57 protein-coding genes and 1 riboswitch (2 of these 58 running past the window's edge) are annotated in these 55,947 nt (G+C 70.1%); of the genes, 39 read left to right on the top strand and 18 right to left on the bottom strand.

What is annotated here, in order from left to right; genetic code table 11:
- The 18 genes from proS to ACIBJB_RS29650 all read left to right on the top strand — a co-directional run.
- A protein-coding gene (gene proS, locus ACIBJB_RS29735) for a proline--tRNA ligase (protein WP_398934925.1) crosses the window boundary here: on the top strand, positions 1 to 1,306 show its 3' portion. Its footprint begins 110 nt before the window's first position; only the last 1,306 of its 1,416 coding nucleotides appear in the window; its start codon lies beyond the left edge, outside the window; its stop codon occupies positions 1,304 to 1,306.
- A 261-nt stretch (positions 1,307 to 1,567) separates the two neighbouring features.
- Positions 1,568 to 2,170, top strand: coding sequence for a hypothetical protein (locus ACIBJB_RS29730; protein ID WP_057616534.1), 603 nt, complete (start codon positions 1,568 to 1,570; stop codon positions 2,168 to 2,170).
- 252 nt (positions 2,171 to 2,422) lie between these two features.
- Complete coding sequence (gene rpsP / locus ACIBJB_RS29725; protein ID WP_311714389.1) at positions 2,423 to 2,842, top strand: 30S ribosomal protein S16; 420 nt, start codon at positions 2,423 to 2,425, stop codon at positions 2,840 to 2,842.
- Between the two features lie 2 nt (positions 2,843 to 2,844).
- Positions 2,845 to 3,084 (top strand): RNA-binding protein, encoded by a 240-nt coding sequence (locus ACIBJB_RS29720; protein WP_003973401.1) that lies wholly within the window; start codon positions 2,845 to 2,847, stop codon positions 3,082 to 3,084.
- A gap of 83 nt (positions 3,085 to 3,167) precedes the next feature.
- Complete coding sequence (gene rimM / locus ACIBJB_RS29715) at positions 3,168 to 3,710, top strand: ribosome maturation factor RimM (RefSeq protein ID WP_398934922.1); 543 nt, start codon at positions 3,168 to 3,170, stop codon at positions 3,708 to 3,710.
- 3 nt (positions 3,711 to 3,713) lie between these two features.
- Positions 3,714 to 4,547 carry a tRNA (guanosine(37)-N1)-methyltransferase TrmD gene (trmD, locus tag ACIBJB_RS29710; RefSeq protein ID WP_398934920.1) on the top strand — a complete coding sequence of 278 codons (834 nt, stop codon included), beginning with the start codon at positions 3,714 to 3,716 and terminating at the stop codon, positions 4,545 to 4,547.
- Between the two features lie 133 nt (positions 4,548 to 4,680).
- On the top strand, positions 4,681 to 5,031 hold the full coding sequence (rplS, locus tag ACIBJB_RS29705) for a 50S ribosomal protein L19 (RefSeq protein WP_046258836.1): 351 nt from the start codon (positions 4,681 to 4,683) through the stop codon (positions 5,029 to 5,031).
- Between the two features lie 45 nt (positions 5,032 to 5,076).
- Entirely contained in the window at positions 5,077 to 5,772 is a 696-nt protein-coding gene (lepB, locus tag ACIBJB_RS29700; protein ID WP_398934918.1) for a signal peptidase I, read from the top strand.
- Positions 5,765 to 6,859, top strand: coding sequence for a signal peptidase I (gene lepB, locus ACIBJB_RS29695; RefSeq protein WP_398934916.1), 1,095 nt, complete (start codon positions 5,765 to 5,767; stop codon positions 6,857 to 6,859). Before lepB (ACIBJB_RS29700) ends, lepB (ACIBJB_RS29695) begins: the two co-directional genes overlap by 8 nt.
- Positions 6,747 to 7,718, top strand: a complete 972-nt coding sequence (gene lepB / locus ACIBJB_RS29690) for a signal peptidase I (RefSeq protein ID WP_398934914.1) — start codon at positions 6,747 to 6,749, stop codon at positions 7,716 to 7,718. The genes lepB (ACIBJB_RS29695) and lepB (ACIBJB_RS29690) overlap by 113 nt, the downstream gene beginning before the upstream one ends.
- Before the next feature lie 117 nt (positions 7,719 to 7,835).
- Positions 7,836 to 8,609, top strand: coding sequence for a signal peptidase I (gene lepB, locus ACIBJB_RS29685; RefSeq protein WP_398934912.1), 774 nt, complete (start codon positions 7,836 to 7,838; stop codon positions 8,607 to 8,609).
- Positions 8,599 to 9,123, top strand: a complete 525-nt coding sequence (locus ACIBJB_RS29680) for an NUDIX hydrolase (RefSeq protein ID WP_398934910.1) — start codon at positions 8,599 to 8,601, stop codon at positions 9,121 to 9,123. Before lepB (ACIBJB_RS29685) ends, ACIBJB_RS29680 begins: the two co-directional genes overlap by 11 nt.
- Before the next feature lie 56 nt (positions 9,124 to 9,179).
- A complete protein-coding gene (locus ACIBJB_RS29675) occupies positions 9,180 to 9,488 on the top strand; it encodes a DUF2469 domain-containing protein (RefSeq protein WP_003965949.1) in 309 nt (102 codons plus the stop codon).
- A 101-nt stretch (positions 9,489 to 9,589) separates the two neighbouring features.
- On the top strand, positions 9,590 to 9,952 hold the full coding sequence (locus ACIBJB_RS29670) for a YraN family protein (RefSeq protein ID WP_057616551.1): 363 nt from the start codon (positions 9,590 to 9,592) through the stop codon (positions 9,950 to 9,952).
- 1 nt (position 9,953) lies between these two features.
- Positions 9,954 to 11,579, top strand: a complete 1,626-nt coding sequence (locus tag ACIBJB_RS29665; RefSeq protein WP_398934908.1) for a YifB family Mg chelatase-like AAA ATPase — start codon at positions 9,954 to 9,956, stop codon at positions 11,577 to 11,579.
- Positions 11,576 to 12,733 (top strand): DNA-processing protein DprA, encoded by a 1,158-nt coding sequence (dprA, locus tag ACIBJB_RS29660; RefSeq protein ID WP_398934906.1) that lies wholly within the window; start codon positions 11,576 to 11,578, stop codon positions 12,731 to 12,733. The genes ACIBJB_RS29665 and dprA overlap by 4 nt, the downstream gene beginning before the upstream one ends.
- A gap of 243 nt (positions 12,734 to 12,976) precedes the next feature.
- Positions 12,977 to 13,819: an RNA polymerase sigma factor WhiG gene (gene whiG, locus ACIBJB_RS29655; protein ID WP_398934904.1), complete on the top strand. Its 843-nt coding sequence runs from the start codon at positions 12,977 to 12,979 to the stop codon at positions 13,817 to 13,819.
- A gap of 105 nt (positions 13,820 to 13,924) precedes the next feature.
- Complete coding sequence (locus ACIBJB_RS29650; RefSeq protein ID WP_266527823.1) at positions 13,925 to 14,482, top strand: TetR/AcrR family transcriptional regulator; 558 nt, start codon at positions 13,925 to 13,927, stop codon at positions 14,480 to 14,482.
- A 92-nt stretch (positions 14,483 to 14,574) separates the two neighbouring features.
- Here the strand turns inward: ACIBJB_RS29650 and ACIBJB_RS29645 are convergent, their stop codons facing one another.
- A complete protein-coding gene (locus tag ACIBJB_RS29645) occupies positions 14,575 to 15,108 on the bottom strand; it encodes a murein hydrolase activator EnvC family protein (protein WP_398934902.1) in 534 nt (177 codons plus the stop codon).
- Positions 15,109 to 15,464: 356 nt separating this feature from the next.
- Between ACIBJB_RS29645 and rpsB the strand changes: the two genes are divergently transcribed.
- The 10 genes from rpsB (at position 15,465) to ACIBJB_RS29595 (ending at position 26,164) form a co-directional block, all read left to right on the top strand.
- Positions 15,465 to 16,406, top strand: a complete 942-nt coding sequence (gene rpsB, locus ACIBJB_RS29640) for a 30S ribosomal protein S2 (protein ID WP_398934900.1) — start codon at positions 15,465 to 15,467, stop codon at positions 16,404 to 16,406.
- A gap of 181 nt (positions 16,407 to 16,587) precedes the next feature.
- Positions 16,588 to 17,424 carry a translation elongation factor Ts gene (gene tsf / locus ACIBJB_RS29635; protein ID WP_398934898.1) on the top strand — a complete coding sequence of 279 codons (837 nt, stop codon included), beginning with the start codon at positions 16,588 to 16,590 and terminating at the stop codon, positions 17,422 to 17,424.
- Positions 17,425 to 17,612: 188 nt separating this feature from the next.
- Positions 17,613 to 18,371 (top strand): UMP kinase, encoded by a 759-nt coding sequence (gene pyrH / locus ACIBJB_RS29630; RefSeq protein WP_069765432.1) that lies wholly within the window; start codon positions 17,613 to 17,615, stop codon positions 18,369 to 18,371.
- 147 nt (positions 18,372 to 18,518) lie between these two features.
- Positions 18,519 to 19,076: a ribosome recycling factor gene (frr, locus tag ACIBJB_RS29625; protein WP_057616820.1), complete on the top strand. Its 558-nt coding sequence runs from the start codon at positions 18,519 to 18,521 to the stop codon at positions 19,074 to 19,076.
- Entirely contained in the window at positions 19,076 to 20,245 is a 1,170-nt protein-coding gene (locus tag ACIBJB_RS29620; protein ID WP_398934896.1) for a phosphatidate cytidylyltransferase, read from the top strand. Before frr ends, ACIBJB_RS29620 begins: the two co-directional genes overlap by 1 nt.
- Positions 20,246 to 20,378: 133 nt before the next feature.
- Complete coding sequence (gene rlmN / locus ACIBJB_RS29615) at positions 20,379 to 21,485, top strand: 23S rRNA (adenine(2503)-C(2))-methyltransferase RlmN (protein ID WP_398934894.1); 1,107 nt, start codon at positions 20,379 to 20,381, stop codon at positions 21,483 to 21,485.
- A 23-nt stretch (positions 21,486 to 21,508) separates the two neighbouring features.
- A riboswitch (TPP riboswitch) is annotated at positions 21,509 to 21,616 on the top strand.
- Positions 21,613 to 22,683, top strand: coding sequence for a thiamine ABC transporter substrate binding subunit (locus ACIBJB_RS29610; RefSeq protein ID WP_398934892.1), 1,071 nt, complete (start codon positions 21,613 to 21,615; stop codon positions 22,681 to 22,683). It overlaps the preceding riboswitch by 4 nt.
- A complete protein-coding gene (locus ACIBJB_RS29605; RefSeq protein ID WP_398934890.1) occupies positions 22,659 to 24,329 on the top strand; it encodes an ABC transporter permease in 1,671 nt (556 codons plus the stop codon). Before ACIBJB_RS29610 ends, ACIBJB_RS29605 begins: the two co-directional genes overlap by 25 nt.
- Complete coding sequence (locus ACIBJB_RS29600; protein ID WP_398934888.1) at positions 24,329 to 25,354, top strand: ABC transporter ATP-binding protein; 1,026 nt, start codon at positions 24,329 to 24,331, stop codon at positions 25,352 to 25,354. The genes ACIBJB_RS29605 and ACIBJB_RS29600 overlap by 1 nt, the downstream gene beginning before the upstream one ends.
- 24 nt (positions 25,355 to 25,378) lie before the next feature.
- A complete protein-coding gene (locus tag ACIBJB_RS29595) occupies positions 25,379 to 26,164 on the top strand; it encodes a maleylpyruvate isomerase family mycothiol-dependent enzyme (RefSeq protein WP_398934887.1) in 786 nt (261 codons plus the stop codon).
- Between the two features lie 49 nt (positions 26,165 to 26,213).
- On the opposite strand, the gene ACIBJB_RS29590 is transcribed toward ACIBJB_RS29595, so the two are convergent.
- From ACIBJB_RS29590 to ACIBJB_RS29560, 7 genes are all read right to left on the bottom strand, one after another.
- Positions 26,214 to 26,912, bottom strand: coding sequence for an LAETG motif-containing sortase-dependent surface protein (locus ACIBJB_RS29590; protein ID WP_398934885.1), 699 nt, complete (start codon positions 26,910 to 26,912; stop codon positions 26,214 to 26,216).
- A 147-nt stretch (positions 26,913 to 27,059) separates the two neighbouring features.
- A complete protein-coding gene (locus tag ACIBJB_RS29585) occupies positions 27,060 to 28,181 on the bottom strand; it encodes an LOG family protein (protein ID WP_398934883.1) in 1,122 nt (373 codons plus the stop codon).
- Positions 28,182 to 28,216: 35 nt separating this feature from the next.
- Complete coding sequence (locus ACIBJB_RS29580) at positions 28,217 to 28,636, bottom strand: VOC family protein (RefSeq protein ID WP_398934881.1); 420 nt, start codon at positions 28,634 to 28,636, stop codon at positions 28,217 to 28,219.
- 119 nt (positions 28,637 to 28,755) lie between these two features.
- Positions 28,756 to 30,120, bottom strand: a complete 1,365-nt coding sequence (locus tag ACIBJB_RS29575) for a hypothetical protein (RefSeq protein ID WP_398934879.1) — start codon at positions 30,118 to 30,120, stop codon at positions 28,756 to 28,758.
- Positions 30,102 to 30,842, bottom strand: coding sequence for an ABC transporter ATP-binding protein (locus ACIBJB_RS29570; protein ID WP_398934877.1), 741 nt, complete (start codon positions 30,840 to 30,842; stop codon positions 30,102 to 30,104). The genes ACIBJB_RS29575 and ACIBJB_RS29570 overlap by 19 nt, the downstream gene beginning before the upstream one ends.
- 189 nt (positions 30,843 to 31,031) lie before the next feature.
- Positions 31,032 to 32,396 (bottom strand): aspartate aminotransferase family protein, encoded by a 1,365-nt coding sequence (locus tag ACIBJB_RS29565; RefSeq protein ID WP_398934875.1) that lies wholly within the window; start codon positions 32,394 to 32,396, stop codon positions 31,032 to 31,034.
- A 19-nt stretch (positions 32,397 to 32,415) separates the two neighbouring features.
- Positions 32,416 to 32,946: an Lrp/AsnC family transcriptional regulator gene (locus ACIBJB_RS29560; protein WP_398934873.1), complete on the bottom strand. Its 531-nt coding sequence runs from the start codon at positions 32,944 to 32,946 to the stop codon at positions 32,416 to 32,418.
- A 170-nt stretch (positions 32,947 to 33,116) separates the two neighbouring features.
- On the opposite strand from ACIBJB_RS29560, the gene ACIBJB_RS29555 reads away from it, so the two are divergent.
- Entirely contained in the window at positions 33,117 to 34,556 is a 1,440-nt protein-coding gene (locus ACIBJB_RS29555) for a gamma-aminobutyraldehyde dehydrogenase (protein WP_398934871.1), read from the top strand.
- Between the two features lie 79 nt (positions 34,557 to 34,635).
- Here the strand turns inward: ACIBJB_RS29555 and ACIBJB_RS29550 are convergent, their stop codons facing one another.
- The 4 genes from ACIBJB_RS29550 to ACIBJB_RS29535 are packed head-to-tail and all read right to left on the bottom strand — an operon-like array spanning position 34,636 to position 38,441.
- The gene (locus tag ACIBJB_RS29550; protein WP_398934869.1) at positions 34,636 to 35,304 is read right to left on the bottom strand and encodes a response regulator; all 669 of its coding nucleotides are present in this window, start codon (positions 35,302 to 35,304) and stop codon (positions 34,636 to 34,638) included.
- Positions 35,301 to 36,650 (bottom strand): sensor histidine kinase, encoded by a 1,350-nt coding sequence (locus ACIBJB_RS29545; protein ID WP_398934867.1) that lies wholly within the window; start codon positions 36,648 to 36,650, stop codon positions 35,301 to 35,303. Before ACIBJB_RS29545 ends, ACIBJB_RS29550 begins: the two co-directional genes overlap by 4 nt.
- A gap of 25 nt (positions 36,651 to 36,675) precedes the next feature.
- Positions 36,676 to 37,512 carry an ABC transporter permease gene (locus ACIBJB_RS29540; protein ID WP_398934865.1) on the bottom strand — a complete coding sequence of 279 codons (837 nt, stop codon included), beginning with the start codon at positions 37,510 to 37,512 and terminating at the stop codon, positions 36,676 to 36,678.
- Entirely contained in the window at positions 37,512 to 38,441 is a 930-nt protein-coding gene (locus ACIBJB_RS29535; RefSeq protein ID WP_398934862.1) for an ATP-binding cassette domain-containing protein, read from the bottom strand. Before ACIBJB_RS29535 ends, ACIBJB_RS29540 begins: the two co-directional genes overlap by 1 nt.
- 242 nt (positions 38,442 to 38,683) lie before the next feature.
- Here ACIBJB_RS29535 and ACIBJB_RS29530 point away from each other — a divergent pair, with 242 nt between their 5' ends.
- On the top strand, positions 38,684 to 39,199 hold the full coding sequence (locus ACIBJB_RS29530) for a hypothetical protein (RefSeq protein WP_398934860.1): 516 nt from the start codon (positions 38,684 to 38,686) through the stop codon (positions 39,197 to 39,199).
- Here the strand turns inward: ACIBJB_RS29530 and ACIBJB_RS29525 are convergent.
- Entirely contained in the window at positions 39,192 to 40,325 is a 1,134-nt protein-coding gene (locus tag ACIBJB_RS29525) for a serine hydrolase domain-containing protein (protein ID WP_398934859.1), read from the bottom strand. The genes ACIBJB_RS29530 and ACIBJB_RS29525 overlap by 8 nt on opposite strands.
- A gap of 222 nt (positions 40,326 to 40,547) precedes the next feature.
- On the opposite strand from ACIBJB_RS29525, the gene ACIBJB_RS29520 reads away from it, so the two are divergent.
- Complete coding sequence (locus ACIBJB_RS29520) at positions 40,548 to 42,224, top strand: RNA polymerase sigma factor (RefSeq protein WP_398934857.1); 1,677 nt, start codon at positions 40,548 to 40,550, stop codon at positions 42,222 to 42,224.
- Here the strand turns inward: ACIBJB_RS29520 and ACIBJB_RS29515 are convergent.
- The gene (locus ACIBJB_RS29515; protein WP_398934855.1) at positions 42,197 to 42,928 is read right to left on the bottom strand and encodes a glycerophosphodiester phosphodiesterase; all 732 of its coding nucleotides are present in this window, start codon (positions 42,926 to 42,928) and stop codon (positions 42,197 to 42,199) included. The genes ACIBJB_RS29520 and ACIBJB_RS29515 overlap by 28 nt on opposite strands.
- A 26-nt stretch (positions 42,929 to 42,954) precedes the next feature.
- A complete protein-coding gene (locus ACIBJB_RS29510) occupies positions 42,955 to 43,995 on the bottom strand; it encodes an adenosine deaminase (protein WP_398934853.1) in 1,041 nt (346 codons plus the stop codon).
- A gap of 843 nt (positions 43,996 to 44,838) precedes the next feature.
- Here ACIBJB_RS29510 and ACIBJB_RS29505 point away from each other — a divergent pair.
- Positions 44,839 to 45,519 (top strand): DUF4190 domain-containing protein, encoded by a 681-nt coding sequence (locus tag ACIBJB_RS29505; RefSeq protein ID WP_398934851.1) that lies wholly within the window; start codon positions 44,839 to 44,841, stop codon positions 45,517 to 45,519.
- A gap of 41 nt (positions 45,520 to 45,560) precedes the next feature.
- Here ACIBJB_RS29505 and ACIBJB_RS29500 read toward each other — a convergent pair whose 3' ends face one another.
- Positions 45,561 to 46,118, bottom strand: a complete 558-nt coding sequence (locus ACIBJB_RS29500; RefSeq protein WP_398934849.1) for an NADAR family protein — start codon at positions 46,116 to 46,118, stop codon at positions 45,561 to 45,563.
- 211 nt (positions 46,119 to 46,329) lie between these two features.
- Between ACIBJB_RS29500 and ACIBJB_RS29495 the strand changes: the two genes are divergently transcribed.
- The 7 genes from ACIBJB_RS29495 (at position 46,330) to ACIBJB_RS29465 (ending at position 54,020) form a co-directional block, all read left to right on the top strand.
- Entirely contained in the window at positions 46,330 to 47,841 is a 1,512-nt protein-coding gene (locus ACIBJB_RS29495; protein WP_398934847.1) for a gamma-aminobutyraldehyde dehydrogenase, read from the top strand.
- 56 nt (positions 47,842 to 47,897) lie between these two features.
- A complete protein-coding gene (locus tag ACIBJB_RS29490) occupies positions 47,898 to 49,145 on the top strand; it encodes a PotD/PotF family extracellular solute-binding protein (RefSeq protein ID WP_398934845.1) in 1,248 nt (415 codons plus the stop codon).
- Positions 49,146 to 49,150: 5 nt separating this feature from the next.
- Entirely contained in the window at positions 49,151 to 50,308 is a 1,158-nt protein-coding gene (locus ACIBJB_RS29485; RefSeq protein ID WP_398935170.1) for an ABC transporter ATP-binding protein, read from the top strand.
- Complete coding sequence (locus ACIBJB_RS29480) at positions 50,308 to 51,237, top strand: ABC transporter permease (RefSeq protein ID WP_398934843.1); 930 nt, start codon at positions 50,308 to 50,310, stop codon at positions 51,235 to 51,237. Before ACIBJB_RS29485 ends, ACIBJB_RS29480 begins: the two co-directional genes overlap by 1 nt.
- Positions 51,238 to 52,038 carry an ABC transporter permease gene (locus ACIBJB_RS29475; RefSeq protein WP_398934841.1) on the top strand — a complete coding sequence of 267 codons (801 nt, stop codon included), beginning with the start codon at positions 51,238 to 51,240 and terminating at the stop codon, positions 52,036 to 52,038.
- A gap of 2 nt (positions 52,039 to 52,040) precedes the next feature.
- Positions 52,041 to 53,444: an NAD(P)/FAD-dependent oxidoreductase gene (locus ACIBJB_RS29470; RefSeq protein ID WP_398934839.1), complete on the top strand. Its 1,404-nt coding sequence runs from the start codon at positions 52,041 to 52,043 to the stop codon at positions 53,442 to 53,444.
- 120 nt (positions 53,445 to 53,564) lie between these two features.
- Complete coding sequence (locus tag ACIBJB_RS29465) at positions 53,565 to 54,020, top strand: hypothetical protein (RefSeq protein WP_398934837.1); 456 nt, start codon at positions 53,565 to 53,567, stop codon at positions 54,018 to 54,020.
- A gap of 131 nt (positions 54,021 to 54,151) precedes the next feature.
- Here the strand turns inward: ACIBJB_RS29465 and ACIBJB_RS29460 are convergent, their stop codons facing one another.
- Positions 54,152 to 54,946: a phosphatase PAP2 family protein gene (locus ACIBJB_RS29460; RefSeq protein ID WP_398935168.1), complete on the bottom strand. Its 795-nt coding sequence runs from the start codon at positions 54,944 to 54,946 to the stop codon at positions 54,152 to 54,154.
- Between the two features lie 154 nt (positions 54,947 to 55,100).
- A protein-coding gene (gene gabT, locus ACIBJB_RS29455; protein ID WP_398934835.1) for a 4-aminobutyrate--2-oxoglutarate transaminase crosses the window boundary here: on the bottom strand, positions 55,101 to 55,947 show its 3' portion. It continues 488 nt past the right edge of the window; only the last 847 of its 1,335 coding nucleotides appear in the window; its start codon lies off the right edge, out of view; it ends in the stop codon at positions 55,101 to 55,103.

The following is a 55,947-nucleotide window of genomic DNA, read 5'->3' as shown; positions in this document are numbered from 1 at the left end:
GGTCATCCGACCGTACGGGTACGGGCTGTGGGAGCGGATGCAGGCCGAGATGGACGTCCGGATCAAGGCGACGGGGACGCAGAACGCGTACTTCCCGCTGCTGATCCCGCAGTCGTACCTGACCCGCGAGGCCGACCATGTCGAGGGGTTCGCGCCCGAGCTCGCGGTGGTCACCCACGGCGGCGGCAAGGAACTCGAGGAGCCCGCGGTCGTCCGCCCCACCTCCGAGATGATCATCAACGACTACTCCTCGAAGTGGGTGCAGAGCTACCGCGACCTGCCCCTGCTGATCAACCAGTGGGCGAACGTGGTGCGTTGGGAACTCCGGCCCCGGCTCTTCCTGCGGACGACGGAGTTCCTGTGGCAGGAGGGCCACACCGCGCACGCGACCGAGGAGGACGCGCGTGCGTTCGCCTCGCACATCCACCGGCAGGTCTACGAGGACTTCATGACCGACGTCCTCGCCATGGACGTCGTCCCCGGCCGCAAGACCGTCAAGGAGCGTTTCGCCGGCGCCGTCAACACCCTCACGCTCGAAGGCATGATGGGCGACGGCAAGGCCCTCCAGATGGCCACCAGCCACGAGTTGGGCCAGAACTTCGCCAAGGCCTTCAACACCTCGTACCTGTCCAAGGACGGCACCCAGGAACTCGTCTGGCAGACCTCCTGGGGCTCGACCACCCGCATGATCGGCGCCCTGGTGATGATGCACGGCGACGACAACGGCCTCCGCGTCCCGCCGCGGCTCGCGCAGACCCAGGTCGTCGTCCTCGCGATCAAGGGCGACGAACCGGTTCTGGCCAAGGTCCGCGAGATCGGCGACCGGTTGAAGGCGGCGGGCATCCGCGTCCACGTCGACGACCGCACCGACACCCCCTTCGGCCGCCGCGCGGTCGACTGGGAGCTCAAGGGCGTACCGGTCCGCGTCGAGGTCGGGCCCCGTGACCTGGAGAGCGGCACCGCGATGGTGGCGCGGCGCATTCCGGGAGGCAAGGAAGCGGTCGCCGTCGAAGATCTCGTACGACTGCTCCCGGCCGTCCTCGAGGAGGACCAGGCGCTGCTGCTGGCGCAGTCCCGCGAGCGCCGCGAGTCCCGTACGACCGAGGTGTCGACGTTCGGCGAAGCCGTCGAGGCCGCTGTCGCCGGCGGCTGGGCGCGGATCCCGTGGGCCACCCTCGGCGAAGAAGGCGAGGCCAGGCTGGCCGAGCACGGGGTGACCGTACGGTGTCTGGTCGCGGAGGACGGGTCGGTGCCGAGTGCCGACGACGCGCCCGGTAACGTCGCGGTCGTCGCGCGCGCTTACTGAGGCAGCACCCTTCCGGTGCGAGAGCGGCCGAAACGCCTCTTGCGCACCTGCGGATCACAACCGCACCGGCGCGTGGACGCGATCTACGCGCCGGGGCGTACCTCACACTACGCACCAGCTTGGTATGAGCTGTGAGGCTTCTCCGCAGATCAGCGCACCCGCCCTCGTCTCCACGCATCAGCGGCAACTGACGGGTACGTGCAAATTATTTGGGATGCCCCGGAATAGGAACACTGGGGCACCCCGGCTCGTTGTCATTACGTGAGCACGACACAGACACCACCAGTTCTCGCCGCAGAGCTGGCAGAGGCGTGGGCCGACATTCAGCGGTACCACCCCGAGCTGCCGGACCTTGCCGCGCCAGAGTCCCTGATCGGGGAGTCGTCGTCCGCGTGCGGTCACGAACTCTCCTTCGAGCGACTGCTTCACGAGGCAGTCCACGGCATCGCCGCCGCGCGAGGCATCCGCGACACCTCCCGCGCCGGCCGCTACCACAACCGCAGATTCCTCGCGATCGCCGAGGAGATGGGCCTGGACCACCCCGAGGAGCCGCATCCGAGCAGCGGCTTCTCACTGGTCACGCTCACCCCCGAGGCAAAGCGCCGGTATCGCCCGACCATCGATCAGCTCCAGCGCGCCCTCAAGGCCCACACGGCGGCGACCTCCGCCGACACCGCCCGCTCCTTCCGGGGACCGGCGGCCCGTCACGGCTCCTCCGGAGGTGGGGTCCGGGTCAAGGCGGTCTGCGACTGCGGCCGTAATGTGAGGGTCGTCCCCTCCGTTCTGGCCCAGGCGCCGATCGTCTGCGGGGGCTGCGGCAAGCCGTTCCGCATCCCCGAGATCGTGGGCGCGGCGGCAGGCTGAGATCGCGGCTGCTCGTGGCAGTCGCGGTCGGCCCGAGGGCACCTGGAACGCCGGGTGCCCCTCGGGCATGCACGTGCGCGGCCTCGGTCCGACGTGAGCCGCGGGGTGTGGCACAATGGCTAGCTGTACTCGACAGCCGCACAGGAACCCTCTCGCCTCCGGCTGACGCGTCCATCGGGCACTCGGGTACCGCAACCCCACGCGGCAATCTCGCCGTGCCCAACCACGTCAAATTCAGGAGAACCCACTCCCGTGGCAGTCAAGATCAAGCTGAAGCGCCTGGGCAAGATCCGCGCGCCTCACTACCGCATCGTCGTCGCCGATTCCCGCACCCGCCGTGACGGCCGTGCGATCGAGGAGATCGGCCTGTACCACCCGGTGCAGAACCCCTCGCGCATCGAGGTCGACGCCGACCGTGTGGCGTACTGGCTCGGTGTCGGCGCGCAGCCGACCGAGCCCGTGCTCGCCATCCTGAAGAAGACCGGCGACTGGCAGAAGTTCAAGGGCGAGCCCGCCCCGGCTCCGCTGCTCCAGCCGGCCGAGAAGGCCGCGCGTCCCTCGTTCGAGGCCCTTGGTGGCGACGACGAGGGCAAGGGTGAGGCCATCACCCAGAAGAAGAAGACTGAGAAGAAGGACGAGGCCGCGGCCGAGTCCGGGTCGACCGAGGCCTGAGCATGCTCGAGGAGGCTCTCGAGCACCTCGTGAAGGGCATCGTCGACAACCCTGACGATGTGCAGGTCGCCTCGCGCAACCTGCGCCGCGGGCGCGTTCTCGAGGTGCGGGTCCACCCCGACGACCTCGGTAAGGTGATCGGCCGCAACGGCCGCACCGCGCGTGCCCTGCGCACCGTCGTGGGCGCCATCGGCGGCCGCGGTGTCCGCGTCGACCTCGTCGACGTCGACCACGTCCGCTGACGTCAAACGCAGCACCGGCTCGGGCCGGGGAGGGCCATCGGGCCGTCCCCGGCCCGTAGTCGTATGACAGGAGAGCAAGCACAGTGCAGCTGGTAGTCGCACGGATCGGCCGCGCCCACGGCATCAAGGGCGACGTCACCGTCGAGGTACGAACCGACGAGCCCGAACTCAGGCTCGCCCCCGGCGCCGTCCTGGCCACCGACCCGCCCTCCACGGGGCCGCTCACCATCGAGGCCGGCCGCGTCCACAGCGGCCGTCTGCTCCTGCGCTTCGAGGGCGTGAAGGACCGCAACGCCGCCGAGGCCCTCCGCAACACCCTCCTGATCGCCGAGATCGATCCGGAGGAGCTGCCGGAGGAGGAGGACGAGTACTACGACCACCAGCTGATGGACCTGGACGTGGTCACCGCGGACGGCGTCGAGGTCGGCCGGATCACGGAGATCTCGCACCTGCCCTCCCAGGACCTCTTCATCGTCGAGCGGCCCGACGGCAGCGAGGTGATGATCCCGTTCGTCGAGGAGATCGTCGCCGAGATCGACCTGGCGGAGCAGAAGGTGGTCATCACACCACCGCCCGGGCTGATCGACGACCAGGCAGAGATCGCGTCCTCCCGGGAAGAGTCGTAGAAGATGCGTCTCGACGTCGTCACGATCTTTCCCGAGTACCTCGAACCCCTCAACGTCTCCCTGGTCGGCAAGGCACGCGCGCGTGGGCAGCTGGACGTGCACGTCCATGATCTGCGCGCGTGGACGTACGACCGGCACAACACCGTCGACGACACCCCGTACGGCGGCGGCCCGGGCATGGTCATGAAGACCGACCCCTGGGGGGACGCGCTGGACTCCGTGCTGGCGGACGGCTACGAGACGGGCTCCCACACGCCCGCGCTCATCGTCCCCACCCCGAGCGGCCGCCCCTTCACCCAGGAACTCGCCGTGGAGCTCTCCGAGCGCCCCTGGCTGATCTTCACTCCGGCGCGCTACGAGGGCATCGACCGCCGGGTGATCGACGAGTACGCCACGCGGATGCCCGTCCACGAGGTGTCCATCGGCGACTACGTCCTCGCCGGCGGCGAAGCGGCCGTACTGGTGATCACCGAGGCGGTGGCCCGGCTGCTGCCCGGTGTGCTGGGCAACGCCGAGTCGCACCGGGACGACTCCTTCGCGCCCGGAGCCATGGCGAACCTGCTCGAGGGCCCCGTCTACACCAAGCCGCCCGAGTGGCGCGGCCGCGGCATCCCGGACGTGCTGCTCAGCGGACACCACGGCAAGATCGCCCGCTGGCGCCGCGACGAGGCACTGAGGCGTACGGCGGCCAACCGGCCCGACCTCATCGAGCGCTGTGACCCGGGGGCCTTCGACAAGAAGGACCGCGAGATGCTCTCCATCCTGGGCTGGATGCCGGACCCGGCGGGGGAGCCGTACGGCCGATTTTGGCGCAGGCCACAAGCCGTGGAAGAATAAGCCGCTGCTGTGCGTCGTCCGGCGTGCGCCCCTGCCACAGGGGGACACGACGCCCGCCCCGGCACGGACAGCCTCCTCACGAAACACTAGCTACCGCCGATGACCTGTGGCATGGGCGAAGAAAGCAGACGAAATGTCCCACCTGCTCGACTCCGTCGACTCCGCGTCGCTGCGCACCGACATCCCGGCCTTCCGCCCGGGTGACACCGTCAACGTGCACGTCCGCGTCATCGAGGGCAACCGCTCCCGTGTGCAGCAGTTCAAGGGCGTGGTGATCCGTCGCCAGGGCGCCGGTGTCCGCGAGACCTTCACGGTCCGCAAGGTCTCGTTCTCCGTCGGCGTCGAGCGCACCTTCCCGGTGCACACCCCGATCGTCGAGAAGATCGAGCTCGTCACCCGCGGTGACGTGCGTCGCGCGAAGCTGTACTACCTGCGCGAGCTCCGCGGCAAGGCCGCGAAGATCAAGGAGAAGCGCGACAACTGAGCGCTTTTCGGAGGTCACAGCGGGGCCGGATAGCATCTGGCTCCGATGGACACCGAAGCACAGCCGACGGAGCGCGACCGCTCCTCCCGCCCCGCACCAGGGGCCGCGGAGGGACGGTCGCGTTTCGCGTTGGTGTCGAGGATCACCGCGGGGCTGCCGGGGGGCCGGATCTCCCTGGCCCTGCTGCTCTGCCTGGTCTTTCTTCTGCTGATCAGTACGTTCGTGGTCAGACCATTCCAGATTCCCAGCGGATCCATGGAAAACGGATTGAGGATCGGGGACCGCGTTCTCGTAAATAGGTTGGCGTACCGTTTCGGTGCCGAGCCGCGGCGGGGAGATGTGGTCGTGTTCGACGGAACCGGGTATTTCGGGGACGGGGACTACATCAAACGCGTTGTGGGTGTGGGGGGAGACCACGTGGTCTGCTGCGACAAGGTGGGGAGGATCGAGGTGAACGGCCGGTCGGTCGACGAGTCGGGCTTCCTGTACGCGGGCGACAGTCCGTCCTCGGTGTCCTTCGACGTCGAGGTTCCCGACGGCGCGCTGTTCGTCCTCGGTGACCATCGCAGCGTCTCCAGCGACTCCCGGGACCATCTGGGCTCACCGGGCGGCGGCATGATCCCCGTCGACGATGTTCTCGGACGGGCCGACTGGATCATCTGGCCCGCAGGCCACGCCACCCGCCTGCACCGTTCCGCCGCCTACGCGCGCGTGCCCGCAGCGGAGGGCGCGCATGGGTAACCGCGGCAAACCGCGCGGTGTGTCGAGTTCCGCCGCCGACAATCTGCTGCCCACCGGCGTCCGGCGTTCCGCCGGCTCCACGGGCGGCCGTTCGCGCGCGGAGCGGCGCAAGCTCCAGCGCAAGGTCAAACGGCGCAGGAGGCGCGGCGCGGTCAAGGAGATACCCCTCCTCGTCGGCGTGGCCGTCCTCATAGCCCTGGTCCTGAAGACCTTCCTCGTCCAGGCGTTCGTGATCCCGTCCGGCTCGATGGAACAGACGATCCGGATCGGCGACCGCGTCCTGGTCGACAAGTTCACCCCGTGGTTCGGCTCCGAGCCGCAGCGCGGGGACGTCGTCGTCTTCAAGGACCCCGGCGGCTGGCTCCAGGACGAGCAGACCACGACGAAGAAGGACGACCCCATCGTCGTCAAGCAGGTCAAGGAGGGCCTGACCTTCATCGGCCTGCTGCCGTCCGACAACGAGAAGGACCTCATCAAGCGGGTCGTGGGGGTCGGTGGCGACCGCGTCAAGTGCTGTGACGCCCAGGGGCGGGTCACCGTCAACGGCGTCCCCCTGAGCGAGACCGACTACCTCTATCCCGGAAACGCCCCCTCCACCCAGCAGTTCGACATCACCGTCCCGCAGGGGCGGCTGTGGGTGATGGGGGACCACCGCGCCAACTCCGCGGACTCCCGCTCGCACCAGGACACCGACTACGGCGGCACCGTCTCCCTGGACTCGGTGGTCGGACGGGCCATGGTCATCGCCTGGCCCTTCGGGCACATGACGACACTGAAAGAACCGAAAACTTACTCTTCCGTGGCCGACTCGGCACCAGGGACGACCTCAGGCTCCCAGGCGTCGCTTAGGGTTGCTCCCGAGGATCCGAACGAAGCGATCCAACTCCCGAGCCCTGCGGAACTCCCGCTCGTTATGGGAGTGGTGGGCCTGCGCCGAATCTGGGGCAGGCGGCGGCACAGAGTAAGGAGTTGGCGTGGGGGATGTGGCGGTTGGCGCACGATCCGGGCACGACGGCGAGGAGCACCGCGGACGCCCCGTGGAAGCAGCCGACCCGGCCGCGGACAGCGCCGTGACCTCCGGGAGTGACTCCGGGGCGACCGAGGACGGCATGACGACGGAGGTCAAGGGAGGGGGGCCCGGCGACTCGGCCCCCAAGGCGAAGAAGCAGCGCTCCTTCTGGAAGGAGCTGCCCATCCTGGTCGGCATCGCGCTCGTGCTGGCGCTGCTGATCAAGACGTTCCTGGTGCAGGCCTTCTCGATCCCGTCCGACTCGATGCAGAACACCCTCCAGGAGGGCGACCGCGTCCTGGTCGACAAGCTCACCCCGTGGTTCGGCTCCGAGCCCGAGCGCGGCGAGGTCGTCGTCTTCCACGACCCCGACAACTGGCTGGCGGGCGAGCCGACGGCGAACCCGAACGCCGTACAGACGTTCCTGTCCTGGATCGGCCTGATGCCCTCCGCGACGGAGAAGGACCTCATCAAGCGCGTCGTCGGCGTGGGCGGTGACACGGTCTCCTGCGAGGGCACCGGCCCGCTGAAGGTCAACGGTCACGCGCTGAGCGAGTCGTCGTACGTCTACGCCGGCAACACCCCGTGCAGCCAGGACGACCAGGGCGGCCAGTTCACCGTGAAGGTCCCCAAGGGCTACATCTGGGTGATGGGCGACCACCGGCAGAACTCCCGTGACTCGCGTTACAACCAGTCGGACAAGCACCACGGCATGGTCCCGGTCGACGACGTCGTCGGGCGCGCCGTCGTGAAGGCCTGGCCGCTCAACCGCTGGGGCACGCTGCCCAAGCCCGACACCTTCGACCAGGCCGGCATCAACAACGGGTCGTCGGCCTCCGCCGCCCTGACGGTCGCGCCGCAGGGGATCGCCCTCGTCGGTGTGGTTCCGGTGGCACTGTGGCGGCGCAGGAAGATCACCGTGGAGCGGACCCGCTGATCAGACCCCGGTCACCGGGGGTACCGCGCGACCTGGCGAAAGCTTTGCGGAGCGGGTGACCCCGGCAGGGGAGGAGGGGCTGCCCCGCCCGGGTACCGCCGGGTAAGGTGCGGATCCATGGGTGGCGAGAGCACTACACGTACGGCCCCGCGGAGCGGCGGCACCAGCACGGGCCCGGTGGGCGGCCGGACCGGACAGCGATTGTCCGGACTGGCCGTCGCACTGGGCCTGGTGCTGTTTCTCGGGGGATTCGCCTGGGGAGCGGTGCTGTACCGGCCGTACACCGTGCCCACCGGCTCGATGACGCCCACGATCGACGCGGGCGACCGGGTGCTGGCGCAGCGCGTCGACGGCGACGAGATACGCCGGGGCGATGTCGTCGTCTTCACTGACACGAGCTGGGTGACCGGCGCCTCGGTGGTCAAGCGGGTGGTCGCGGTCGGCGGGGACACCGTCTCCTGCTGCACCGACGGGAAGCTGACCGTCAACGGTAAGAAGATCGACGAGACCTATCTCAAGGGCGGCGTGGTCGAGGACAAGTCCATCCCGACCGTGAAAGTGCCCGAAGGCCGCCTGTTCCTGCTCGGCGACGAACGCCAGGGCTCACTGGACTCCTCCGCCCACCTCACCGACGCCGCCCAGGGCACCGTGGCACGCTCTGCCGTGACCGCTCGGGTGGACGCCGTCGTCTGGCCCATGAAGGGCATGCTGGAGCGCCCCACCGGCTTCGAGCCGCTCGGCGCGCTCTCCTCGCCCGGACCGCTGCGCACGATCTTCATCCTGATCATCGCCGGCGGGGTGCTGGTGCTGGGCGGCGGGGCGTACGGGCCCGTCGCCAAGCTCTTCGGCGGGCGCTCCCGCGTCCGGACGGAGCCCGCCGGTGCCCGCTGAGGCGTCGGCCGGGCACGACGACTCGCCCGAAGGCGGACTGCGCAGGGTGGCCCGGGTGGTCCTGCTCGATCCCGAGGACCGCATCCTGCTGCTGCACGGGCACGAGCCGGACGATCCGGCCGACGACTGGTGGTTCACGCCCGGCGGCGGACTGGAGGGCGAGGAGACCCGTGAAGAGGCCGCGCTGAGGGAACTCGCCGAGGAGACCGGCATCACCGAGGTGGAACTCGGGCCGGTGCTCTGGCGGCGGACATGCTCGTTTCCGTTCGCGGGTCGGCGCTGGGACCAGGACGAGTGGTACTACCTGGCTCGTACGACGGTGACGGCCACCCGGGCCACGGCCCTGACCGAGCTCGAGCGGCGCAGTGTCGCCGGAGCGCGCTGGTGGACGTGTCAGGAACTGAGCCAGGCACATGAGACGGTGTATCCGACCAGACTCGCCGAGCTGCTGCGCAGGCTGCTCGACGAAGGTCCCCCGGCCGGGCCCGTGACCCTGGACACCGAAATCGTCTAGGGGCTGACGGGACTGGCGCACAATGGTGGGATCGCACGGCTGAAGGGGAACATGCCATGAGCGCCGAGGACCTCGAGAAGTACGAGACCGAGATGGAGCTCAAGCTCTACCGGGAGTACCGCGATGTCGTCGGTCTGTTCAAATACGTGATCGAGACCGAGCGGCGCTTCTACCTGACCAACGACTACGAGATGCAGGTGCACTCGGTCCAGGGCGAGGTGTTCTTCGAGGTGTCCATGGCGGATGCGTGGGTGTGGGACATGTATCGGCCGGCTCGCTTCGTGAAACAGGTCCGGGTGTTGACGTTCAAGGACGTGAACATCGAGGAGCTGAACAAGAGCGACCTGGAGTTGCCGGGTGGGTGACCCTTGTGGGTGACCCGGGTTTTCACAACCGGTGAGTAGTCCACCAAGATCAACTCGGTGGACGGGGTTGCGTGATCGTTGGCGCCGGAGGTGGTGCCGACATGAACGCACGCAGTGCACTCGGCAAGTACGGCGAGAGTCTGGCCGCGAGGCGGCTGACCGAGGCCGGGATGACGGTCCTGGAGCGCAACTGGCGCTGTGGCAGGACGGGCGAGATCGACATCGTGGCGCGGGACGGCGAGGTCCTGGTCGTCTGCGAGGTCAAGACACGGCGGGCGGGCGCCTTCGAGCACCCCATGGCCGCGGTGACCCCCGAGAAGGCGGAGCGCCTGCGGGGCCTCGCCGCCTGCTGGATCCACGCCCATGGAGGCGCGCCACCGGGAGGCGTCCGCATCGACCTGGTGGGTGTGGTCCTGCCGCAGCGCGGCGCGCCCGTGGTCGAGCATGCGCGGGGGGTGGCCTGAGATGGGTTTCGCTCGTACGTGCTCGGTGGCGCTGGTGGGCGTCGAGGGAGTCGTGGTCGAGGTCCAGGCCGACCTGGAGCCCGGGGTGGCGGCGTTCACCCTGGTGGGGTTGCCGGACAAGAGCTTGACGGAGAGCCGGGACCGGGTTCGGGCGGCCGTCGTGAACTCGGGCGGTGAATGGCCCCAGAAGAAGCTCACGGTGGGGCTCAGTCCGGCATCGGTGCCGAAGGCGGGCTCGGGATTCGATCTCGCTGTCGCGTGTGCGGTGCTGGGTGCCTCCGAGCGGATCGACCCGCGTGTGCTCGCCGACATCGTGATGATCGGAGAGCTGGGGCTGGACGGCCGGGTGCGGCCCGTTCGAGGCATCCTGCCTGCCGTACTGGCCGCCGCGGACGCCGGCTATGAGCAGGTCGTGGTGCCGGAGTGCGCCGCCGCCGAGGCTTCGCTGGTGCCCGGGGTCTCCGTTCTCGGCGTCCGCACCCTGCGGCAGCTGATCGCGGTCCTCGCGGACGAGCCGGTGCCCGACGAGGAACGCGACGAGCCGGGCCGCCCCGATCCGCTGCTGGCCGGCCTGCGCGTGCCGGGCACGGACGCCGCCACCGGCATGCACAGCTCCGGAGCCGCGGAGCAGGACCACGGTCACGACCTGGCCGACGTCGTCGGTCAGATCTCGGCGCGGACCGCGGTGGAGGTGGCGGCGGCCGGTGGCCATCACCTGTTCCTGGAGGGCCCGCCCGGCGCGGGCAAGACGATGCTCGCCGAGCGGCTGCCCGCGATCCTGCCCCGGCTGGCCCGGGAGGAGTCGCTCGAGGTGACGGCGGTGCACTCGGTGGCGGGTCTGCTGCCGCCGGGCAAGCCCCTGATCGATGTCGCCCCCTACTGCGCTCCGCACCACTCGGCCACGATGCAGGCCCTCGTCGGCGGCGGACCCGGTGTCGCCCGTCCCGGGGCGGTGTCGCTGTCTCATCGAGGGATTCTCTTTCTGGACGAGACACCCGAGTTCAGCACCCGGGCCCTCGACGCACTGCGGCAGCCTCTGGAGGCCGGGCACGTGGTGATCGCGCGCAGCGCGGGCGTGGTGCGGTTTCCGGCGAGGTTCCTGATGGTGCTCGCTGCGAATCCGTGCCCCTGCGGTCGCTTCTCGCAGACCGACGACTTCTGCGAGTGTCCGCCCTCGGCGATCCGGCGCTATCAGGCCCGGCTCTCCGGTCCGCTGCTCGACCGGGTCGACCTGCGGGTGCAGGTGGACCGTGTCACGCGTGACCAGCTTGCCGGACGCGGTGCCCGGGGCGAGTCGACCGCCGTGGTCGCCGACCGGGTGCGGGCCGCCAGGGAGCGGGCCGCGATGCGCTTCGCCGGCTCCCCGTGGCGGACCAACAGCGAGGTGCCCGGGCGGGAGCTGCGAAGCCGCTGGCACGCCGTGTCCGGGGCGATGGACGAGGCCGAGCGCAATCTGGAGCGGGGCGTCCTGACCGCCCGGGGGCTCGACCGCGTCCTGCGCGTCGCCTGGACGGTCGCGGACCTCGCCGGACACGACCGTCCGGACGCGACGGACGTGGCCCTGGCGCTGCAACTGCGCACCGGAGTGCCCCGGGGAGTGCCCATGGCCATCGGGGCGCTGACATGACCGGTGACGAGCCCGAGGGTGAGCTGCTCGACCGGGTCTTTCTCGCTCGGGTGGTCGAGCCCGGGGACGAGGTCGGCGGGCGGTGGATCCGGGAGTGGGGTGTGAGGGAGGTGGCCTCGCGGTTGCGGGGTTCCGGGGAGCCGTTGCCCGGGGTGAGTGAGAAACGGTGGACCGGGTTGCGGGCCCGGGCCCGGGTGGCCGAGCCCCGCCGTGATCTGGCCGTCGCGTACGAGGCCGGTGCGCGCTTCGTCGTTCCCGCGAGCGCCGAGTGGCCGGGGCAGCTCGACGATCTCGGGGACGCGCGGCCGATCGGACTGTGGGTGCGGGGGCTGCCCAGCCTGCGGATGTGGGCCTTGAGGTCCGTCGCCCTCGTGGGGGCCCGTGCCTGTACCGAGTACGGGGCTCACATGGCGGCCACCCTCGGCACCGGGCTCGCCGAGCGGGGCTGGGTCGTCGTGTCCGGCGGGGCGTACGGGGTCGACGGCGCCGCCCACCGCGGTGCTCTCGGCGCAGGCGGCGCCACCGTGGCCGTCCTGGCCTGCGGGGTCGACCGGCCCTATCCGCGCGGACACGCCCAGTTGATCACCAGGATCGCGGAACAGGGTCTGGTGATCGGGGAGTTGCCGCCCGGCGATCATCCGACGCCCAGCAGGTTCGTGCTGCGCAACAGGGTGATCGCCGCCCTCACCCGGGGCACCGTGGTCGTCGAGGCGGCCCACCGCAGCGGCTCGCTGGTCACCGCCCGCGCGGCACAGCGGTTGGGCCGTCACACGATAGGAGTGCCCGGGCCGGCAACCAGCAGCCTGTCGGCCGGAGTGCACGAGCTGCTGCGCGGGGAGGCCACGCTGGTCACGGACGCGGCGGAAGTCGTGGAGCTGGTCGGCGACATGGGGGAGCTGGCCCCGGACCGGCGCGGGCCCGTGCTGCCGCGCGATCTGCTGGCCCCGGCGGCACGCAGGGTGCTGTCCGCGCTGCCCGGTCGACGGGAGGCCGGTGTGGAGGAGATCGCGCGCGGTGCGCAGACGACGCGGGACGACGCCATCGCGAGACTGTACGAACTCCGTTCGCTCGGTTACGTCGAACGACACGGCGACAGCTGGAAGTTGACACGCCAGGCGATGATCTCCGTCCGGGGTGGTCGTGGCCCGTGTTGACCCAGCGTGTTCGGCCGTCCGGGCGAAGCCCGAAGCCCTTGCAGTTTCCCGCAGTTGGAGTGTTCCGGTGATCACACAGGGTGATAGGTGTGCCCCGGGGGAGCGGTCAGCGGAACGCATCTGCGCATGCGCTCGGCCACGTTGTTTGCACACTGCGACGCTTCAGTCACGCTACGCTCACGGGGTTTCCGACGCACTTGACGTACATCGCGTACTTCACGGCAGAACGGCACAAGGCGACGAATGCCCCAGCACACTTCCGGGTCCGACCGGGCGGCGATCCCCCCAGCCGCCCGTGACGGTGGCAGCGTGCGGCCGCCCGCTCCCTCGACGCTCGACGAGCTGTGGCGGTCGTACAAGGCGACGGGAGACGAGCGGCTGCGCGAGCAGCTGATCCTGCACTACTCGCCGCTCGTGAAGTACGTGGCCGGGCGGGTGAGCGTCGGGCTTCCGCCCAATGTCGAGCAGGCGGACTTCGTGTCCTCGGGGGTATTCGGGCTCATCGACGCGATCGAGAAGTTCGACATCGACCGCGAGATCAAGTTCGAGACGTACGCGATCACCCGGATCCGGGGCGCGATGATCGACGAACTGCGGGCGCTGGACTGGATCCCGCGGTCGGTGCGGCAGAAGGCGCGCAACGTCGAGCGGGCGTACGCGACGCTGGAGGCGCGGCTCAGGCGGACGCCCACGGAGGGGGAGGTCGCCGGCGAGCTGGGGATCGGGGTGGACGATCTCCACGCGGTCTTCAGCCAGTTGTCGCTGGCCAACGTGGTGGCGCTGGAGGAGCTGCTGCACGTCGGGGGCGAGGGCGGCGACCGGCTCAGCCTCATGGACACCCTGGAGGACACCGCCGCGGACAACCCCGTGGAGGTCGCCGAGGACCGGGAGCTCCGACGGTTCCTTGCGCGGGCCATCAACACGCTGCCCGAGCGCGAGAAGACCGTCGTCACCCTGTACTACTACGAGGGGCTCACTCTCGCGGAGATCGGGAACGTGCTGGGAGTGACCGAGAGCCGGGTCAGTCAGATCCACACCAAGTCCGTGCTGCAGCTGCGGGCGAAGCTGGCGAGTTTCGGTCGCTGACCTGGCCGGACGGTCTCTCGGTCACGGCTGGTCGGGTGGAGTGACTCCCGTCCGCAGTGGTGCGTCCGTACAGTGGTTGACGTGCCAAGGATTCGAGCGGCCTCCGTGGCCGAGCACCGGTCGATGCAGCGAGCCGCCCTGCTGGACGCGGCTCGCTCTCTGTTGTCCGAGGGCGGGACGGAGGCGCTGACCTTCCCGGCTCTCGCCGAGCGGACGGGGCTCGCGCGCTCGTCCGTGTACGAGTACTTCCGGTCGCGGGCCGCCGTGGTCGAGGAACTGTGCGCGGTCGACTTCCCCGTCTGGGCCGCGGAGGTCTCGGCGGCGATGGCCGCGGCGGAGGACCCCGAGGCCAGGGTCGAGGCGTATGTGCGGCAGCAGCTGGCACTGGTGGGGGACCGGCGGCACCGGGCTGTCGTGGCCATCTCAGCGAGTGAGCTGGACGCGGGGGCCCGGGAGAAGATCCGGGCGGCGCACGGGGGGCTGGTCGCCATGATCGTCGAGGCGCTCGGCGAGATGGGGCACGAACAGCCTCGACTGGCGGCGATGTTGGTGCAAGGGGTTGTGGACGCGGCTGTGCGGAGGATCGAGCTGGGGGCCGCCGAGGAGCCATCCGTGATCACCGAGGCCGCGGTTTCCATGGCACTGCGGGGTGTGCGGGGCTGAGGCCGGGTGGGCGTTGCCCGCGCTTGCCTGCGCTTGCGGAGTGCCGCCCGCTGTAGTCGGGAGCCGTCCCGGGCGGCCGCTGCCCGTGGTCATCAAGGCAGAGGGACGTCCAGTACCGGGAGCAGTCTCGAAGGACCCCTGTGCAGCAGCCAGGGCGGGAGCAGGGACAGCGGATCCAGGTAGGACTCGCCCCTCCGTAAGCCCCAGTGCACGCATGCGGTCGTGCAGTGGGAGCCCGTCGGTTCGACCGTGCCCACCACCTCGCCCGCCGCCACCTCGGTGCCCTTCTCCACCGATGCCGTCACCGGTTCGTAGGTCGTTCGAAGGTCTGTTCCCGTCAGTTCCACCGAGACCACACCCTTCCCCGCCACCCGCCCCGCGAAGGACACTCGGCCCGGCGCCACCGCTCGTACCGGGCTTCCGGGAGGGGCCGCCAGGTCCACGCCCCGGTGGCCGCGGCCGTACACCGTCGCCGGGGGCTCCCAGCCGCGCAGAACCGTCGGACGGGCGCCCACGGGCCAGGCGCGGCCGATCGCCGGGACCGAGGTGTCCGTGGCCGTCGGGGTGAGAAGGGGCGGCCGGGGTGGGGGTGTCGGCGCCGTCAATAGCAGGAGAAACCCCAGCACCAGCCACGTACCGCATCGTCCGTATCCCCAGTATCCCCAGTATCGCCCGTATCGCCGGTATCGCCTGTATCGCTTGGCTCGCATACGGAAACCGTCCCGCACCCGCCCCGGTCATGGCCGGGACCTGTGGACTACTCCCGGGTTGTGGACAGCGGCGTCACCCGGTACCTCGCGGGTCCCGTACACTTCTTCTGGCGATCCGGGTCACCGGGTCGACTTCGCACGCCCCGACATCAGGCCCTCACACAGCCGGTGTCAGCGCCTCTCGGTCCCTAGTGGCAAGGCGCATCGCGGGCGTCAGGCGCGAGTGCCATCCGGCGCGCGCGGCACAACCGAGAACACCAAGGAGAACGGCCATGGCCGTCGTCACGATGCGGGAGCTGCTGGAAAGCGGCGTCCACTTCGGTCACCAGACCCGTCGTTGGAACCCGAAGATGAAGCGGTTCATCTTCACGGAGCGCAACGGCATCTACATCATCGACCTGCTCCAGTCGCTGTCGTACATCGACCGCGCCTACGAGTTCGTCAAGGAGACCGTCGCCCACGGCGGCACGGTCATGTTCGTCGGCACGAAGAAGCAGGCGCAGGAGGCCATCGCCGAGCAGGCCACCCGCGTCGGCATGCCCTACGTCAACCAGCGCTGGCTGGGCGGCATGCTCACCAACTTCTCGACCGTCTACAAGCGTCTGCAGCGCCTCAAGGAGCTCGAGCAGATCGACTTCGAGGACGTCGCCGCGTCGGGTCTGACCAAGAAGGAGCTTCTCGTGCTCTCGCGCGAGAAGGCCAAGCTGGAGAAGACCCTCGGCGGTATCCGCGAGATGCAGAAGGTGCCCAGCGCCGTCTGGATCGTGGACACCAAGAAGGAGCACATCGCGGTCGGCGAGGCCCGGAAGCTCAACATCCCGGTCGTCGCCATCCTCGACACCAACTGCGACCCCGACGAGGTCGACTACAAGATCCCGGGCAACGACGACGCGATCCGCTCCGTCACCCTGCTCACCCGTGTGATCGCGGACGCGGTCGCCGAGGGCCTCATCTCCCGCTCTCGCGTCGCCACCGGTGACAAGGGCGAGAAGGCCGCGGGCGAGCCGCTCGCCGAGTGGGAGCGCGACCTGCTCGAGGGTGGCGAGAAGAAGGCCGAGGAGGCCCCCGCCTCCGAGGCCGCTCCGGCCGCGGAGGCCACCGAGGCTCCTGCTGCCGAGGCCCCCGCCGCCGAGACCGAGGCCCCGGCTGAGGCGCCCGCTGCCGAGGCTCCCGCCGCCGAGGCCGCTCCGGCCGCGGACGCCGAGCAGGCCTGATCCGTCAGCGTCAGGGGTGACGGCGGGAGCGGTACTGCATTCATCAGCGCCTCCGGCGCGGTGAACTCCGCTCCCGCCGTTCACCCGTAGGTCAGCGGAGAGTCGGCGGCCCCGGCTACATAGGGGCCGTAGACCCCGTAGATCTTCGATCTTCCAGACTTCGAGAAAGATTCACAGACTCATGGCGAACTACACCGCCGCCGACGTCAAGAAGCTCCGTGAGCTCACGGGCGCCGGCATGATGGACTGCAAGAAGGCGCTGGACGAGGCCGCGGGCGACGTCGAGAAGGCCGTCGAGGCGCTCCGGATCAAGGGCCAGAAGGGCGTCGCCAAGCGCGAGGGCCGCTCCGCCGAGAACGGCGCCGTGGTCTCGATCATCGCCGACGACAACTCCTCCGGCGTCCTCGTCGAGCTCAAGTGTGAGACGGACTTCGTCGCCAAGGGCGAGAAGTTCCAGTCCGTCGCCAACACGATCGCCGAGCACGTCGCCAAGACCTCCCCGGCCGACCTGGAGGCCCTGCTCGCCTCCGAGATCGAGGCCGGCAAGACCGTCCAGGCGTTCGTGGACGAGGCCAACGCCAACCTGGGCGAGAAGATCGTCCTGGACCGCTTCGCGGTGTTCGCGGACGGCTTCGTGACGGCGTACATGCACCGCACGATGCCCGACCTGCCCCCGCAGATCGGTGTCCTCGTCGAGCTGGACAAGCCGAACGCCGAGGTCGCCCGCGGTGTCGCCCAGCACATCGCCGCCTTCGCGCCGAAGTACCTCTCCAAGGAGGACGTGCCGGCCGAGGTCGTCGAGTCCGAGCGTCGTATCGCCGAGGAGACCACCCGCGCCGAGGGCAAGCCCGAGGCCGCGATCGCCAAGATCGTCGAGGGTCGCCTGAACGGCTTCTTCAAGGACGCCACGCTGCTCGGTCAGCCGTACGCGCTCGACAACAAGAAGTCGGTCCAGAAGGTTCTGGACGAGGCCGGTGTCACCCTGAAGCGCTTCACGCGCATCAAGGTCGGCATCTGAGTCCGTACCGCGAGCGACGCGCGGGCCCTATAGGGTCGTCAGCAGTCGTCCGGTACGCCGCCACGCACGCGCGTGGCGGACGACAGCAGATCTGACGAGGAGGCCATTGCCGCGCATGGGATGCGAACCAGTTCCCACCGGCAATGGCCTTCTTCGTATGTGCAACAGGTGAAAGAGGCGGGATCCCCATGACCACCAAGGCCCAGAAGAGCGACGACGGCAAAGTGCGCGGCCGGTTTCTGCTGAAGCTGTCCGGAGAGGCGTTCGCCGGTGGCGGGGGCCTGGGTGTGGACCCCGACGTGGTGCACAAGATCGCTCGTGAGATCGCCGCCGTCGTCCGGGACGGTGCCGAGATCGCCGTCGTCATCGGTGGCGGCAACTTCTTCCGCGGTGCCGAACTCCAGCAGCGTGGCATGGACCGCGCCCGCTCGGACTACATGGGCATGCTCGGCACCGTGATGAACTGCCTCGCCCTCCAGGACTTCCTGGAGAAGGAGGGCATCCAGTCCCGGGTGCAGACCGCCATCACCATGGGGCAGGTCGCCGAGCCGTACATCCCGCTGCGTGCCGTGCGCCACCTGGAGAAGGGCCGCGTGGTCATCTTCGGCGCCGGTATGGGCATGCCGTACTTCTCCACCGACACCACCGCCGCGCAGCGCGCCCTGGAGATCGACGCCGAGGCGCTGCTCATGGGCAAGAACGGCGTGGACGGGGTCTACGACTCCGACCCGAAGACCAACCCCGACGCGGTCAAGTTCGACGCCCTTGGATACGGCGAGGTCATCACCCGTGACCTGAAGGTCGCCGACGCCACCGCCGTCACACTGTGCCGCGACAACAAGCTTCCGATCCTGGTGTTCGAGCTCCTGGCGGAGGGCAATATCGCGCGCGCCGTCAAGGGTGAGAAGATCGGCACGCTTGTGGGTGACCAGGACAGCCGGGACTGACCCGGGATACACCCGGTCCCTGACCGGGGGATGGACAATGTCCTGCCGGTCGGGAACCGTGCAGGAAGAAGACGCGACGCAGCCGGCCGCCGCCCCCACGCATATGGAACAGCAGCCGGGCCTACTCAAGACACGCAGGAGCAAGTGGTGATCGAAGAGACCCTCCTCGAGGCCGAGGAGAAGATGGAGAAGGCCGTCGTGGTCGCCAAGGAGGACTTCGCCGCGATCCGCACCGGGCGTGCGCACCCGGCGATGTTCAACAAGATCGTGGCCGACTACTACGGCGCGCCGACGCCGATCAACCAGCTGGCTTCGTTCTCCGTGCCGGAGCCGCGCATGGCCGTGGTGACCCCGTTCGACAAGACCGCCCTGCGCAACATCGAACAGGCGATCCGCGACTCCGACCTGGGCGTCAACCCGAGCAACGACGGCAACATCATCCGGGTGGTGTTCCCCGAGCTCACCGAGGAGCGCCGCCGCGACTACATCAAGGTCGCCAAGGCCAAGGCCGAGGACTCGCGCGTGTCCATCCGCTCGGTCCGCCGCAAGGCCAAGGACGCGATCGACAAGCTCGTCAAGGACGGCGAGGTCGGCGAGGACGAGGGCCGCCGTGCGGAGAAGGAGCTCGACGACGCGACGCACAAGTACGTCGCCCAGGTGGACGAGCTCCTCAAGCACAAGGAAGCAGAGCTTCTCGAGGTCTGATGAACGACTCTTCCTGGGCGACGCCGCCCCACGCCGGGTACTGGGGGCCGTCCGACCAGGGGCCTGCTCAGGGGGCTGACCCGGCGGGTCCCGCGTACGATGCGCATGACGCGCAGCACACTCGGCCCATGCCCATCGTGCCCGACGGACCCGCTGAACCTCGGTACGGCGGCGACCAGGATGACGACCGGGGGACCGCTCGGCTGAGCGGTCCCTTGTTCCGGGACGACCAGTTCCGGGACGAGGCGTTCCGCGACGAGACCACGTCGGCGCAGCCCTACGCGGCGGCGCCGCAGAAGCAGAATCCGGAGCCCATGCCCGACTCCTCGCAGCCGGCGCCCGCGCCGCAGAAGAAGAGCGCGGGGCGGGATCTGGGTGCCGCCATAGGGGTCGGGGTCGGACTCGGTGCGGTGATCATCGCGTCGCTGTTCTTCGTCAAGGCCGCCTTCGTCGGCGTGATAGCGGTCGCCGTCGTCGTGGGTCTGTGGGAGCTGACCAGCAGGCTTCAGGAGCGCAAGGGCATCAAGGCGCCGCTCGTGCCGCTGGCGCTCGGCGGGGCCGCGATGGTCGTCGCGGGGTACGTCAGGGGCGCCGAGGGGGCCTGGGTCGCCATGGCCCTCACGGCACTCGCCGTCCTCGTCTGGCGGATGACGGAACCGCCGGAGGGCTACCTCAAGGACGTCACGGCGGGCGTCTTCGCGGCGTTCTACGTCCCGTTCCTGGCCACGTTCGTCGCGATGATGCTGACGGCGGAGGACGGGGCGGCCCGGGTCCTGATGTTTCTGCTCCTGACCGTCGTCAGCGACACCGGGGCGTACGCCGTCGGCTGGCGCTTCGGCACCCACAAGCTCGCGCCGCGCATCAGCCCCGGCAAGACCCGCGAGGGCCTGGCCGGGGCGGTGCTGTTCGCGATGGTGGCGGGCGCGCTGTGCATGCAGTTCCTGATCGACGACGGCACCTGGTGGCAGGGCCTGCTCCTGGGCCTCGCGGTCGCGGCCAGCGCGACGCTGGGTGACCTCGGCGAGTCGATGATCAAGCGGGACCTCGGCATCAAGGACATGGGCTCCCTCCTGCCGGGCCACGGCGGCATCATGGACCGCCTGGACTCCCTCCTGCCGACGGCTCCGGTGGTGTGGCTGCTGCTGGTGCTGTTCGTGGGCTCCGGCTGACCTGCTTCGCGTGTACGGCTTTCCCGGCCCCCGTCCTGTTCAGGGCGGGGGCCGCGTCGTCAGGTTCTCCCGGCCTTCGGCGTGTGGATCTTCTGGACGCGGCCGCTGAATGATCTGCGACACTGGAACAGTTATGCCTGCACCCGGAGAACTCACTTTCGTCGCCCCCCGCGGAGCCAAGAAGCCGCCGCGGCACCTTGCCGATCTCACGCCCGCCGAGCGCAAGGAGGTCGTGGCGGGGATCGGGGAGAAGCCGTTTCGCGCCAAGCAGCTCTCGCAGCACTACTTCGCGCGGTACGCGCACGACCCGGCGGAGTGGACCGACATCCCGGCCGGCGCGCGCGGCAAGCTCCAGGAGGCGCTGCTTCCCGAGCTCATGACCGTCGTACGGCATCTGTCGACCGACCAGGGGACCACGCGCAAGACGTTGTGGCGGCTGTTCGACGGGACGCTCGTGGAGTCGGTGCTGATGCGGTATCCGGACAGGGTGACCATGTGCATCAGCTCGCAGGCGGGTTGTGGCATGAACTGCCCCTTCTGCGCCACCGGGCAGGCGGGACTGGACCGCAATCTGTCCACCGCCGAGATCGTGCACCAGATCGTGGACGGGATGCGGGCGCTCCGGGACGGAGAGGTGCCGGGCGGGCCCGCGCGGCTCTCCAACATCGTCTTCATGGGGATGGGCGAGCCGCTCGCCAACTACAAGCGGGTCGTCGGCTCCATTCGCGCGCTCACCGATCCCGCGCCCGACGGGCTCGGTCTCTCCCAGCGCGGCATCACGGTGTCGACCGTGGGGCTCGTGCCCGCCATTCACCGGTTCGCCGACGAAGGCTTCAAGTGCCGGCTCGCGATCTCCCTGCACGCCCCCGACGACGAGCTGCGCGACACCCTCGTCCCCGTGAACACGCGGTGGAAGGTGCGCGAGGTGCTCGACGCCGGGTTCGAGTACGTCGAGAAGTCGGGGCGGCGCCTCTCCATCGAGTACGCGCTGATCCGCGACATCAACGACCAGGCCTGGCGCGGTGACCGGCTCGGCCGCCTGCTCAAGGGCAAGCCGGTGCATGTCAACCTGATCCCGCTGAACCCGACGCCCGGGTCCAAGTGGACCGCCTCCCGGCCCGAGGACGAGAAGGCGTTCGTCGAGGCCATCGCCGCCCATGGTGTGCCGGTGACGGTCCGGGACACCCGTGGACAGGAGATCGACGGGGCCTGTGGTCAGCTCGCGGCCACCGAACGGTAGTCTGACGGACGTACGTACATCTTCATATCCGACAGGGGAGCGCCACAGCGCTGAGAGTGCGGCAATCGGGCCGCAGACCCTCTGAACCTCGCCCAGGTCATTCTGGGTAGGAAGTTCGGTCATCACCGTGAACAACAAGAAGTTCTGTGCTGCCGTCGTCGGCCTCGGCCTGGTCACGCTGTCCGCGTGCGGCTCGTCGTCCGACGACTCCGAGAGCTCCGGCTCCAAGAACGTCACCCTCGTCAGCCACGACTCGTGGGCCGTCTCCAAGAGCGTCCTCGCCGACTTCGAGAAGAAGTCCGGCTACCAGGTCAAGGTCCTGGAGGACGGCGACGCCGGGCAGGCCGTCAACAAGGCCATCCTCACCAAGGACAACCCGCAGGGCGACGTCTTCTTCGGCGTCGACAACACCCTGCTCTCCCGCGCGCTCGACAACGGGCTCTTCCAGTCGTACGAGGCCAAGGGCGCCGACCGGATCAAGGCCGGGTACCGGGTCGACGGGGACAAGGTCACGCCCATCGACACCGGCGACATCTGCGTCAACTACGACAAGGCCTACTTCACCGCGCACAAGCTCCAGCCGCCGTCGTCGTACGACGATCTGATCAAGCCCGCCTACAAGAACCTCCTCGTCACCGAGAACGCCTCCACCTCCTCGCCGGGGCTCGGCTTCCTCCTCGGGAGCGCCGCGAAGTACGGCGACGACGGGTGGGAGGGCTACTGGAAGAAGCTCAAGGCCAACGGTGTCAAGGTCGTCGACGGCTGGGAGCAGGCCTACAACGAGGAGTTCTCCGGTTCCGCCGGGGGCAAGAAGGCGAAGGCCGACCGGCCGCTCGTCGTGTCGTACGCCTCCTCGCCGCCCGCCGAGGTGATCTACGCCGACCCGAAGCCGAAGACCGCCCCCACCGGCGTCGCGCAGGGCACCTGCTTCCGGCAGATCGAGTACGCCGGACTGCTGAGCAACGCCGCGAACGCCAAGGGCGGCAAGGCGTTCCTGGACTTCCTGCTCACCAAGGAGTTCCAGCAGGACATGCCGCTCAACATGTTCGTCTATCCGGTCATCGACGGCGCCCAGGTGCCGGACGAGTTCACCGAGTACGGTCCGCAGGCCAAGGATCCCGAGACCATGGACCCGGCGAAGATCGCCGACAACAGGGACGACTGGGTCAAGTCATGGACCTCGCTCGTACTGAAGTAAGGCCCCGCAAGGGCGTCACGAACGCGGCGGCACGGCTCGGGCTGATGACCGTGCCCGTCGCGTTCTTCGCCGTCTTCTTCGCCTATCCCGTCGCCGCGATCGTCGCGCGCGGCCTCGAGACCGACGGGACCTGGCAGTTCGGCCGGATCACCGACGCCCTCACCCAACCGGACATCCGGCACGTCCTGTGGTTCACCACCTGGCAGGCGCTCGCCTCCACCGCGCTCACGCTCCTGGTCGCGCTCCCCGGCGCGTATGTCTTCGCGCGCTTCGACTTCCCCGGCAAGCAGATCCTGCGGGCCGTGGTCACCGTCCCCTTCGTGCTGCCGACCGTCGTCGTCGGTACGGCCTTTCTGGCGCTGGTGGGGCGTGGCGGGCTGCTGGACGACTTGTGGGGCGTACGGCTGGACACCACGGTGTGGGCGATCCTGCTCGCGCACGTCTTCTTCAACTACGCGGTCGTCGTCCGGACCGTCGGCGGACTGTGGGCCCAGCTGGATCCGCGTCAGGAGGAGGCCGCGCGGATGCTGGGCGCGTCCCGGCTCAGGGCCTGGCGGACGGTCACGCTCCCCGCGCTCGGGCCCGCCGTGGCCGCCGCCGCTCTCATGGTGTTCCTCTTCACCTTCACCTCCTTCGGCGTGGTGCAGATCCTCGGGGGGCCGACCTTCTCGACCCTCGAGGTGGAGATCTACCGGCAGACCTCCGAGATCTTCGACCTGTCCACGGCCGCTGTGCTGACGCTGATCCAGTTCGTCGCGGTGGGCGCTGTTCTCGCCCTGCACGCGTGGACCGTACGGCGCCGGGAGACCGCGCTACGGCTCGTGGACGAGTCCCTCACCGCCCGGCGGCCCCGAGGGGCGGGAGAGTGGGGGCTGCTGGCCGGGGTCGTGGGCAGTGTCGCCGTCCTCCTGGTGCTGCCGCTCGCGGTGCTGGTGCAGCGGTCCCTCGACGCTCCCGACTTCGGCTACTACCGGGCGCTGACCCACAGCGACGGCGGGGTCTTCCTCGTCGCGCCGATCGAGGCGGTCGGGAACTCCCTGGAGTACGCCCTCGCCGCCACCGCCATCGCGGTGGTGATCGGGGGCCTCGCGGCGGCCGCGCTGACACGGCGGGACGCGGGCCGGTTCGTGCGGGGCTTCGACGCGCTGCTGATGCTGCCGCTCGGGGTGTCCGCGGTGACCGTCGGCTTCGGGTTCCTGATCTCGCTCGACGAGCCGCCGCTGGACCTCAGGCAGTCCTGGATCCTGGTGCCGCTCGCGCAGGCGCTGGTCGGGGTGCCCTTCGTCGTGCGGACCATGCTGCCGGTGCTGCGGGCCGTGGACCACCGGTTGCGGGAGGCCGCGGCCGTGCTCGGGGCCTCGCCGTGGCGGGTGTGGCGGGAGGTCGATCTGCCCATGGTGCGGCGGGCGTTGCTGATCGCGGCGGGCTTCGCCTTCGCCGTGTCGCTGGGCGAGTTCGGGGCGACGGTGTTCATCGCACGGCCCGACAACCCGACGCTGCCGGTCGCCGTGGCACGGCTGCTCGGACGGGCCGGTGATCTCAACTACGGCCAGGCGATGGCCCTTTCGACGATCCTGATGGTGGTGTGCGCGGTGGCGCTGCTGGTGCTCGAACGGCTGCGGACCGACCGGACCGGGGAGTTCTGATGCTGCTGAGCCTTGAGGACGCGACGGTTCGGTTCGGCGGGCGGGCCGTCCTCGACGGGGTCGGTCTCGATGTCGCCGAGCACGAGATCGTGTGTGTGCTCGGCCCCAGCGGCAGCGGCAAGTCGACGCTGCTGCGGGTGGTGGCCGGCCTTCAACCGCTCGACGGGGGACGGGTCCTGCTCGACGGGCGTGACCAGGGCGGGGTGGCCGCGCACAAGCGCGGCGTCGGGCTGATGTTCCAGGACCACCAGCTCTTCCCGCAGCGGGACGTGGGCGCCAATGTGGCCTTCGGGCTGCGGATGCACGGGGCCGCGCGGGCACAACAGGATGAGCGGGTACGGGAGTTGCTCGACCTCGTCGGGCTTCCGGGTGCCGCCCGTCGGGCTGTCGGCGCGCTCTCCGGCGGTGAGCAGCAGCGGGTCGCGCTGGCCCGCGCGCTCGCGCCCCGGCCCCGGCTGCTGATGCTGGACGAGCCGCTCGGACAGCTGGACCGCTCGCTGCGGGAGCGGCTGGTCGTCGAACTGCGGGAGCTGTTCGGACGGTTGGGCACCACGGTGCTCGCGGTCACCCACGACCAGGGCGAGGCCTTCGCGTTGGCCGACCGGGTCGTGGTGATGCGGGACGGGCGGATCGCCCAGTCGGGTACGCCTCTCGAGGTGTGGCAGCGGCCGGCGGACGAGTTCGTGGCCCGCTTCCTCGGCTTCGAGAACGTCGTCGAGGGCACGGTGGCGGGTGAGGTCGCGGACACGGTGTGGGGAAAGGTTCCGGTGCCCTCGGGAGCTGCCCAGGGGGTCAGGAACGTGCTGGTGCGGCCGGCGGGAGTGCGGCTGAAGGCGGCCGACGAGGGCCTGAGCTGCACGGTGACCGCGCGGACCTTCAAGGGCACCCATGTGGCCGTACATCTGCATCCTCGGGAGGGTGACGGGCCGCAGTTGGAGGCCGCGTGCGCTCTCCGTGCGGCGCCGGAGGTCGGGGACACGGTCGGGGTGGAGTTCGACCCGGCCGAAATCGTCGTGCTGGACTGACCGGGCGGACATAGGGTGCGGGGCATGACCCTGCTCGCACATGACCGGTACTGCGACGAGATCGCTCACCAAGTGGGCCTGTTGAGGGACGTACTGACGTCCGGGGCCGACCTGTCCGTGACGGTGCCGACCTGCCCGGAGTGGTCGCTGGAGCAACTGGTGCGGCACACCGGGGGCGCCCTGCGCTGGGTGGAGCTGATGGTGCGGACCCGGGCCCAGCAGGAAGTGCCTGAGGACCAGGTGCCGTTGGGGGAGGGGCCCGAGGACGCCGGGGCGCTGGACGCCTGGCTCGCGGAGACGGGGAAGATGCTCGTCGCCACGCTTCGGGAGGCCGGGCCGGATGCCAAGGTCTGGTCCTGGGCCGGGATCCCCACCTCGGGCTTCTGGGCCCGCAGGATGGCACACGAACTCACGGTCCACCGTGCCGACGCCACGCTCGCCGCCGGACAGCCGTACGAGGTGGCCCCGGAGATCGCCGCCGACGCGATCGACGAGTGGTTGCAGATCGTGGAGTTCGCACAGCGGACCATGCCGGACGACGAGTCGAGGGAACTGCGCGGCTCCGGGCGCAGTATCCATCTGCATGCCACCGACGGAACATCCGAAGGGTGGGAGTGGATGATCGAGCTCACCGACGACGTCATCGCCTGGCGGCGCGGGCACGAGAAGGCGACCGTCGCCCTGCGCGGCCCGCTGACCGCCGTCATGCTCGCCTTCTACCGCCGACTGCCCCTGGACAGCCCGGAGTTGGAGGTCCTGGGGGAGCGGGAGCTGCTGGAGTTCTGGCTGCAGCGGGCGACCTTCGGATGACATGGGTGTGGCCCGCCCCGAACCCGGGACGGGCCACGCACGACTGTCGTCAGCGGGTGCTGGCCCCGCGACGGCGCAGGCCGAAGAACACGGCGCCGCCGCCGATGGCGACCAGGGCGATCGCGATCCCGGCGATCAGGCCGGTGTTGGAGTTCGCACCGGTCTCGGCGAGGTTGGAGTCGCCGGCCGCGGGCGACGGGGCGTTGCTCTCGACGGTGGCCGGAGCGGTGGTGCCCTCCGAGGCCGACGGGGTCGGGGTCGGGGACTCCTCGGCCGGAGTGCCGGCGGAGTCCGACGGGGTGGGCGTGGGCGTGGGCGTCGGGGTCGGCGTGTCCTCGGTCTTGCAGGCGGTCGCCGGGGTGGTCAGGTTCGGCGTGATGTCCGCGCCCTTGATGTAGGGCAGGGCCTCGACGTGGACCCGGTACACCGCGTTGGGCGCCCAGTCCTCCTCGAAGGTGATGGTGGTGCCCTTCTTCGAGCCCTTCACCGTCTGCTCGCCGACCTTCTTCGCGTCGGCGCCGTTGCTCTGCAGGTACACGGAGACCGTCGCCTCGACGCCGGTCTTGTCCACGTCGGTGACGGTGATGACGCCCTTGGTGCCGTCGCACTTGGCTTCGGCGGAGAACTCATTGATGTTGCAGGCAAGCGCGTTGCCGGAGGCACCGAGCACGATCGCGGTCGATGCGGCGGCGACGCCGAGGAAGCGCGAGACGCGGGCGGTGCGGCGGGATATGGGCGTAAATGCCACGTTCGTCCTTCACAGGATGCTCAAATGCGGGGGGCTGAGGGGATGGTGATGTGACATCACCGTCCCCAGGAGTCTCACAGGTCTATAAGCGCAGCATAAGAAGTGTCAACGTGCAGGCACCCTACAAGTGTTGACTTTGCCTGCTTATTAAGGTGTGAGACGTTTCAGCGCCTCTCCGGCGTCCTCGATCCGGTCAACAAGGGCGATTCGGGCCTCCATTGACCGCTCGCGCGCGAGGGCCTGGAGCAGCGGCCAGGTGGGCAGCTTCTCCGTCCAGTGGACGCGGTTCACGAGCACCATCGGCGTGGGTTCGCCGCGCGACTCGTAGTAGTTGGGCGTCGCGTTGTCGAAGATCTCCTGCACGGTGCCGGCGGCGCCCGGCAGGAAGACCACCCCCGCGGTGCAGCGGGCGAGCAGGCCGTCCTCGCGGGTGGCGTTGGCGAAGTACTTGGCGATGTGCGAGGCGAAGGCGTTCGGCGGCTCGTGCCCGTAGAACCAGGTCGGGATGCCGACGGAAGGACCGCCCCGGGGCCAGCGGGTGCGGACCTCGAAGGCGGCGCGCGCCCAGTCGGTGATCGAGGGCGTGAACGAGGGAGCACCGGCGAGGAGTTCGCACGCCTCGTCGAGCATGGCGTCCTCGAAGGGGGCCGCGTAGGCGCCGAGGTTGGCCGCCTCCATCGCGCCCGGGCCGCCACCGGTGGCCACGGTGAGCCCGGCGCGGGCCAGTTCACGGCCGAGGCGCGCGGCGCCGGCGTACTCGCGTGTGCCGCGGGCCATCGCGTGGCCGCCCATGACCCCCACGACCCTGGTGCCGCGCAGGAGTTCGTCGAGGGCGTCGGAGACGGCGTCGTCGTGGACGGAGCGCAGCATCGACGCGTATATGTCGCCGTCGGCCTTGGTGCGCTGGAACCAGGCGTAGGCGAGCGCGTCGGGGGTCTGCTCGTATCCCTTCTCCAGCCCGTCGAACAACTCGTCCGGGGAGTAGAGCAGTCCGCGGTACGGGTCGAAGGGCAGGTTCGGGACGGGCGGGAAGACCAGGGCGCCGTCCGCGCGGATCTTCTCCGCGGCGTTCTCCCGCATCGGGCAGCCGAGGAAGACGGCGCCCGCGGTGTCGGTGGCCAGCAACTCCCTTGTCCGGTCCGTCAGATCGACGGCCTGGACCCGGAAACCGGCGAGGGTGCCGCGGGCCGGTACGACCGCGTCGAACTCCTCAAGCGTCTCGATCTCACGGTCGTCGTGGTGTGCCGCATGGGCGGGGCTCGTCTGCACCCGCCCATGCTCGCACGCCGGTTGCGGCCCGTGGGTCAGCCCTGGATCGCCGCCGGGTCCATCCAGATGACCTCCCAGGTGTGGCCGTCGAGGTCGTCGAAGGAGCGGCCGTACATGAAACCGTGGTCCTGGGTCTCGCCGGACGGGGTGCCGCCCACCGCGATCGCCTTGTCGACCAGCTCGTCGACCTTCGCGCGGCTCTCCGCGCTCAGCGCGATCAGGACCTCGCTGGTCGTCGTCGCGTCCGCGATCTCCTTCTTGGTGAAGGTCGAGTAGAACGGCTTCGTCAGCAGCATCGCGACGATGGTGTCGCTGATCACGACGGACGCCGCGTTGTCGTCGCTGAACTGCGGGTTGATCGAGTAGCCGAGCTCGGTGAAGAACTTCTTCGAGGCGTCGAGGTCGTTCACGGCCAGGTTCACGAAGATCATCTGCTGGTAGGTCGGCGAGGTCATCGGAGTCTCTCCCATCGGGTGCGTGCTGTTCGGTGGGTAGACGGGTGGGTGCGGCGGAACTCATCGGGCGGCCGTGATTTTTTTCGTACGGGTTTTCCGTACGGGTTTCTCGGACGGGCTCAGGAGGTCAGGGGGAGGGCCGCCAGCTCGGCCACGACCAGGGTGAGTGGGCCGAAGAGGGCCAGCAGGGCGCCGGCGCGCAGGGCCGCCGCGCTGCGGAGCATGGTCGCGGGGGCGCCCAGGCGGAGCAACGCGGCTGTGGTGTCCGACCTCGCGTGCTTGGCCTCCACGGCGGCGGTGAGGAGCGTCGCGATCGTGCAGCTCGCCACCAGGAGCAGGCCGAGGGTGGTCAGGGGGCCCACTTCGGGGCCTGTCGGGTCGTACAGGGTGGCCATGGCGTAGATGCCGGACGTCACCGCGCACACGATGCCCAGCGGGCGGCCGATGCGGGCGGCCTCCGACATGAGGACCCTCCCGGCGAGGAGGCGCAGGGCGCCGGGGTGGCCGGACTGGAGGAGGCGGCCGCAGAGGTGGGTGAGGCCGGGGCCGGCGACTGCCAGGCCCACGGCGGTGAGGAGCCAGCCGATCAGGACGGAGGGGGTGCCTGCCAGGCCGCCGGGGAGCGGTGCGGCGGGGGCGGTCCCTTGCCGGTTGGCGTAGGCCTCCACCGCCAGGCCCGCGGCGAGCACGGCGACGCCCCAGGGGAGGCCTTTGGGGGCTTCTCGGGGGGTCGGCAGGGCTTCTCGGCCCCCGTCCTCGGTGTGTGTGACCTCGGCGGGGGGCGCTGTCGGGGTGCCCTCTCCGGCCCGCGCCTGCGGGGTGTGCTCACGTGCGGTGCCGGCGGCAGGACCGCCCGCGGACCGGTGAGCCCTGAAACGGCCGTACGAGCCGAAGGTCTCCCGGGCCGCCGTCCTGCCGTACGCGCCGAAACGGCCGTACGACCGCGCCGCCCTCTTCGCCGCTGCCGGCCTGTCGTCCCGTGGCCGCAGGGCGCATCCCACCGTGGCCGACGCGATCGCCGGGACCAGGCCCAGCAGGGTCAGGGCGGCCGGCAACGGGAGCGGGGCGTCCGCCGCCAGGAAGTCCGCCGCCGCTCCGTCGAAGGGCATGCCCGTCAGGTCGCCCCGGAGGTGGAGGAAGACGAGCAGGGCCAGCAGGGAGCCGAGGGTGCAGGACAGGGCCGTTGTCGTGGCCGACACGGCCATCAGGCGGGCCGGGCCCAGGCCGATGGCCGCGAGGCCGGGGCGGGGGCGGGTGCCCGGGTCGGTGCGGGCGACCGCCAGGGCGAAGTGGACCGTCGCCGCCAGGGGCGTCAGACACCAGGCCAGCCGCAGCACGGCGCCGGACGGGTCCTCGGGGTGACTGATCGCGTGGCCGAGGGCGCACAGGAGGAGGAAGCCCGTGCCCGCCGAGGCGAGCGCCACCAGGAGGCGGCGCAGCTGTACGGCGGGACGGGCGCCCCGCATCAGACGGAGAGCGAGCACGCGGTACGGCCTTCCGAGTCGGCCATCGGGGGCAGGTGCACGGTGTTCACCCGGCGTCCGTCCAGGAGGGTGACCGTGCGGTCCGCCAGGGCTGCGGTGTGAGTGTCGTGCGTCGCCAGGACCACGGTGATGCCGTGGGAGCGGGCGGCCGTCGTGAGTGTCCGCAGCACATGCGCGCGGTCCGCCCGGTACAGGGGAGCCGTCGGTTCGTCCGCGAACAGGACGGACGGGGCCGGGGCCAGGGCGCGGGCGATGCAGACGCGCTGGCGTTCGGACTGGGTCAGCTCGTGCGGGCGGCTGTGGGTCCGGTCGCCGATGTCGAGGCGCTCCAGCCACTCCAGGGCGGCCGTCCTGGCGCGCCTGCGGCCGGTGCCGCGCAGCATGAGCGGAAGGGCGACGTTCTCCCAGGCGTTGAGCTCCGGGACGAGCGCGGGGGCCGGGTCGATCCAGCCGAAGCGGTCGCGGCGCAGGCGCTCGCGGGTCATCGGTCCCATCGTGTGCACGGGCACGCTGTTGAACCAGACCTCGCCGCGCTGGACCGGGGTGAGTCCCGCCAGACAACTGAGCAGCGCGGTCTTGCCGCTGCCGCGTGGGCCGCTCACGGCGAGGATCTCTCCCTCGCGCACGCCGAGGGAGACACCCTGCAGTGCGAGCGAGCCGTCGCGGTGGGTGAAGTGCAGGGAGCGTGCCCAGAGCACATCGTTGTCCGGCGGGGCCTCCATGGGCGTACACCTCGTTCTGGTCCGTTGTGCCTTGCAATCCCCCGAGCGGGGGAACGAAAGCAGGGCCGATCGGTTACCAGGCACGCTAAGGAGGCGGGGGCGGGACGCCGTACAGCACACGGCCCGGGGTGCACGCCTGTCACTCGGACGGGTGCACGCCGGGCCGTAGGGGCCGCTGGATCGCCGGGGCTAGAGCTTCGTCCAGGCCTCGGTGAGGGTCGCGCGCAGGATCTGCTCGATCTCGTCGAAGGTCCCCTGGTCGGAGATCAGCGGCGGGGCGAGCTGGACGACCGGGTCGCCGCGGTCGTCGGCACGGCAGTACAGGCCGTTGTCGTAGAGGGCCTTGGAGAGGAAGCCGTACAGGACGCGCTCGGTCTCCTCGTCGTTGAAGGACTCCTTGGTCGCCTTGTCCTTGACCAGTTCGATGCCGTAGAAGAAGCCGTTGCCGCGGACGTCGCCGACGATCGGCAGGTCGTGGAGCTTCTCCAGGGTCGAGCGGAAGGCGCTCTCGTTGTCGAGGACGTGCTGGTTGAGGTTCTCGCGCTCGAACAGGTCGAGGTTGGCGAGGCCGACGGCGGCGGAGACCGGGTGGCCGCCGAAGGTGTAGCCGTGCAGGAAGACGTTGTCCTCCTTGTAGAACGGCTCGGCCAGGCGGTCGGAGATGACGCAGGCGCCGATCGGGGAGTAGCCCGAGGTCATGCCCTTGGCGCAGGTGATCATGTCCGGGACGTAGTCGAACTTGTCGCAGGCGAACATGGTGCCGAGGCGGCCGAAGGCGCAGATGACCTCGTCGGAGACGAGGAGTACGTCGTACTGGTCGCAGATCTCGCGGACGCGCTGGAAGTAGCCCGGCGGGGGCGGGAAGCAGCCGCCCGCGTTCTGCACGGGCTCCAGGAAGACCGCGGCGACCGTGTCCGGGCCCTCGAAGAGGATCTGCTGCTCGATCTGGTCGGCGGCCCAGCGCCCGAAGGCCTCGGGGTCGTCGCCGAAGAGCGGGGCGCGGTAGATGTTGGTGTTCGGGACCTTGTGGGCGCCCGGTACCAGCGGCTCGAAGGGGGCCTTCAGCGCCGGCAGACCGGTGATCGACAGGGCGCCCTGCGGGGTGCCGTGGTAGGCGACCGCACGCGAGATGACCTTGTACTTGGTGGGCTTGCCGGTGAGCTTGAAGTACTGCTTGGCGAGCTTCCAGGCGGTCTCGACCGCCTCGCCGCCGCCGGTGGTGAAGAAGACCTTGTTCAGGTCGCCGGGCGCGTGCTGCGCGAGGCGCTCCGCGAGCTCGACGGCCTTCGGGTGGGCGTAGGACCACACCGGGAAGAACGCCAGGTCCTGCGCCTGCTTGAAGGCGGCCTCGGCGAGTTCCGTGCGGCCGTGACCGGCCTGGACCACGAACAGGCCCGCGAGACCGTCGAGGTAGCGCTTGCCCTTGTCGTCGTAGATGTAGGTGCCCTCGCCCCGGACGATGGTCGGGACCGGGGAGTTCTCGTACGAGGACATGCGGGTGAAGTGCATCCACAGGTGGTCGTACGCGGTGCGGCTGAGGTCCTTGGAGCTCACGGTTATCGGGTCCTCACGGTTATCGGGTTCCCCACATGTAGGTCTGCTTCTTGAGCTTCAGATAGACGAAGCTCTCGGTGGAGCGCACTCCGGGGATGGCCCGGATGCGGCGGTTGATGACCTCCAGGAGGTGGTCGTCGTCCTCGCAGACGATCTCCACGATCAGGTCGAAGGAGCCGGCGGTCATCACCACGTACTCGCATTCGGACATGCCGGTCAGCGCGTCGGCCACGGACTCCACGTCGCCCTCGACATGAATGCCGACCATCGCCTGACGCAGGAAGCCCACGGTGAGCGGGTCCGTGACGGCGACGATCTGCATCACGCCCTGGTCGAGCAGCTTCTGGACGCGCTGGCGCACGGCCGCCTCGGACAGGCCGACGGCCTTGCCGATCGCGGCGTACGGACGGCGGCCGTCCTCCTGGAGCTGCTCGATGATGGCGAGGGAGACGGCGTCCAGGTTCGGGCCGGCGCCGTTCCTGGACTCGCTCCTGGACTCGCGGGAGTCCTTGGGGTCTGCGCTTCGACTGGCCACGACGTCACTGTGCACGAGGTCTCGTCACTTCCGCAAGGTCGAGGCGATGAAATTCGTTGTTTACGTGACGGAGACCTGCGGATTTCGCAGCCTTGGCGGGATCGGGGGTGTTGAAAACGCGGGCCTGGCGATTAGGGTGGATGTCTCAGTCAGTGGACAGTTCCAACCCCTCCAGGAGGCCGGCAGTGAGCACCGAGCTGCGTCGTCTGCGCAACTACATCAACGGTGAGTTCCGGGACGCCGCCGACGGGCGCACCACCGAGGTCGTCAACCCCGCGACCGGTGAGGCGTACGCGACCGCGCCGCTGTCCGGGCAGGCGGACGTGGACGCGGCGATGGCGGCCGCCGCCGCGGCCTTCCCGGTCTGGCGCGACAAGACCCCCGCCGAGCGGCAGAAGGCCCTCCTGAAGATCGCGGACGCGTTCGAGGAGCGGGCGGAGGAGCTCATCGCGGCCGAGGTGGAGAACACCGGCAAGCCGATCGGTCTGACGCGGGACGAGGAGATCCCGCCCATGATCGACCAGATCCGCTTCTTCGCCGGCGCGGCGCGGATGCTGGAGGGGCGGTCGGCCGGTGAGTACATGGAGGGCCTGACCTCCATCGTGCGGCGCGAGCCGGTAGGGGTCTGCGCACAGGTCGCGCCGTGGAACTACCCGATGATGATGGCCGTGTGGAAGTTCGCGCCGGCGATCGCGGCGGGCAACACCGTGGTGCTGAAGCCGTCGGACACGACGCCCGCGTCGACCGTGCTGATCGCGGAGATCATCGGGTCGATCCTGCCGAAGGGCGTCTTCAACGTCATCACCGGTGACCGGGACACCGGGCGCCTGATGGTCGAGCACCCGACGCCGGCGATGGCGTCCATCACGGGGTCGGTGCGGGCCGGTATGTCGGTCGCCGAGGCCGCGTCCAAGGACCTGAAGCGGGTGCACCTGGAGCTGGGCGGCAAGGCCCCGGTCGTCGTGTTCGAGGACACCGACATCCCGAAGGCCGTCGAGGACATCTCGGTGGCGGGCTTCTTCAACGCCGGGCAGGACTGTACGGCGGCCACGCGGGTGCTGGTGCAGTCTTCGATCCACGACGAGTTCGTCGCGGCGCTGGCGAAGGCCGCCGCCGACACCAAGACCGGACAGCCGGACGACGAGGACGTGCTGTACGGCCCGCTCAACAACCCCAACCAGCTCAAGCAGGTCTCCGGGTTCATCGAGCGGCTGCCCGCGCACGCCAAGGTCGAGGCCGGCGGTCACCAGGTCGGTGAGAAGGGGTACTTCTACGCGCCGACCGTCGTGTCCGGGCTGAAGCAGGACGACGAGATCATCCAGAAGGAGGTCTTCGGGCCGGTCATCACCGTCCAGTCCTTCACGGACGAGGAGCAGGCCGTGTCGTGGGCCAACGGGGTCGAGTACGCGCTCGCCTCCTCGGTCTGGACCAAGGACCACGGCCGGGCGATGCGGATGTCCAAGAAGCTGGACTTCGGGTGTGTGTGGATCAACACGCACATTCCGCTGGTCGCCGAGATGCCCCACGGCGGCTTCAAGAAGTCCGGCTACGGCAAGGACCTCTCGGGCTACGGCTTCGACGACTACACGCGGATCAAGCACGTGATGACGTCGCTGGACGCGTAGTTCCTCCGGTCGCGGGGGTGCGGGGGCATCCGCTCGCCGGATGTCGGCCCACGGGCCCGGGCCGGCATGCCGCCCCGGGCTACGGCTTGGCCCTGACCAGCCCGGTGTCGTACGCCGTGATCACGGCCTGGATGCGGTCGCGGGCCCCGATCTTGGCGAGGACACGGCCGACGTGCTTCTTCACCGTGGACTCGGTGAGCACGAGCCGTTCGGCGATCTCCGTGTTCGTCCAGCCGTGCCCGATGGCGACGAGGACCTCGCGCTCGCGGTCGCTGAGCGTCCGGAGCCGGGGATCGTCGGGGGCGGTGGCGTCGGTCGGGGCGAGGACCTGGTGGGCGTAGGCGTCCAGGAGACGGCGGGTCAGGCGGGGGGCCACGACCGCGTCGCCGGTGGCGACCGCGTGGATGCCGGCGACGAGTTCCTCCGGGCGGGCGTCCTTGAGCAGAAAGCCGCTGGCTCCTGCCCGCAGGCCTTCGTAGGCGTACTCGTCCAGGTCGAAGGTGGTGACGATCAGGACGCGGGTGCGGCCGCCGGTGGCGGTGATGCGGCGGGTGGCCTCGATGCCGTCCATGCCGGGCATGCGGATGTCCATGAGGACGACATCGGGGCGGAGTTCCGCGGCCATGCGGACGGCCTCGGCGCCGTGCTCGGCCTCACCGACCGGGTCCAGGCCGGGGGTGCCCTCCAGGAGCATGCGGACGCCCATGCGCTGCAGGGGCTGGTCGTCGGCGACGAGGACGGTGGTCATGGCAGGGGATCTCCCGGTGGTACGTCGAGCACGACGTCCACGAGCCAGCCGTGGCCGGTGTCGCGTGGACCGATGATGACGGTGCCGCCGTACATGGCCGCCCGCTGGCGGATGCCGACGAGGCCGTGGCCGGGGCCGTCGCCGCGGGTCTGCGGCTTCGCCGGCGCGGGTGCGCCCGGCGGTGTGCCGGTGTCGGCGACCCTGACGCGTACGTCTCCCGCCCCGGCGGCGAGGGTGACCTCGGCGGACGTGCCGGTCCCCGCGTGCTTGAGGGAGTTGGTCAGCGACTCCTGGACGATGCGGTACACGGTGAGCTGTACGCCGCTGCTCAGTGCGTCGAGGTCGCCCACGGTCCGGTAGGTGACCGGCAGGCCCGTCGCCCGCACCCGCGCGAGAAGGGGGTCCAGGTCGCCGATGCCGGGCTGCGGGGCGAGCGGCGGTGCGTCCTCGTCAGGTCCCCGCTCCTCGCGCAGGACGCCCAGCACGCGGCGCAGTTCACTCATGGCCTGGCGGCCGGTGTCGCCGAGAATGCGCAGGGCGTCGGCGGACCGCTCGTTCCGGTTGGCGGCGAGGGTCGCGGCGCCGTCCGCGACGCTGACCATGACGGAGAGGTTGTGCCCGACGATGTCGTGCATCTCGCGGGCGACCCGGGAGCGCTCGGTGGCGGCGGTGAGCCGGACACGTTGTTCGTGCTCGATCTCCAGGCGCCGGGCGCGGTCCTCCAGCGCCGCCAGATACATCTGCCGGATGCGCAGGGTCAGGCCGGTGGCGACGGCCGCCGTCGCCGTCCCCAGCAGGAAGAAGAGGCTGACCAGCGGATGCTCCATCGGTACCAGGAAGAAGACCGCCAGCACCGCCTCGACCACGGTCAGCGCGGCGGCCCAGCCCAGCACCCGCATTGATCCGGTCCGGGCCACGGTGTACAGGGCGATGAGCGCCGCGAAGCCGGTCGGCAGCCAGACCCCCTGCGACCACTGGACGAGGGACACCGACATGATCACGAAGTACGTGACGGCCGGGACCCTGCGGCGCCACCACAGCGGAACGACGAACGCGGCGACGCAGGCGACCAGGACACCGGACGGCAGCTCACGGACCTCGGTCTCCGCGAACGGGGGCTCGCCCCCGCCCCGGAGCAGGACCGGCAGGCTGAACAGGGCGACGGCCAGCACCAGGGCCGTGTCGAACAGCCACGGGTGCCGGCGGTCCAGCCGCGCGAGGCGGCCCCGGTCGCGCAGCATACGGCCCAGGAGCGGGTGCGCCCACGCGGCGTCGATTCCGGGGGACGGCGGGGCCGCCGTCCCCCGGTCCGGGTCCGCGGGGGCCGCGGCACGGTGCGCGGTCATGGACACCATTGTCCCCGTGCCCAGGTCAGGCGTCGGACTTCACGAGGCGGAAGGCCGCCCCGGCGAGGGTCAGGGCCACCCACCCGGCGAACACCGCGAGGCCCGCGCCGGGGGAGAGGGCGTCGGAGGACTGGTGCAGGGCGTAGACGGCCGATCCCGCGTTGCCGGGGAAGTAGGGGTTGATGCTGTCGTACAGCGAGTCGGGCAGCAGCGAGGCCAGGCCGGGCAGGATGAGCAGGATGCCGACCAGGGCCGCGATGGCTCCGGCGGAGGAACGGATCAGCACGCCCAGGGCCACGCCGAACACGGCGACCAGGCCGAGGTAGACCCCGGCGCCGGCCAGGCTGCGCAGGACACCGTCGTCGCCCAGGGACAGGGCGATCTTCTCGCCGTCCAGGCCCGGGGTGCCCAGCAGGAACGCGGCCAGGGCGCCGACGCTGCTGAGGACCAGGGCGACCGGACCGATCACGGCGGCCTTCGACCACAGGACGGGCAGTCGACGTGGTACGGCGGTGAGCGTCGAGCGGATCATGCCGGTGCTGTACTCGCCGGCCGACAGCAGTACGCCGAGCACACCGATGGCCAGGGAGGCGAACGTGACACCGGTCAGGGCCAGGCTCACCGCGGTGCTGTCACCGCCGCTGCCCGGGCCCCCCGGTCCGCCGGGCGCGACGGCGTCGGGACTGTAGGTGTAGGAGGCGATCGTCCCGAACAGGACCAGCAGGAACACGGCGACACCCAGGGTGATCCAACTGGAGCGCAGCGACCAGAACTTGGCCCACTCCGAGCGCAGCACCCGGACACCGGTGACCTTGTACTCCGTCGTACGGGCAGGAGCGGGGGCGAGGCTGGTGACGGTCATCAGGCGGCCTTTCGTTCGGTGCCGGCCGGAGCGCTCTGGTACTCGACGACATCGCGGGTGAGGTCCATGAACGCCGCCTCCAGGGAGACGGCCTGCGGGGTGAGTTCGTGCAGCGCCACTCCGTGCCGGGCGGCGATCGCCCCGATCTCCCGCGCGTCCCGTCCGGTGACCAGCAGCTCTTCGGCGCTGGAGGAGCTGACCGTGACGTCGGGGCCGGCCAGCAGCGAACGCAGCTTCGCGGCCTCGGCGCTGCCGACCTTCACACCGCCGCCGCTCGCCTCACGGGTGAAGTCGTCGACCGTGGTGTCGGCGAGCAGCCTGCCGCGTCCGATGATCACCAGGTGGTCGGCGATCAGCGCGGTCTCGCTCATCAGGTGCGAGGACAGCATCACGGCCCGGCCCTCGTCGGCCAGCCGGCGCAGCAGGTTGCGCACCCACAACACGCCTTCCGGATCAAGCCCGTTGACCGGTTCGTCGAGCATGACGACCGCCGGGTCGCCGAGTAGGGCCGCGGCGATGCCGAGCCGCTGTCCCATGCCGAGCGAGAAGGCACCCACCCGCTTGCCGGCCACGCTGGTCAGTCCCGCCAGCTCGATCACCTCGTCCACCCGGCTGCGCGGAATGCCGTGGGTGTACGCGAGCGCCATCAGGTGGTTGAACGCGCTGCGCCCGGGGTGGACGGACTTGGCCTCCAGCAGGGTGCCGATCTCGTGCAGGGGCGCGGCCTGACTGGCGTAGGAACGGCCGCCCACGGTGACCGAGCCCTTGGTGGGGGCGTCCAGGCCGACGATCATGCGCATGGTCGTGGACTTGCCGGCGCCGTTGGGACCGAGGAAGCCGGTCACCTCGCGGGCCTTGACGGTGAAGCTCAGATGGTCGACGACGGTCTTGTCGCCGTACCGCTTGGTCAGCTCACGCGCTTCGATCATGGGAAGGGGCCTTTCCTGCCTGGGGCTCGAACCCGTCGGCGCAGGCGCCGCGGTGTCTGCTGTCGACGTTAGGAGCGCCACAGGCCAGGACTCTGGGACCGCGGGGGAATCCTCGGCGTCCGGGTGGTACCGCGGTACCACTGAGAGCCCCCGGGGCCCGTCCGTAGGCCGACCGTGTGTGCCGCGCGCCGCCTCCTGACCGACCTTTTGAACATGTTCAATTTCAGGCGTACGCTGCTGCCATGAGCGACAGAGCCGCCCAACTCCGGGGCATCCGCGCATGGCTGGTCTTCTTCGTCGTCTGCCTGGTGCTCAGCGGCGCCACCGCCTTCCCGCTGGTCCACGAACTGCGCTGGACCGAGGACGCGCTGCGGCACCTCCCCGCGCCGGACGCCCTCACGGACTGGATCACTCGCGTCCGGCGCGGGCTCGACACCGCCGACTCCGACTATCCCTTCCTCCTCTACGGCACGGACTGGCTGGCCTTCGCCCATCTGGTCATCGCGGTCGCCTTCTACGGCCCCTACCGCGACCCGGTCCGCAACATCTGGGTCGTCGAGTTTGCGATGATCGCCTGCGCCGGGATCATCCCGCTCGCCCTGATCTGCGGACCGATCCGGGGGATCCCGCTGTGGTGGAGCGTGATCGACATGGCGTTCGGGGTGTTCGGGGTGCTTCCCCTGTATGTCGTACGGAGGAAGATCAAGCGGCTGGAGGGACTGACCGCGCCTGCCGCCCTCGCCGTGCCCGCTACTTGAGTGCGGCCGTGATGATCCGGACGACCACGGGGTTCGCGTCCTCGCTCTTCGCGTCGGTGGAGTTGACCGAGTAGACGAGGGTGCGGCTCAGGTCGCGGGTGGCGGCGATCGCCGAGTTGTAGCCGTACCGGCCGCCGGACTTGACCCAGTAGACCTTCCCGCCGGACTCGAAGCGCTGGAGGCCACCCGCGCTGTAACTCGCGCCAGTGATGCCCGACGGGACCGAGAACACCTCCTTCAGTTGCGGCCGCTCGACGATCCGGCCCCGGAAGAGGCCGGTGAGCAGCCGCTCCAGGTCCGCGATCGTGGAGATCATGTCCCCGGCCGCGAACCGGTCCGCCTGGTTCCACTCCGTGACGTCCACGAACTCCGTCGTCCCGTCGGCCCTCCGCACCGCCTGGTAGCCCCGGTTGTGCGGGCCGAGGATGCGCGGGTCGGTGCCCGGGAAGTACGTGTCCCGCATCCCGGCCGGCGCCAGCACCAGCCGGGCGGCCTCGGTGGCGTACGACCGCCCGGTCACCCTCTCGATCAGTAGGCCGAGGAAGGTGTAGTTGATGTTGAGGTAGTGCTGCTGCCTGCCCGGGCAGAACTCCGGCTGCTTCGCGCCCGCGGACGCGGCGACCCGCTGAGGGGTGAGGGTGTCGAAGCGGTGGGCGTACACCTCCTCGAAAGTGGTGCCGAGACCGTCGCCCGCCGGAATGCCGCTGGTGTGGTTGAGCAGGTGCCGTACGGTGACCGGCCGGAATTGCGCGCTCAGGATGCCGGGCAGATAGCGCTGGACCGGTGTGTTCAGGTCGATCCGCCCCTCGGCCACCAGGCGCAGTACCGCCGCCGCCGTGACCACCTTCGTCGTCGAACCGGCCCGGAACCGCGCGTCCGGATCGGCGGGCCGCCCGCTCTCCAGGTCGTGCACGCCCGAGCTGCCACGCCAGGTCCCGCCGGTGCCCCCGACCCGGACCAGGGCCGCGGTGGCGTCCGCGTCGGGGAGCCCCGCGAGCGCCGCGCGCAGCGCCTTGCCGTCCGGTGCGCAGGCGCTGTGCGCGGTCGCCGACGAGGTCGGCAGGCCGGCGGTCAGGGGCACGGCGAGAGCGCCGGCGAGGATGCTTCTGCGACGAAGGTCACGCACGAGTCCGCTCCTGGGGGTGTGGGATGTGTGTGATCATCCTGCGGTGCTGTCGAGGTGACGGGATCGTCGGCGAGGAGGGCCCGGCCCCTGGCGCAACCCTGAGCAACTCCCGCTGTTTTCAGGGGAGTTGTGGGTGAGGCTCCCTAGGGGACGAAAAAGTGTTATCGCGGAGCCCTTCACTCCGTCTCCACGCACGAAGCGGCACCGGCCGGAAAGGACGACGTGGACACGCGGCAGTGGCGCGACACCATCGCGGCGGCGCAGGACGGCGACCGGCGGGCCCTGGACGAGCTCGTCGAAGGCTGGCTGCCGCTGGTGTACAACATCGTCGGCCGCGCCCTGAACGGCCACGCCGATGTCGACGACGTCGTCCAGGAGACCATGCTGCGGGCCGTCGACAACCTCGGCAGCCTGCGCGACCCGGACAGCTTCCGGTCCTGGCTGGTCGCCATCGCCATGCGGCAGATACGGGACCGGGCCCGCCGCAGGACCCCCGCCCCGCTGGACGAGTCGGCCACAGGCGGAGCCGCCGACTTCGCCGAACTCACCGTGCTGCGGCTCCAGTTGGAGGGGCAGCGGCGCGAGGTCGCGGAGGCGGTGCGCTGGCTCGACGACGAGGACCGGCAACTGCTCTCGCTGTGGTGGCTGGAGGTCGCCGGTGAGCTCACCCGACGGGAACTGGCCGCCGCCGTCGGCATCAGCAGGCAGCACACCGCCGTACGCGTCCAGCGCATGAAGGAGCGCCTGGAGACCTCCCGGGGCATCGTCCGCGCCCTCGACGGGGCCTGCCCCGACCTGCGCGAACTGACCGTCCGCTGGAACGGCCGCCCCGACTCGGTCTGGCGCAAGCGGCTGGCCCGGCACATCCGCGGCTGCGGCTACTGCGGAGACACCCGCGAGTCCGTCGTACCGCCGGAGCGGCTGCTTGTCGGGATCGCCCTGGTGCCGATCCCGGTCGGATTCACCCTCTCGCTGGCCCTCGGCGGCAAGACGGCCGCGGCCGCCACCGCCACGGTCGCGTCCGTCAGCTGGACCGCCAAGGTGATGGGCGCCCTCACCCAGCCCGTCGTCGCGGCCACCGCGGGGGCGACGATCGTCGCGGGCGGGGCGTACGTCGTCACGCAGACCCCGGACGCCCCGCCACCGCGGGTGGCGGTCTCGCCCACGGCGGCGAGCACGCACCGGGCGCCGCCCGTCCTGGGCACCCCCGCGGTCTCCCCGTCGTCGTCCCCTTCCCCGTCGGTGACACCCGCGAAGACCGTCCCCTACGGCAGCGTCGTCGACGCCGTCGACCGGGCCCCGGACCCCGACACCCCGCCCGCCGCCCTGCCGCACCGGCCCGAGACCGGCGTCACCAGCACCGGCGGCGCGCACGCCGTCCTGAACCACCGCGGGGACAGCGTCACGCTCACCGGCAAGGGCTATGTCCTCGTCCGCTGGCAGATCTCGCCGCAGTACCGGGCCGGCGGCCTGGTCATGCCATCCTGGACCGGCCTGAAAGGCGAGCTCTTCCACGTCGCCTCGGGCGGCGGCCGCCGTATGGACGACCCCGTCAGCGCCACCGACGGCACCGCCACCGGGATGGGCAACTCCACCGTCGGCTACACCGTCCTCCCCCCCGGCACCCAGCAGATGTGGCAGAACGAGTACTTCTACCTCGACGGCAGCGTCACCCTCACGGTCAACGAACGCGGCGCCGACTACGGCCTCAGCGTCTTCCCGTCCAGCTGGGACGCGGCGGAGAAGGACATCACCACCGGCCCCGACCAGGGCGTCAAGCGCTACGGCCTGGTCCGCGACACCGGCAAGGACGACACCCCCGTGCCGCAGTACGTCACCCGCTCGACCCCCGCCGACGCGGCGACCGTCGCTCAGGAGTCCCGGGTTTCGGCGCCGTAGGCCTCCGTCTCACTCCCGTTCGCCTGTGCTCTCAGCGCGCAGAGCACGTCCACGCGGTTCGTCGTGATCGAGTCGACGCCCGCGGCGGCCAGGCGGCGCATCGAGCGGCGCGTGTCGGGGGTCCACACGGAGATCAGGTAGCCGTCGGCGTGGATACGGTCGGCGAGGCCGCGGTCGATCAGGCCGAAACGGTAGTTGAGCCAGCGGGGCCGCACCGCGTCCAGGAGGGTGGGACGCGGGGGCGCGAGGGTCGTCCAGGTGAGCGCGATCTCCGCGGACGGGTCGGCCGCGCGCACGGCGAGCATGGCGGTGGCGTCGGCGCAGTAGTAGACGCGGTCCTGCGCTCCGCACTCGCGGACCACGTCGACGACACGGCGGGCGACCCGTACCTCTCGCGTGCCGGGCAGGTCGAGCATCAGGCGGTGGCCCTCCGTGGCCCGGAGGGCCTCCGCGAGCGTCGGCACCCTGCCGTCCGTCAGCCCTCGTACCTCGTCCGCCGACAGGGCGAGCAGGGGACGGTCGTGCTCCCACAGTCGCTTCAGCGTCTCGTCGTGGAGCAGCACCGGTACGCCGTCCCTGGTGAGGCGTACGTCGATCTCCACCGCGTCCGCGCCCCGGTCGAGCGCGGCACGCAGGGAGTCGATCGTGTTCTCACGGACGTGGTAGGGGTCGCCGCGATGTGCCACGGCCGTCAGCTTCTGCATGCGCCCATTGTGGCGGGGGCGTTCGCTCAGGGAGCGAGCCAGGTGGTGGTGTACGTGTCGATCTCGTCCTTGATCCGCGCCTTGCCGGGCTCGTCGAGGAACGACACGTCCACCGCGTTCTTCGCGAGTCCGGCGAGACCCTGCTCGTCGAGGTCCAGGAGCCTTGCCGCCACCGCGTACTCGCTGTTCAGGTCGGTGCCGAACATCGGGGGGTCGTCGGAGTTGATCGTGACGACGATGCCCGCCTTCACGAACTCCTTGATCGGGTGCTCGTCGAGGGTGCGGACGGCTCGGGTCGCGATGTTGGAGGTGGGGCACACCTCCAGCGGGATGCGGTGTTCGGCGAGGTGGGTGAGGAGCGCCGGGTCCTGGAAGGAGTTCGTGCCGTGGCCGATGCGTTCGGCGCGGAGGTGGGTGAGGGCGTCCCACACCGTCTCCGGGCCGGTCGTCTCGCCGGCGTGCGGGACCGAGTGCAGGCCGGCGGCGATCGCGCGGTCGAAGTACGGCTTGAACTGCGGGCGGGGTACGCCGATCTCGGGACCGCCGAGGCCGAAGCTCACGAGGCCCTCCGGGCGGAGGCGGTCGTCGGTGGCGAGGCGGGTCGTCTCCTCGGCGGCCTCCAGGCCGGCCTCGCCGGGGATGTCGAAGCACCAGCGCAGTACCGTGCCGAACTCGGACTCCGCCGCCTTGCGGGCGTCCTCTATGGCCTCCATGAACGCGCGCTCGTCGATGCCGCGGCGGGTCGAGGAGAACGGGGTGATCGTGAGCTCGGCGTAGCGGACCTGCTGGCGGGCGAGGTCCCTTGCGACCTCGTAGGTGAGGAGCCGCACGTCCTCGGGGGTGCGGATCAGGTCCACGACGCTCAGGTACACGTCGATGAAGTGGGCGAAGTCCGTGAAGGTGAAGTAGTCGACGAGCGCCTCGGGGTCCGTGGGGACCTTGGAGTCGGGGTGGCGGGCGGCCAGTTCGGAAACGATGCGGGGGGAGGCCGATCCGACGTGGTGCACATGGAGTTCGGCCTTGGGCAGGTCGGCGATGAAGGCGTGCAGGTGGTCGGTCGTCGTCATGGGGCCTCCGCTTGCTGGGCGCCGCCGCCGGGCACGGTGGGGTGGTGCGGGGGCGCGGTGATCGGCTGATCGATGCGGAACATGGTAGGCGGGGGTGGGTGGGGGCGGGCGTTGTGCGCAGTTCCCCGCGCCCCTTTTGTGCCTGCGGCGGCCTGTTTCGGCTCCGGTGGGGGCTTGTGTAGCGCGTGCGGGTGTGTGGTGGGTCGGGGCCGGGGTGGGGGGGGGGGGGGGGGGGGGGGGGGGGTGGGGGTGGTTGTGGGTGTTTTGGTTGTAGGGCGCGGCGGCGGGGGGGGGGCGCCGGGGGCCGGGGGCGGGGGGGGTTTGGGGGGGGCTCGGTAACGGACGCCGGCCGCTGCGGGCGGACACCCCCCACCCCGTCCCCTGCGCGCCGTACGCGGCCAACGGCCCATCGGGGCGCGCGGTGCGGCGAACGGTCCGTCGGGGTGCGTGAGGTGGGGATCGGTCCGTCGTGGCGCCGGTGACTGCAACCCCCTAGGGGCGCGGGGAACTGCGCGACCAGCCCCCACCGGCCGGCCGCCGCCCGACAACCTGACCTGGCACCCCGATAGGCGCCCTGCCCAAGCCCAGCGCAGCTGCTCGCGGGGAACTGCGCGATCAGCCCCCACCGGCCTGCAGCCGCCCGACAACCTGACCTGGCACCCCGATAGGCGCCCTGCCCAAGCCCAGCGCAGCTGCTCGCGGGGAACTGCGCGACCGGCCCCCACCGGCCCGCAGCCGCCCCACAACCGAACCCGGCACCCCCCGCAGTCGCCCCGCCCAAGCCCAGCGCACGCGCCCCGCTCCCGTAACATGGCCGCACGAACGACCTAGGGGGACGTGAGCATGACGGACGGAACGCAGTCGAGCGGGGACAGTCGGGACCCGTGGGCGCCGCCGGAGGGTGGGCCTTCGCTGGAGAAGAGCCCCTCGCCCGGTGCCGGTCAGCCGCCGTCGCCGCCCGTGCAGGATCAGCCCACCGTGTCGTCCGTGCCGAACGACGGTTACGGCTTTCCGCCTCCCGGTGCCGCGGGACCCACCCCCGGCTATGGCTATCCCGGCCCGGCACCCGGCATACCCGGTGGGCCTGCCTCCGTGCCGCCCCCGCCCATCGGGCCGGAGGGCCCCGGCGGCCCCGTCGGCTACGGCTACCCCAGCTATCCGCAGGGGTACGGCGGTTGGCCCGCCCCGCCGATGCCCCCGCAGAACGGTATGGGTGTCGCGGCGATGGTGCTGGGCATCCTGTCCTGCGCGCTGTTCTGCATGTACGGCATCCTCTCGCTGGTGCTCGGGGTCCTCGCCATCGTCTTCGGGATCAAGGGACGCAAGCGGGCAGAGCGGGGTGAGGCCACCAACCACGGGCAGGCGCAGGCCGGATTCATCATGGGGATCATCGGGACGATCCTCGGCGTCGCTGTGATCGTGCTGCTCGCCATCGGCATCACCGCCGCCATCAACTCGGACGACGACTCCGACTACTACGACGGCTCCCTCGCCGTCGTGGCGGCCTCCGTCTCGGTGGCGTAGACGGAGCAGGTAAGGGGATCGCCGGGGTTCGGTGGTCCCCTTCAGGCGTTTCTGAGGCGGTGTCTCGCCTCCATCAGCGCGAAGCCCAGGAGGTTGGGGCCTCGCCAGCGCTCGGGGTTGTTCGCGGCCTCGTCGTTCGCCGCGAGGCCGATGCCCCAGACCCGGTCCACCGGGCTGGCCTCCACCAGGACCCGGTCGCCGGTGTTCAGGAGGAACTCCCCGAGGTCTTCGTGCGCCGCGAACTTGTGGACGCTGCCCTCGACGACGATGTCGAAGCGTTCGCGGCGCCAGGTCTGCTCGTCGAAGCCGCGGACCAGCCGGCCCGCGTTCTTGGCCTGGGACGGGTGGCCGGCGGCCAGGACGCGGCGCTCGGCCTCCTGATCTTCGAAAAGGCGTGCCTTGGCCGCCATCATCCAGTGCTCGGCGGTCGCATAAGTGACTCCGTCCACCACGAACGGTGACGGCCACCACTGGCTCAGACAGCTCGCGCCGACGCGGCCGTCCGGACGCGGGCGGTGGCCCCAGAAGTGCAGATACCTGATCTTCGCTCCGGCCCGGACCTGCTTGACCAGGGCATCCTGCGAATCGATCTTCCCCATGCACCAGAGTCTGGCAGCTGCCACTGACACTCCGTCCTTTCTTTTCGAGGACGACTCGACACCTAGTCGACAGATTTCGTCGCGTAACCGAAAGGCAACAACGGAATCACTTGTAGGAGTGCCATTGCTCTGTCAGGATCGGCACTCAAATCGAGCTGGAGCTACGCCACCCACCCGCGGAAGCCGCGGGGTGATGGCGGAGGAGAGCGACATGCACAAGTTCGCGGCCCAGGAGCGGTTCGCCGAAGGCGCGCAGTTCATCGGGGGATGCCTTGTCAAGGGGACCTCCGGTCGTACGCACGCGGTCGTGGATCCCTCGAGTGGGGAGGAGGTCTTCACCTATGAGCTCGCGGGCGTCGAGGATGTGGACGCCGCCGTCGCCGCGGCTCGCGCGGCCTTCCCGGGCTGGGCGGGCCTCACTCCCGGTGAGCGGTCCGACGCCCTGCACCGGTTCGCCGCCGTGCTCGCCGAGTGCGCCGAGGACTTCGCCCGGGCCGAGTCGCTCCAGTGCGGGAAGCCGCTGAAGCTGACCCGGGAGTTCGACGTTCCGGGGACCATCGACAACACTTCTTTCTTTGCCGGGGCCGCTCGGCATCTTCAAGGGCAGTCCGCCGGTGAGTACTCCGGGGATCACACCTCGTATGTGCGGCGTGAGCCCATCGGTGTCGTCGGGTCCATCGCGCCCTGGAACTATCCGTTGCAGATGGCCGCCTGGAAGATCCTTCCGGCGATCGCCGCGGGCAACACGATCGTGCTCAAGCCCGCCGAGATCACCCCGCTCACCTCGCTGCTCTTCGCCCAGGCCGCCACCCGGGCGGGCATCCCCGACGGTGTCATCAACATCGTCACCGGGACCGGGAAGGAGGCCGGGGAGCATCTGGTCGGGCATCCCGACGTGGCCATGACCTCGTTCACCGGGTCGACGGCCGTGGGCAGGCGCGTGGCCGAGATCGCCACCGCCACCGTCAAGCGGCTGCACCTGGAGCTCGGCGGCAAGGCTCCCTTCGTCGTCTTCGACGACGCCGACCTCGAAGCCGCCGTCAACGGAGCCGTCGCGGGCGCGCTCATCAACACCGGGCAGGACTGTACGGCCGCCACGCGCGCGTACGTGCAGCGGCCGCTGTACGACGCCTTCGTCGAGAAGACCGCCGCGCTCATGGAGACCGTCCGGCTCGGGGACCCCTTCGCCGCCGGCACCGATCTCGGGCCGCTCATCTCGCACGTCCAGCGGGACAGGGTCGCCGGGTTCGTCGACCGTGCGCGTGACTACGCGCGCGTGGTGACGGGAGGAGAGGCGCCGGGCGCAGAGCTCGCCAAGGGGGCGTACTACCGGCCCACCCTTGTCGCCGACGCCGCCCAGGACAGCGAGATCGTCCAGGCCGAGATCTTCGGGCCTGTCCTTGTCGTCCTGCCGTTCGACAGTGACGACGAAGGGATCCGGCTCGCCAACGACAGCCCCTACGGGCTCGCCGCCTCCGCCTGGAGCCGGGACGTCTACCGGGCGAACCGGGCCACCCGGGAGATCAAGGCCGGGTGCGTGTGGGTCAACGACCACATCCCGATCATCAGCGAGATGCCCCACGGCGGGTACAAGGCGTCCGGCTTCGGCAAGGACATGTCCTCGTACTCGTTCGAGGAGTACACCCAGATCAAGCACGTCATGTTCGACAACACGGCGGTGGCGGCGAAGGACTGGCACCGCACGATCTTCGGGGACCGATAGCCGAACTCAGGCCGCCCGACCCGCGGCCGCCCACCTTCCCGAAAGGGCACCAGCGCATGGAGCAGTACGAGCCCGACCGCCTGTCCCCGGCCCAAGTGGCCGCCATGCGGCGCAGCTTCCGAAGCGGCCGGGCCGCCATGACCCGGCGGTCCCTGTTGCGTGCCTCCGCGGGCGGCGCGCTCACGGTCGGCGGCCTCGGGGCGCTGAGCGCCTGTGGCATCCCCGCGGCCGGCAACACCAAGGGCGGTGTCTCCGCGGAGGACCACTCGGCCCAGGAGAAGGTCGTCAACTTCTCCAACTGGACCGAGTACATCGACGTGGACGAGAGCGAGAAGCACCACCCCACGCTCGACCAGTTCAAGAAGCGGACCGGCATCTCGGTGAAGTACACCGAGGACATCAACGACAACGTCGAGTTCTTCGGGAAGATCAAGCCCCAGTTGGCCGCCGGTCAGGACACCGGGCGCGACATCATCGTCCTCACGGACTGGCTTGCCGCCCGGCTCATCCGCCTCGGGTGGGTCCAGAAACTGGACGCCTCCAACCTCCCGCACGCGTACGCCAATCTGTCCGCGCAGTTCCGTGACCCGGACTGGGACCCGGGGCGTGCCTACAGCTATGTGTGGCAGGGCATCTCGACCGTCATCGCCTACAACAAGAAGGCCCTCGACGGCGTGGAGGTCAAGTCGGTCTCCGACCTGCTCGACAACGCCAAACTCAAGGGGCGCGTCGGCTTCCTGTCGGAGATGCGCGACAGCATCGGCATGACCCTGCTCGACATGGGCAAGGACCCGTCGCACTTCACCGCCGACGACTACGACGCGGCCGTCGCACGGCTCCAGAAGGCCGTCGACAAGGGGCAGATCCGCCGCTTCACCGGCAACGACTACACCTCCGACCTGACCAGCGGCGACTTCGCCGCCTGTATCGCCTGGGCCGGTGACGTCGTACAACTGAAGGCGGACAGCCCGGACATCGACTTCATCATCCCGGACAGCGGATACATGACGTCGACCGACAACATGCTGATCCCCAACAAGGCGCGTCACAAGACGAACGCCGAGCGGCTCATCGACTTCTACTACGAGCCGAAGCCGGCCGCCGAGCTCGCCGCGTACATCAACTACGTGTCTCCCGTCGACGGGGTGAAGCCCGAGCTGGAGAAGCTCGACCCGGATGCGGCGAACAACCCGCTGATCATCCCCGACAAGGCCATGGCCGCGAAGTCCCACGCCTTCCGCTCCCTGAGCTCGAAGGAAGAGACGGCCTTTGAAGAGAAGTTCGCGAAGCTGACTGGGGCGTGACCACCATGACGAACAAGAACACCGACAGCAGCGGCGACGTCCGTCTCTCCGGCATCAGCAAGACGTACGACAACGGCTTCACCGCCGTACAGCCGCTCGACCTGACCGTCCCCCAGGGTTCCTTCTTCGCCCTGCTCGGCGCCTCCGGCTGCGGCAAGACGACCACCCTGCGCATGATCGCCGGTCTCGAGGAGCCCACGACGGGCACCGTGCACCTCGGCGACCAGGAGGTCACCCGGCTGCCGCCCTACAAGCGGCCGGTGAACACCGTCTTCCAGTCGTACGCCCTCTTCCCGCACCTCGACATCTTCGAGAACGTCGCCTTCGGTCTGCGCCGACGCGGCATCAAGTCGGTGAAGAAGCAGGTCGAGGACATGCTGGAACTCGTACAACTGGGGGAGCAGGCCCGCAAGAAGCCGCACCAGCTGTCCGGTGGCCAGCAGCAGCGGGTCGCGGTGGCGCGGGCGCTGATCAACACGCCCAAGGTGCTGCTCCTCGACGAGCCGCTCGGCGCCCTCGACCTCAAGCTGCGCCGCCAGATGCAGCTGGAGCTCAAGCGCATCCAGACCGAGGTCGGCATCACCTTCGTGCACGTCACGCACGACCAGGAGGAGGCCATGACCATGGCCGACACGGTCGCCGTGATGAACGCCGGGCGTGTGGAGCAGCTCGGCTCGCCGACCGACCTGTACGAGAACCCGAACACCACCTTCGTCGCCAACTTCCTCGGCACCTCCAACCTCATCGAGGCCGAGGTCGACTCCAGGAGCGGCGGCGAGATCGTGCTGAAGGCGGGCGGCGGAAAGCTGGTGCTGCCCGAAGCGCGTTATGCCGGGCCCTCGACGACCGGCGGCAAGGTGCTGGTCGGCATCCGGCCGGAGAAGATCTCCCTCACCCACGCCGACGAGGCCGGGGAAATCGCGGAGGGCCGCAACCGGATCACCGGGAAGATCGCCGACTCCTCCTTCATCGGCGTCTCCACGCAGTACGTCATCGACAGCCCCGTCTGCCCCGAGTTCGAGGTCTACGCCCAGAACATCGACCGCGACGACCGGCTCGTACCCGGCGCCGAGGTCGTCCTGCACTGGAACCCGGCGCACACCTTCGGTCTGGACGCCGACCAGGACATCGACGCGGGCATCCAGGAAGAGGCGACGGTCTGATGGCGACGCTCACCGAGGCGCCGCCGCCTCTGACCCCGACCGCGCCCGAGAAGAAGCCCCCGCGCAGGAGGGGCCGCTTCACGCCGTACTGGCTGCTGCTGCCCGGCATCCTGTGGCTGCTGGTCTTCTTCGCGCTGCCGATGGTCTACCAGGCCTCCACGTCCGTGCAGACGGGCTCCCTGGAGGAGGGCTACAAGGTCACCTGGCACTTCGCGACCTACTGGGACGCACTGTCGCAGTACTGGCCGCAGTTCCTGCGCTCGATCCTCTACGCCGGTGCCGCGACGGTCCTCTGCCTGGTGCTGGGGTATCCGCTCGCGTATCTCATCGCGTTCCGCGCGGGGCGCTGGCGGAACCTGATCATGATCCTGGTGATCGCGCCGTTCTTCACCAGCTTCCTGATCCGCACCCTCGCCTGGAAGACGATCCTCGCGGACAGCGGCCCGGTGGTGAGCGTGCTCAACACGCTGCACGTCCTGGACGTCACCAACTGGCTGGGCTGGACCGCCGGCGACCGTGTGCTGGCCACGCCGCTCGCGGTGGTGTGCGGTCTGACGTACAACTTCCTGCCGTTCATGATCCTTCCGCTGTACACCTCGCTGGAACGCATCGACGGGCGGCTGCACGAGGCGGCGGGCGACCTGTACGCCAAGCCGGCCACCACCTTCCGCAAGGTCACCTTCCCGCTGTCGATGCCGGGCGTGGTCTCCGGGACGCTGCTGACCTTCATCCCGGCGGCCGGTGACTACGTCAACGCGGATCTGCTCGGCTCCACCGACACCCGCATGGTCGGAAACGTCATCCAGACGCAGTTCCTGAGGATTCTGGACTATCCGACGGCCGCGGCTCTCTCCTTCATCCTGATGGCCGCGATTCTCTTCATGGTCACGCTCTACATCCGTAGGTCCGGCACGGAGGATCTGGTTTAAATGACCTTCGTCAACTGGCTCAAGCGCCATCTCGTCGTCATCGCCGGACTGATCACGCTCGGATATCTGCTGCTGCCGAACGTCGTCGTCACGGTGTTCTCCTTCAACAAACCGAAGGGCCGCTTCAACTACCAGTGGCAGCAGTTCTCCCTGGACGCCTGGAAGGACCCCTGCGGGGTCGCCGACATGTGCGGCTCGCTCTCCATCAGCCTCCAGATCGCGTTCTGGGCGACCATCGGCGCGACCGCCCTCGGCACGATGATCGCCTTCGCGCTGGTCCGCTACCGCTTCCGCGCCCGCGGCGCCGTGAACTCGCTGATCTTCCTGCCGATGGCGATGCCCGAGGTCGTCATGGCGGCCTCGCTGCTCACCCTGTTCCTCAACATGGGCGCACAGCTGGGCTTCTGGACGATCCTCATCGCCCACATCATGTTCTGCCTCAGCTTCGTCGTCGTCGCGGTGAAGGCGCGCGTGATGTCGATGGACCCACGGCTCGAGGAGGCCGCGCGGGATCTGTACGCCAGTCCGGTGCAGACGTTCCTCCGGGTCACGCTGCCCATCGCGGCTCCCGGAATCGCCGCGGGCGCGCTGCTGTCCTTCGCGCTTTCCTTCGACGACTTCATCATCACCAATTTCACCGCGGGCTCGACCGTCACCTTCCCCATGTTCGTCTGGGGCTCGGCACAGCGCGGAACGCCCGTTCAGATCAATGTCATCGGCACGACCATGTTCCTCGTCGCGGTCCTGCTCGTCCTGGTCTCGATGGTCGTCGGGAATCGCCGTAACAGGCAAAAGGCGTGAGCATGAGCCGTTGGACACAGGCACTTTCCGAAGTCCGGCCGGTCCCGTACTGGCTGGACGATCCGGGCAGGCCCCGCCCCGAGCCCGCCCTCACCGGCGCCGAGACCTGTGACCTGCTGGTCGTCGGCGGTGGCTACAGCGGGCTGTGGACCGCGCTCAACGCGAAGGAGCGTGACCCGCAGCGGGACGTGGTCCTGCTGGAAGGCCGTGAGGTGGGTTGGGCCGCCTCCGGTCGCAACGGCGGCTTCTGTGCCGCCTCCCTCACCCACGGCCTGTCCAACGGGCTGACCCGCTGGCCGGACGAGATCCACCAGCTCCAGGAGCTGGGCGCCCGCAACCTCGACGAGATCGAGAAGGCGGTCGCCCGGCACGACCTCGACTGCGAGTTCGAGCGCACCGGCGAGATCGACGTGGCGACCGAGCCGTACCAGGCCCGGGAACTCCGCGACTGGTACGAGGAGCTCCAGGACAAGGGCCTCGCCGACGATGTCGACTTCCTGGACGCCGACGCGGTACGGGAGCAGGTGGACTCGCCGACCTTCGAGGCGGGTCTGTGGGACCGCCGGGGCGTGGCCATGCTCCACCCGGCCAAGCTCGTCTGGGGCCTGAAGCGGGCGTGTCTGGGACTCGGTGTCCGGATCCACGAGAACACGCCCGCCCTGGACCTGAAGGCGTACGGCGCCGGCATGGCCGTACGCACGCCGTACGGTTCGGTCCGGGCCCGGCAGGTCGCGCTCGGCACGAACATCTTCCCGAGCCTGGTCAAGCGGGTGCGGGCGTACACCGTGCCGGTCTACGACTACGCGCTGATGACCGAGCCGCTGAGCGAGGAGCAGATCGCGGCGATCGGCTGGAAGAACCGGCAGGGTCTGGGCGACAGCGCCAACCAGTTCCACTACTTCCGGCTCTCCGCCGACAACCGCATCCTGTGGGGCGGTTACGACGCGGTCTACCCGTACGGCGGCCGGGTGCGGGCCGAGTACGACGACCGGCCGGAGACGTACGCCAAGCTCGCCGGGCACTTCTTCACCTGCTTCCCGCAGCTGGAGGGCGTCCGCTTCACCCACGCGTGGGGCGGCGCGATCGACACCTGCTCGCGGTTCTCCGCGTTCTACGGCACCGCGCACCACGGCAGGGTGGCGTACGCGGCCGGCTACACGGGTCTCGGTGTCGGTGCGACCCGGTTCGGGGCGGACGTGATGCTGGACCTGCTGGCCGGGGAGTCCACCGAGCGGACCTCGCTGGAGATGGTCCGCAAGAAGCCGCTGCCCTTCCCGCCGGAGCCCTTCGCCTGGACGGGCATCGCCCTCACCAAGTGGTCACTGGCCCGTGCCGACGCGCACGGCGGGCGGCGCAACCTGTGGCTGCGGACCATGGACAAGCTCGGTCTGGGATTCGACAGCTGAACGATCGTATGTGATCTGAATCACTCCAACGGGTGGTCAGAACCCGCGTAATGCTCGGCAGGAGACCTCCCTCTCTCTCATGACGTGATCAGCGTCGACGAGAGAAAGGGAGGTCCTGTCATGACTGGGGCGAAGACGGCGGTCGAGTGGCTGGCATCCGTCGCACCGGATCCCGGGGCCTGCCGCTGGGAGTGGGAGCGCAATCCCCTCGGGGTCGCGCTGCTTCCGGCCGGCAAGGCCTGGGACGTACTGATCCTGCCGGGCGAACTCGGCTACCCGACGCTCGACGTCCTCACCCGCATCCTCGACCGGCTCGGCCCGGTGCTCGTCGACTTCGGCGACGCGCGGATGGGCTTCTTCGTGCCGCCGGGCACCGCGGCCCGCTGGCTCGGCACCGGTATCCGTACGGCCGGTGCCGGCACCTGGATCGTCGTGCCGTACCCGGGCCGGGTGGCCGGGGGAGGGGTGCGCTGGCTGGTCCCGCCGGACGGCTCCGGCGTTCTCGTCGATCCGGCGCTGCTCGAACTGGCGATGCACGAGGCGGCGGCGGGCCTGGCGACGGAGGGCGACGGCTGAACCGACGCACCACCGCGCCGTCGTCGGCCGCCCGTGCGGCCGACGTGGACCGGAGAGTCCTGTGCACAGTGGGCGTGCGGCGCTGCGGGCGTCCCCCGCCGGCAGCGACAACGCCCAGTGTGCCCAGGAGCTCAGCGGCGGCCGAACCGTGCCAGGAAAAGCCAGAACCCGAGCAGCAGGGCCGTGCAGAGGCACCAGCTGGCCACCACGTCCAGGGGCCAGTGCCAGCCGCGGCGGACCAGGCCGAAGGAGACGCCGAGAACGAGAAGGCCGTAGAGGGCGACGAGTGCGCGGCGGGCGCGGGTGGTGGTGAGCCAGGGGAGGACGAGCAGGGTGGCGGCGCCGTAGGCGATGGCGGCCGTGGCGGTGTGTCCCGAGGGGTAGTAGCCGGTGCCGGGCGGGACAACCGGGGTGCCCGAGCGGTCGGTGAGCTCCTTGAGGGGGACCACCAGGGCCGGGACCAGTGCCATCAGGGCGGCCGCCGCGGTGGACGGCAGCCACCAGCGGTCTGTACCCATGCGGCGGGCCCGCCGGGCCGACCAGAAGATGGCCGCGATCAGGATCGGCACCGCGACCTCGACATTGCCCAGGTCGGCGAGGCGCGCCGAGACGAGGTCCGGGTGGACCAGTGCACGGCTGACCCGCTCGTCGACACGCAGAAGCGGCCCGTCCTCGACGACCTGCCAGGTGATCAGGGCGAAGAGGAGGACCGCGGTTCCGAGAAGGAGGATGAGGAAGGCCGGCCGCCCCGGAACAGGGGGGGTGGTTCCGGGGCGGCCGATCGGATCGGATGGTCGGCCGCCCCGGGGGGTTTGGGGCGGGCGACTGTCCGATCGGTGAGGAGATCCGGAGCCAGAGGCTCCAGTTGTGTGCGCGAGGGCACGACCAGGTCGAAGCTGGGGAGGCCCCGGCCTGATGTCGCCCACAGTCCCCTGTGGGCGGGGTGTATCTCTCATCTGGGTAGAACCTACGGCAGGGTGGCGGGGTACGACAGGCAGAATCGCATCCTCACAACCACCTCGCACACCTTCTTCACACCCTCTGCCGCTCGCCACCGCAGCCCCGGAATTCCCTGTGCGGTCAGATGCGGGTGAAGGCCTGCTCGAGAATGTCGAGGCCCTCGTTGAGGAGGTCCTCGCCGATGACGAGCGGGGGCAGGAAGCGCAGGACGTTGCCGTAGGTGCCACAGGTCAGGACCAGCAGGCCCTCCTGGTGGCAGGCCTTGGCGAGCGCGGCGGTCGCCTCCGGGTTCGGCTCCTTGGTCGTACGGTCCTTGACGAGCTCGATGGCGATCATGGCGCCGCGGCCGCGGATGTCGCCGATGACGTCGAACTTGTCCGCCATGGCGGTGAGGCGGGCCTTCATGACCGTCTCGATGTTCTTCGCCCTGGCGTTGAGGTCGAGCTCCTTCATCGTCTCGATCGAGCCGAGCGCGCCCGCGCAGGCCACCGGGTTGCCGCCGTAGGTGCCGCCGAGGCCGCCGGCGTGGGCGGCGTCCATGATCTCGGCGCGGCCGGTGACGGCGGCGAGCGGCAGACCGCCCGCGATGCCCTTCGCCGTGGTGATCAGGTCCGGGACGATGCCCTCGTCCTCGCAGGCGAACCACTGGCCGGTGCGGCAGAAGCCGGACTGGATCTCGTCGGCGACGAAGACGATGCCGTTGTCCCTGGCGAACCGGCTGATCGCCGGCAGGAAGCCCTTGGCGGGCTCGATGAAGCCGCCCTCGCCCAGGACGGGCTCGATGATGATCGCGGCGACGTTCTCCGGGCCGACCTGCTTGGTGATCTGGTCGATGGCCTGGGCGGCGGCCTCGGGTCCCGCGTTCTCGGGGCCGGTGGGCCAGCGGTAGCCGTAGGCGACGGGGACGCGGTAGACCTCGGGCGCGAAGGGGCCGAAGCCGTGCTTGTACGGCATGTTCTTCGCGGTC

This window comes from Streptomyces sp. NPDC050759 (assembly GCF_044456945.1).
Taxonomy (GTDB): Bacteria; Actinomycetota; Actinomycetes; order Streptomycetales; family Streptomycetaceae; genus Streptomyces.
This window is presented reverse-complemented; position numbering and strand designations above follow the sequence as displayed.

Coding starts and splice junctions, on each gene's coding strand:
- rlmN (WP_398934894.1), top strand. CDS start 20,379: ATGCCTGCACCCGGAGAACTCACTTTCGTCGCCCCCCGCGGAGCCAAG.
- trmD (WP_398934920.1), top strand. CDS start 3,714: ATGCGTCTCGACGTCGTCACGATCTTTCCCGAGTACCTCGAACCCCTC.
- lepB (WP_398934918.1), top strand. CDS start 5,077: ATGGACACCGAAGCACAGCCGACGGAGCGCGACCGCTCCTCCCGCCCC.
- pyrH (WP_069765432.1), top strand. CDS start 17,613: ATGACCACCAAGGCCCAGAAGAGCGACGACGGCAAAGTGCGCGGCCGG.
- ACIBJB_RS29540 (WP_398934865.1), bottom strand. CDS start 37,512: ATGACCGTCACCAGCCTCGCCCCCGCTCCTGCCCGTACGACGGAGTAC.
- ACIBJB_RS29485 (WP_398935170.1), top strand. CDS start 49,151: ATGACGAACAAGAACACCGACAGCAGCGGCGACGTCCGTCTCTCCGGC.
- ACIBJB_RS29580 (WP_398934881.1), bottom strand. CDS start 28,636: ATGACCTCGCCGACCTACCAGCAGATGATCTTCGTGAACCTGGCCGTG.
- ACIBJB_RS29620 (WP_398934896.1), top strand. CDS start 19,076: ATGAACGACTCTTCCTGGGCGACGCCGCCCCACGCCGGGTACTGGGGG.
- ACIBJB_RS29665 (WP_398934908.1), top strand. CDS start 9,954: ATGGGTTTCGCTCGTACGTGCTCGGTGGCGCTGGTGGGCGTCGAGGGA.
- ACIBJB_RS29545 (WP_398934867.1), bottom strand. CDS start 36,650: ATGACCGCGCACCGTGCCGCGGCCCCCGCGGACCCGGACCGGGGGACG.
- ACIBJB_RS29670 (WP_057616551.1), top strand. CDS start 9,590: ATGAACGCACGCAGTGCACTCGGCAAGTACGGCGAGAGTCTGGCCGCG.
- ACIBJB_RS29480 (WP_398934843.1), top strand. CDS start 50,308: ATGGCGACGCTCACCGAGGCGCCGCCGCCTCTGACCCCGACCGCGCCC.
- tsf (WP_398934898.1), top strand. CDS start 16,588: ATGGCGAACTACACCGCCGCCGACGTCAAGAAGCTCCGTGAGCTCACG.
- ACIBJB_RS29675 (WP_003965949.1), top strand. CDS start 9,180: ATGAGCGCCGAGGACCTCGAGAAGTACGAGACCGAGATGGAGCTCAAG.
- ACIBJB_RS29465 (WP_398934837.1), top strand. CDS start 53,565: ATGACTGGGGCGAAGACGGCGGTCGAGTGGCTGGCATCCGTCGCACCG.
- ACIBJB_RS29720 (WP_003973401.1), top strand. CDS start 2,845: ATGCTCGAGGAGGCTCTCGAGCACCTCGTGAAGGGCATCGTCGACAAC.
- ACIBJB_RS29510 (WP_398934853.1), bottom strand. CDS start 43,995: ATGACGACGACCGACCACCTGCACGCCTTCATCGCCGACCTGCCCAAG.
- ACIBJB_RS29515 (WP_398934855.1), bottom strand. CDS start 42,928: ATGCAGAAGCTGACGGCCGTGGCACATCGCGGCGACCCCTACCACGTC.
- ACIBJB_RS29535 (WP_398934862.1), bottom strand. CDS start 38,441: ATGATCGAAGCGCGTGAGCTGACCAAGCGGTACGGCGACAAGACCGTC.
- ACIBJB_RS29530 (WP_398934860.1), top strand. CDS start 38,684: ATGAGCGACAGAGCCGCCCAACTCCGGGGCATCCGCGCATGGCTGGTC.
- ACIBJB_RS29475 (WP_398934841.1), top strand. CDS start 51,238: ATGACCTTCGTCAACTGGCTCAAGCGCCATCTCGTCGTCATCGCCGGA.
- ACIBJB_RS29600 (WP_398934888.1), top strand. CDS start 24,329: ATGCTGCTGAGCCTTGAGGACGCGACGGTTCGGTTCGGCGGGCGGGCC.
- rpsB (WP_398934900.1), top strand. CDS start 15,465: ATGGCCGTCGTCACGATGCGGGAGCTGCTGGAAAGCGGCGTCCACTTC.
- ACIBJB_RS29490 (WP_398934845.1), top strand. CDS start 47,898: ATGGAGCAGTACGAGCCCGACCGCCTGTCCCCGGCCCAAGTGGCCGCC.
- ACIBJB_RS29505 (WP_398934851.1), top strand. CDS start 44,839: ATGACGGACGGAACGCAGTCGAGCGGGGACAGTCGGGACCCGTGGGCG.
- ACIBJB_RS29595 (WP_398934887.1), top strand. CDS start 25,379: ATGACCCTGCTCGCACATGACCGGTACTGCGACGAGATCGCTCACCAA.
- ACIBJB_RS29550 (WP_398934869.1), bottom strand. CDS start 35,304: ATGACCACCGTCCTCGTCGCCGACGACCAGCCCCTGCAGCGCATGGGC.
- ACIBJB_RS29605 (WP_398934890.1), top strand. CDS start 22,659: ATGGACCTCGCTCGTACTGAAGTAAGGCCCCGCAAGGGCGTCACGAAC.
- dprA (WP_398934906.1), top strand. CDS start 11,576: ATGACCGGTGACGAGCCCGAGGGTGAGCTGCTCGACCGGGTCTTTCTC.
- ACIBJB_RS29570 (WP_398934877.1), bottom strand. CDS start 30,842: ATGGAGGCCCCGCCGGACAACGATGTGCTCTGGGCACGCTCCCTGCAC.
- ACIBJB_RS29500 (WP_398934849.1), bottom strand. CDS start 46,118: ATGGGGAAGATCGATTCGCAGGATGCCCTGGTCAAGCAGGTCCGGGCC.
- whiG (WP_398934904.1), top strand. CDS start 12,977: ATGCCCCAGCACACTTCCGGGTCCGACCGGGCGGCGATCCCCCCAGCC.
- lepB (WP_398934912.1), top strand. CDS start 7,836: ATGGGTGGCGAGAGCACTACACGTACGGCCCCGCGGAGCGGCGGCACC.
- lepB (WP_398934916.1), top strand. CDS start 5,765: ATGGGTAACCGCGGCAAACCGCGCGGTGTGTCGAGTTCCGCCGCCGAC.
- ACIBJB_RS29470 (WP_398934839.1), top strand. CDS start 52,041: ATGAGCCGTTGGACACAGGCACTTTCCGAAGTCCGGCCGGTCCCGTAC.
- ACIBJB_RS29495 (WP_398934847.1), top strand. CDS start 46,330: ATGCACAAGTTCGCGGCCCAGGAGCGGTTCGCCGAAGGCGCGCAGTTC.
- rplS (WP_046258836.1), top strand. CDS start 4,681: ATGTCCCACCTGCTCGACTCCGTCGACTCCGCGTCGCTGCGCACCGAC.